The following is a 54,023-nucleotide window of genomic DNA, read 5'->3' on the forward strand; positions in this document are numbered from 1 at the left end:
TGCGCCCATGCGGACGATGCCCCTTGTCCGAGCGGCGCCGCCGAGATCAGCGTCACCGGCCGCGGCGCGAGTTTTAACGCGCAGAACAATCCGGCGAGGCCACCGCCGACGATGACGACGTCGTCGGTGGAGCGGGTGAGGTTGTGGATGTTGTGTGTCATAACTCTCTCCAAGTTCTCGGCTGTCGTCCCGGCCTAGCGCGCAATTGCGCGCGGGGGGGCCGGAACGACCCCGTGTGTGTGTTGCGGCGACTCGTGCTCAATTCCTCAGATTGATCATCCGCTCGACCGAGCGCCTTGCGCGTACGACAAGCGCCGGATCGATCGTCACTTCCTCGCCAAGCGTCAGCAGGCTCTCCAGGATGTTGGACAGCGTGATACGCTTCATGTGCGGGCAGAGATTGCAGGGACGCAGCATCTCCACGTCAGGCAGCTCGGCGCGGACATTGTCGGCCATCGAGCATTCCGTGATCATCACGAGGCGCTTCGGTCGTCGCTCGCGCACCCAATTGATCATGTGCGCGGTCGAGCCGGTGAAGTCGGCTTCTGCCAACACATCCGGCGGACATTCGGGATGCGCGATGATCTGCACGGAGGGATCGGCGTCGCGGAAGGCGCGCAGTTCCTCGCCGGTGAAGCGCTCATGCACCTCGCATGCGCCCCTCCAGGCGATGATCTTCACATCCGTCTTCGAGGCGACGTAAGTTGCGAGATAGCGGTCGGGCAGGAAGATTACGCTCGGTGCGTTCAGGCTCTCGACCACCTGCACCGCGTTCGACGAGGTGCAGCAGATGTCGACCTCGGCCTTCACCTCCGCCGACGTGTTGACATAGGCAACGACAGGCACGCCGGGAAACTTTTCGCGGAGCAGGCGCACGTCGGCGCCGGTGATGCTGGCAGCGAGCGAGCAGCCGGCGCGTGCGTCAGGGATCAGCACTGTCTTGTCCGGATTGAGGAGCTTCGACGTCTCCGCCATGAAGTGCACGCCGCACTGGACGATGATGTCGGCCTTCACCTTGGTGGCCTCGACGGCGAGCTGCAGCGAATCGCCGCCGATGTCGGCGACGCCGTGAAAGATCTCCGGCGCTTGATAGTTGTGCGCGAGGATCACCGCGTTGCGTTCGCGCTTGAGCTGGTTGATCGCGTGGATCGTCGGCGCCATCAGCGGCCACTCGATCGGCGGGATCACATGCTTGACGCGCTCATAGATCGGGGCGGTGGCGCGCTCGACCTCGCTGGTCCATTGCAGCGACGGCCGCGGCAGCGTTGGCTCGGATCGTGCCGGCGCTGACGGCGTGGAGGTGGCTTGGCCCTGCGGCCGGTTGGCGAAATCATCTGGGCCGTAAATTTCAGCAATCGGCATCGAGGCCTCCCATGCGTGTCAATTATGCTCAATATGAGTATATATGAGATCTGAGAAATCCGGCCGAGGGGGCCGGTGGGATTTCGTCAACCACATATACTCAATCTGAGTAAATCAAACATAACACGGCCGGCGACGGACCGCTAGGCCCCGCCGCACACATTCCCGTCAAGTCGGTCCTGTGCGGCGCCGGAGGAGGTCGCGACGAAACGCAATGCTCCCGCAAAAGCCCTCCGTGGAACGCAGCCCTTTTTGACTTTCGATTTTCATGCATCTGCATTAAACGGCGGACATGTGGTCGCCGATTTAGCGGATCGCCGACGCCGAATGAGGGAACAACCATGTCGACACAAGCGGGCGAACTCGCTCCCTCTCGTTCCTCTCACTGGCGCACCCCGGCCGTCATCATCCTCTGCGGCTGTGCGATCGGCATGCTCGGCTTCGGCCCACGCTCGGCGCTGGGCTTCTTCGTGCAGCCGATGAGCCACGAATTCGCCTGGGGCCGCGACGTGTTCGGCCTTGCGATCGCCGTGCAGAATCTGTTGTGGGGATTGGGTCAGCCGGTCGCCGGCGCGGTCGCCGATCGCTTCGGCCTGTTCCGCGTGATGTGTGTGGGCGCGCTGCTCTATGCCGGTGGTCTCCTGCTGATGCGCTATTCGTCGACGCCGATGTCGCTCAACATCGGCGCGGGCGTGATGGTCGGCTTCGGCCTCGCCGGCTGCTCGTTCAATCTGGTGCTGTCGGCGTTCACGAAACTCTTGCCGGCTGAAAAGCGCGGCCTGGCGCTCGGCGCCGGCACCGCGGCGGGCTCGCTCGGCCAGTTCCTGTTCGCGCCTGTTGGCGTGGCGCTGATCGACAATTTCGGCTGGCAGCAGGCGCTCACCGTGTTCGGCTTCCTGATGCTGCTGATCATCCCGCTGTCGCTGGCGATCTCGACGCCGCCGGTCGCAACCACGGCCAGCTCAGCGCCTGCGGATGAGCAGACCATCACCCGCGCGCTCGCCGAAGCTTTCGGCCATCGCTCCTATGTGCTGCTGGTGCTCGGCTTCTTCACCTGCGGCTTCCAGCTTGCCTTCATCACCGTGCATCTGCCGGCGTTCCTGGTCGATCGCGGCGTTTCGACGCAAACCGGCGGCTGGGTGATTGCGGCGATCGGCCTGTTCAACATCATGGGCTCGCTCAGCGTCGGCTATCTCCAGAACAGTCTGCCCAAGCGCTACATCCTCTCGGCCATCTATTTCACCCGCGCGCTCGCGACGCTTGCCTTCATCTCGTTCCCGATCACGCCGTTCTCGGCGATCGCATTCGGTGCAATCTCCGGCCTCACCTGGCTGTCGACGGTGCCGCCGACCTCGGCGCTGGTGGCGCTGATGTTCGGCACGCGCTGGCTGGCCACGCTCTATGGCTTTGCCTTCGTCAGCCACCAGGTCGGCGGCTTCCTCGGCGTCTGGTTAGGCGGCATCGTGTTCGAGAAATTCGGGTCCTACACGCCGATCTGGTGGCTCTCGATCCTGTTCGGCGTGCTCTCGGCGCTGATCAATCTCCCGATCGTGGAGAAGCCGGTTCAGCGAGCGGTTGCGCAGCCTGCCTGATCGGCTAAACATCCCGGTCAAACAAGTCAGGGAGTTCAAGCCGTGGCCACATTCAAGGCAATCCGGATCGACAAGGCGGACAAGGGCACCACCGCGAAGCTCACGCAGTTCGACGAAGCCGAGCTGATGGAGGGCGACGTCACCGTCCGCGTCGAATACTCGACGCTGAACTACAAGGACGGCCTCGCGCTGACAGGCAAGGCACCGGTGGTGCGCCGCTTCCCGATGATCGCCGGTATCGATTTCGCCGGCACGGTCGAGTCCTCGTCCCATCCGCAATGGAAGGCGGGCGACAAGGTCGTTTGCACCGGCTGGGGCATGGGCGAGACCCATCTCGGCGCCTATGCCGAGAAGGCACGCGTGAAAGGTGACTGGCTGGTCGCCCTGCCGCAGGGCCTGTCGGCGCGCGATGCCATGGCGATCGGCACCGCCGGCTTCACCGCGATGCTGTCGGTGCTGGCGCTGGAGAAGCATGGTCTGTCGCCGAAGAGTGGCCCTGTGGTCGTGACCGGCGCGGCAGGCGGCGTCGGCTCGGTCGCCATCGCCGTGTTGTCCCGGCTCGGCTACCACGTCATCGCCTCGACCGGCCGCGCCTCCGAGGCCGATTACCTGAAGAGCCTCGGCGCAGCCGAGGTGATCGACCGCAATGAATTGTCGGGCCCGGCAAAGCCCCTTGCCAAGGAGCGCTGGGCGGGCGGCGTCGACAGCGTCGGCTCGACCACGCTGGCGAACCTGTTGTCGATGACCAAGTATGGTGGCGCCATCGCCGCCTGCGGTCTTGCAGCCGGCATGGACCTGCCGACTTCTGTTGCACCCTTCATTTTGCGCGGAGTGTGCCTTCTCGGCATCGATTCCGTGATGTGCCCGATTGAGCCGCGAAAAGCCGCCTGGCAGCGCCTCGCCTCCGACCTCGATCGGACAAAACTCTCTGAAATCACTACGGAAATTTCACTCGACGAAGTTCTGGAATGGGGTGCGAAAATCCTGGCCGGTCAGGTCCGCGGCCGCATCGTGGTAAAAATTGTCTAACGGCGTTCAGACTTTACCAACCAAGCTGCTTCAATGTCGCCATGGTTAGTATGGTAAGCAGCGGGTAAAGAGATAAAGGCATCGCCCGCTGCGGGGTCGGTTCGGAGTAGAGCATGCTTGCGCGTATTGTGTTGGGGGCTGTCACGGCAGTCGTGACGTTTGCGCCGGCCATCGCCTTGGCCGGGAGTATGAATGCCGACGAGGCGCGTCGCTTCGTCGCCGGCAAGGTCTTCGCCTTCACCTGTTTCGACGGCACCCGCGGTGCAGGCCGGATCCTCGACGATCTCGGCGCCGCCGGCGCGGTGCAGTTCTCGGGCTCGGGCCCGGTGCGCCATCTTCGCCTGCCGGGCAACACGCTCCAGATCCGCGGTCAGAACGTCTGCGCCTCGATCAAGGGCATTCCGTTCGAGCCTTGTTTCAACCTGGAAAAGACCGACGATCGCAGCTTCCGCGGCTCGGTCTCCGGCATGGGCTTCGCCTATTGCGACTTCCATCACCAGGGCGGCAACCAGATGCTGATGGCGCGCGCGGTTGCGCGTCCCCGCTCGCTGCGGGCGCCCGAGCAGACCGGTTCGATCAATGCTCCGGGCACCGAAGTCGCCGCGCGCGTCGAGACGCCGCGGGTCGAGAGCAGCCGGATCGAGCCTGTGAAGTCGGAAGCGAAGTCCGAGCCGAAGGCGGAATCGAAGAACGAAGGTCCGCTGGAGCTGCGCCGCTCGACCGAGTGATGTCGGGCGCAGCCTGCGCTTACTTTACCTGCCTTCGACGAAAGTCTCGCACGCGAAGCCGTGGCGCCGTAATCATACGGCCCGCGGTCTTTATGCCTTGGTAGCGACTGTCGCCCCAGCCTGCGTAACGGCCGGGAGGCGGTCCTACGCAAGAGTTCATCAATGTCGCTGTATTTCTTTCGCATCAGCTCTGGCCGCTATTCCGGCGCCGCTGATCAGCCCTACGAGTTCGAGGATGATGCCGCGGCCTGGACCGAGATGACCGAAGTGTGCGCCAATCTGCTCGGCAGCATCGCCCGCAATCTGATGCCGAACGCGAAGTGGAGCATGGAGCTGCTCGACGAGAACAAGAAGCAGGTCTTTCGCGTCAGCCTGGTCAGCGAGGCCGTCTGCTGCAGCGATAAGAGCGCGGACAGGCGTTGACGAAAGCGGCACCTGCAATTCCGGAAAGCGCCAGCGCGCCCTCTGTGTGCATCTCTCTTCGGAATGAGCCTTAGACGCCACAACTCCGACCAGCGTGTGATTAACGTGATAAGCACGCTTTACGTGCTTGTTTTGTCGGCCTTTTTGATCGAATTCCGGTATTTCCCCGGAGGCTGCTGTTAACCAAATCGGAACGACAGGCGCTCATATTTTAGGCAAAGGCGATCAACGCCAAGAGTGGCCGGCAAAGACTCGACCACACTTTTCCTGTCGGGAAACCTGCCCATGTTGAGCCTCGTTCGAAATTTGCGGATCGGGACCAAGCTGGCGATCGCATCGGCACTTGCCATCGTCCTGGTCGTTTCGATGATTGGAAGTCAGCTCCTGGGTAACGCGAGCGTACGCGACGCCAACGAGAGCGTGCTCACACAGCAGGAGATAGCGCGCGGCGCGGTCACGACCGAGGTCGCAGTTCGCGGGATGCAACTCGCGGCCCGAGACATTCGCCTGGCCAGTAGCGTGGCCGATCTGCAGAAGGCCACACAGGCCTTGGCCGACCAACAGAAGGCGATGAATTCGCACATCGAGACGATGCTGGGATTGTCTCATTCCGCCGAGAACCGCGCCAGGATGGAGCAACTGAGATCCCTTGCGGCGGACTACGCCAAGGGAGCCCAGCAGATCGCGGGGATGCGCAGCGAAGCCCTTGCTGCAGTGTCGAGCGGCTCAGACGGAGCGGCCCGCGCCACCAAACTCAACGAAGAGGCGGTTCGCTTCGCCCGCGACGTTACCCTGCCCATTGCCGGCAAGATCGATGCGCTAATCGAGCAGATCGCCGACTATGCAAGGCACAAGTCCGAGGCGGAGAGTGCCGCGGCCACAGCGCAAATGAAATCGAGCGAGCGGACTGGGATGGTCATCGGCGCAATCGCCATGATGATCCTGATCGGCTCCTGGCTGATGTCCTTCCTCTCCATCGCCCGGCCGATCCGCGCGCTCACGATCGCGATGGAGAGGCTCGCGGAGGGAGATTTCTCGGTGGTGCTGCCGGGCCTCGGCCGCAAGGACGAGGTCGGCGGCGTTGCAGCGGCTGTCGAGAAATTCAAGATCGTCTCCGAGCAGAAGGCTCGCGAAGAAGCGGAAGCCAGGATCAGGCAGGATCAGGCCGCAGCCGTTCAGCGCAAGGCCGAGATGCATAAGCTTGCAGATAGCTTCGAATCCGCGATCGGTGAGATCGTCGAGACCGTATCGTCGGCCGCGACCGAGCTTGAGGCTTCGGCCTCGACGCTGACCTCGACGGCCGAGCGCGGGCAAGGGCTCGCCACAATGGTCGCTGCCGCCTCCGAAGAGGCTTCCACCAACGTCCAGTCGGTGGCTTCCGCGACCGAGGAGCTGTCGTCCTCGATCACCGAGATCAGCCGCCAGGTGCAGGAATCGGCGCGGGTGGCGAGCGAGGCGGTCAGCCAGGCCCGCACCACGACCGATCGTGTCGGGGAGCTCTCCAAGGCCGCAACGCGCATCGGCGACGTGGTCGAGCTGATCAATACCATCGCGGGCCAGACCAACCTCCTGGCGCTCAATGCGACGATCGAGGCGGCACGCGCCGGCGAAGCCGGCCGCGGCTTTGCAGTGGTCGCGTCCGAGGTGAAGGCGCTGGCCGAGCAGACCGCGAAGGCGACCGGCGAGATCGGCCAGCAGATCGCCGGCATCCAGACGGCGACCGAGCATTCGGTCGGCGCCATCAAGGGCATCAGCGACACGATCGAGAAATTGTCGGAGATCTCCTCGACCATCGCGGCCGCCGTCGAGGAGCAGGGCGCCGCGACGCAGGAGATTTCCCGCAACGTGCAGCAGGCGGCTGAAGGCACCCATCAGGTATCGGCGAACATCACCCAGGTGCAGCGCGGCGCGAGCGAGACCGGATCGGCCTCCGCGCAGGTGCTGTCGGCCGCGCAGATGCTGTCGGGTGACAGCGATCGCCTCAAGCTCGAGGTCGGCAAGTTCTTAGGGACCGTTCGCGCGGCCTGAACAAGGTCGGCGCGGCCCTCTCGATCAACGACATAGCGGTCGCTGCGGTCGTTTGCATTCAGGGTTGCATCGGCCGCAGCGGCCTAAGTAGCACGACGGGATGTTCGCGTTGTTGCAACAAATGGTTGTAGAAGAAATAACGGCCACATTGTCACATCCGTAGTTCCACGTAGGCCTCTGTTAACGGCTGCTTGCAACTATGTGCGCAATCTTGCCGGGTAGGAACCAGCCAGCATTGATGGAATGACTCCGTCCTGCCGTCCGCCGTGACGGTTGTGGCGCAGATGACGTGTGGGTTTAGGTCTCATCGGGATTTGTCATGATGTCGAAATTGTCAATCGTCTTCAAGCTTCTGACCGTTCTGTCGGTCCTCGTGCTGTCGCTTGCCGGCGTCGGCGTCGTGGCGATCGGCACGATGCAGAACATCAACTCCCATACCGTCGAGATCGCAGAGAGCTGGCTGCCGAGCGTCCGCGCGCTGGGTTCGATGCGCGCCGACATCAACGAGTTGCGCGTCGCGCTGCGTCTGCACCTGATGCAGGATAGCGCAGAAGGCAAGGAAGCGGCTGAGAAGCGTCTCGCCTCGCTTCGTGAGCGCATCGAGAAGACCCGAAAGACCTATGAGCCGCTGATCACGTCAGCCGAAGAGCGCGCCATTTACGGGCAATGGACCACGGCGTGGGGCGAGTATCTGAACGGCGTGCAGGACGTGATGGCGCTGTCGCGCAAGAGCCCAGGCAAATTCCCGACAGAGGCCAACGAGATGTTGCAGACCAAGGTTGCGAAGATGGCCCAGGCGGCAGATCCGCTGCTCCAGAAAGGCATTGAGCTGAACAATCACGGCGCCGAGCTGGAAACGAAGCAGGCGGCCGACAGCTACGCCACCATCTTCCGCTTGCTGGTCGGCATCATCATCGCCTCGGTGGCGATCGCGATCGGTGCGGCCTATTATCTCGTGCGCGACGTGTCGCGTGGCATTGCCTCGATCATCAAGCCGATGCAGTCGCTCGGTGAGGGCGACCTCTCGGCCGAGGTGCCGCACCGCGGCGAGAAGACCGAAATCGGATCGATGGCGGATGCGCTGCAGATCTTCAAGGAGGCGCTGATCGCCAAGCGCGCGGCGGACGAGGCCGCGAGGGTCGACGCCGAGGCCAAGATCGAGCGTGGCCGCCGCGTCGACGCCATCACCCGCAAGTTCGAAGCCATGATCGGCGAGGTCGTTGGGACCGTGTCGTCGGCCTCGACCGAGCTCGAAGCCTCCGCTTCGACGCTGACCAACACCGCCCAGCGCGGGCAGGAGCTGGCGACCGTCGTCGCCGCGGCCTCCGAAGAAGCATCCACCAATGTGCAGGCTGTGGCATCCGCTTCCGAGGAGCTGTCGTCCTCCATCACCGAGATCAGCCGCCGCGTGCAGGACTCAGCGCGGATGGCGGCGGAGGCCGTCGAGCAGGCGTCGCGGACCAACGAGCGCGTCAACGAGCTGTCGCAGGCGGCCGCCCGCATCGGCGACGTGGTCGAGCTGATCAACACCATCGCGGGCCAGACCAATCTGCTGGCGCTGAACGCCACCATCGAGGCGGCGCGCGCCGGCGAAGCCGGCCGCGGCTTTGCCGTCGTCGCCTCCGAGGTGAAGGCGCTGGCCGAGCAAACCGCGAAGGCGACCGGCGAGATCGGGGCGCAGGTCGCAGGTATCCAGGCCGCAACGCAGGAATCCGTCAGCGCCATCCAGGAAATCGGCGGCACCATCGAGCGGCTGTCGGAAGTGTCGGCGGCGATTGCCGCCGCGATCGAGGAGCAGGGCGCGGCGACGCAGGAGATCTCGCGCAACGTCCAGCAGGCCTCGGTTGGCACCCAGGAGGTCTCCTCGAACATCACGGATGTGCAGCGCGGGGCGATCGAGACCGGCTCGGCCTCAGCCGAGGTTCTGTCGGCGGCGAAGTCGCTAGCGACAGACAGCACACGTCTCAGGGTCGAGGTCGCGCAGTTTCTGGAGTCGGTCCGCGCGGCCTAAATAGCAGCTCGAAGTTGCCTTTACCTCTCCCCGCCGGGGAAAGGTGAACACTCGACCTCCGTTATGAGCTTGTCTGCGGAGCCGGCGGTGGCATTGCCTGTCGCCGGAACAGGATGCGCTGGTAGAGCCAGCCGATCGCGACCAGCACGATGCCGAGGCCCATGAACGACAGCGCACGATAGACGCCTGTCAGCGTCGACATGTCGATGACGAAGGCCTTCAGGATCGTCAGCGCGATGACGGCGGCGGACGCCAGCCGCGCCCGCTCGGAGTTCGCGAGAATGCCGATGCCGAGCAGCACCACGCCGAAGGCGAGCCAGCCGATCGAATAGGTGTATTGCTCGGCTCCCGTGGTCTCGCCGCTGGTGAGGAACGGGCCGTGATAGAAGCGGCGGATCTCCAGCGTCAGATAGACAAGCGCAAACACCAGCGCGGCCCCCGCGATCGCGTTCGCATAGACCTTGCCCCGCGCGCCGACGACCGCGTAGGCGAGCAGCAGCATCAGCACCGCGGGCAGGGCGTAACCGAGCAGCAGCAGGTTGAACACGGCGCCGCCGACATCAATGTGCCACAGCAGCGGATTCTCCAGGAACAGCAGGCCGAACACGCTGATGCAGCCGGCGATCGCCGTCAGCACGATGGCGCCGACATTGTGCACGATAGAGTGGCTGCGCAGCCGCAACCGCTCCAGTCCGATCGCCATCGCCAGCGCCACGCAGACTTGAAGAGCGGCCTCTAGCAGCGAGGGCGATGCGATCATGTCGCCGCCGGTCGCGAAGTGGCGGACCTCCATGAAGGCGAGAAGCGCGGTGAACAGGATCGCGGCCGCTTCCACCATGCGCAGCGGCGCATCGTCGCCCCTGCGGCGCAGGAACCGGCTCGCCGCCCAGAACGAGGCGGCCGGCAGGCCATAGCCCCACAGCAGCCAGTTGAAGATCGGCGTGGTGCCGACGGCATCGCCGACGATGCGCGGATCATAGAGGATGCGCGCGGTGACGATGCCGGCGAAGATCGCGGCGAGCCAGCGCAGGAACGGGATCGGCCGCTGCAGCGCAATCCAGGCGGTGCCGAGCGACATCAACGCCAGCGCGATGGTGAGCCAGCCTTTCTCCAGCGCGAAGGTCAGCGCCAGGGCCAGCGCGCCGAGCGTGCCGGTCGCGAACAGCGCCGTCGAGATCGCAAGTCCCGGCCGGGTCTCGCGGCGGGTGAGTAGTTCGGTCGCAACGCCGAACGCAGCTGCCAGCAGCACGGCAAGGATCGCGAACGGGATCGAGCGGTCGAGATGGGCGACGCGGGCGTAGAGCGCGATGAGGATCGCGATTGGCGTCGCGACACCTGCTGCCGACCACACCACGGGAATGATCGCCGAATGCGAGCGACCCTGGGCGAAGAAGCCGGCGATGCCGAAGCCGGCGGCGAAGATCGCGGCCATCGCCAGATGCTGCGTCACCGCGCTGTCGATCGCGTTCGGCGTGATGCCGGGCATCGGGCCGCCCGGCAGCACCAGCATGTCAGGATTGGCCCGTACCGCCCATTCGGCGAACACGATGAACACCGTTGCCGCCGCCGCGCCCAGCGCGCCGACGGCAGCCTCTGCGCGCCAGGCGACGAACAGCGTGGCCGCAACGAGCAATGTGTAGGCGATGAGCGCGAGGTCAGCATGCGCGCTCGACAACACGATTAACATCGCGCCGAACAGATAGGCGCCGAGCGCGCTCGACGAGACCGGCTCGATCTGTCCGCCTTCGATATCGGGGCCGAACATGAAGCCGCAGACCACGAGCAGTGCAGCGAGCACGAAGCCTGACATCACGTGGAACGCGTGCGGCGCGACGTGCAGGTCACCGGTATCGAGGCCCGGGAAAATCCAGAGCACGGCGAAGACGATCGTCGTCACCGCGAGCCAGCGCCATAGCCTGATGCGGGCGAGGCCGAAGCTCGCGGCGGTGACGATGGCAAGATAGATGTACAGCGCCCAATAGTCCGGCTTGCCGCTGGAGACCAGCACCGGCGTTGCGAAGGCGCCGACGACGCCGAGGCCCGCGAGCGCCGGCCCGTGCAGCAAAGCTGCCGCGAGCGTGGCCATCGCCACGATGCCGAGCAGCACGAAAGCGGTGGCCGGCACGAGGAAGCCATAGAGCGCATAGGCCGCATAGACGGTCGCGAACGCCACCGCCGTTCCAGCCGCGGTGAGGATCGCGGGGATGTTGGCGATCGGCAGCGCTGCAATGCTCGAGATGCTCTCCTTGCGCCGCGTCCATTCGCCGGCACCCAGCAGCGCGGCCGCGAACAATCCGCCCAGGAATACCCGCACGCCGGGGCCGACAAGGCCGGCCTCGATCGAATAGCGCACCATGAAGAAGCCGCCGAGCGCGAGCGCCAGGCCGCCGATCCACACCACCCAGCGGGTGCCGAGCCGTTCCTCCAAGCCGGGGGCGGGGGCGGGCGCGGGCAGCGGCGGCGGCGCGCCGGCTGCGGGGCTGGCTTCAGGACTTGCTTCAGGACTTGCGGGGGGGGGGGGGGGGGGGGGGGGGCGCAGCCTCTTCGGTGACGAGCGGCGGCGTGGTCTCGGCCTCCGGCGCAAGCGGCGGCGGCTCTGCTGCACTCGTCGCAGGCGCGTTTGCGGGCGCCTGCACGAGCACAAGTGGCGGAGGCTGAACCCGGCGCGCCTGCAGTTCGGCCTCCAGCGCGCCCAGGCGGCGGCGCAATTCGGTTGCCTGGTTCGACGCTTTCAGCGCGATCAGGAACGCGGCGATCGCAATCATCACGGCAAAGACGTCGAACGGGGCGTCGAACATGGGGTCTCCTGGCAATCGGCGGGCAGGGGCCGACAGCAATCCTTGATCTAGCGCCGGGAGCGAACGCGCAAGCCTGGCGCCGGCCGTTCCTGGAGCACGTCGCGGCGGAAGCGATAGAGCGCCGCCGGTCTTCCGCCCGTCTGTGTCGACATAACGCCGGTCGGTTCGACCAGCGCCTCGGTTTCGACCAGACGACGGAAATTCTGCTTGTGCAGGTGCCGGCCGGAGATCGCCTCCACCGTATACTGCAACTCCGTAAGTGTGAACTCGGCGGGCAAAAGTTCAAACACCACGGGGCGATACTTCAGCTTTGCCCGCAGCCTGGCGATCGCGGTGGCAAGGATCCGGCGGTGGTCGAAGCGCATGGACGTGCCGAGCGCGGGCAGGGACTTGCGCGCCAGCGCCGCGGGCCGGCCGTCGCGCCGCGCTTCCTCGACGAGGCCGGCCTCGTAGAGGAGCTCGTAGCGGTCGAGCACGCGCTCCTCGTCCCAGGCCGCGCCGTCGAGGCCGAAATAGAACCGCACGCGATCCTTGCGCGGCAATGCGCGCGTCGTCTCGGGCGTCTCCTCCTCGGCCCATGCCGTCAGCGCCGGGATGATGTCACGGGCGATGATCGCCGGCGGTGCCTCGCGCCGGTCTTCCCAAGGGAAGAAGCGATACCAGGGCTCGAAGCTCGCGGCATTCGCAGCTCCCTCGGCGGTGCGCGTCAGCGCGAGATAGCCGATCGACACCATATGCGCGCCGGTGTGGCCGGCCTCGGCATGACGGCCGCGATCGCCAAACGTGTAGAGCTGCTCCACATAGCCGAGCCGCAATCCCACCTGTTCCTCGACCCACGCACGCAGGCCGATCTCGAAGGTGCGATGGCTCGGCGCATCGAACGGACCGAACGGCAGCCCGGCCAGGCCGTCACTGCTGTGCGCGGTGAGGACCAGCGGCTCATGATCTTCGATCGCGACGATCGCGGCGGTCAGGCCGATCTCGATCGGCGTCAGCAGCTTGTCGCTCATGCGATGACGATCGCTGCTGTCATTCGAGCTCGATCACGAAGGGGCGGCCTTCAACCAGCATCTCGCCCGGGCCCATCTCGTCGAGCGCGCGCAGCATGCGGCCGTTGCGGCCGAGCGCGCGGTCGGCGAGGTCGACGATGCGGCGGTTCGGCGAGGCGATCGGGGAGGCCGCACGGATCTTCTTCGCAATCTCGATCTCGTCGCGATCAGGATTGAGCGCGCAGACGGCGGCGAACGCGCTCGCCGTGGAGCGGCTGATGCCGGCATAGCAATGCACCACCAGCGGCGCAGTCCGATCCCAGCCGCGCACGAAATTCAGCACCTGTTCGATATGCGCCTCCGACGGTGCGACAAAGCCGTCCATCTCCTCGGTGATGTCGTCCATCGACACCTTGAGATGATTGGCCGGAAGCACCGACACCGGCCGCGCCACCTGCTCGACATTGGCCATCACGGTCAGCACATGGCTGGCCCCGGTGCGGCGAACGGTTTCGGGAAGGGCGGCGAGGGAGCAGACGTGGATCATGGCGGACCTTTTTAATTGATTATAGCGAGCGCTCGCAGGTGGGCAAAGGCGCATCGCGCCGTGCCCACCACCTCGCAATTGCGCAACTCATTCGGTTTGGTGGGCACGCGGAGCCTGTCATCGGGCGCGCATTCGCGCGAGCCGGTGGCTTTGCCCACCCTACGAAAGGATGATGCTACGCGAACACCGCCCCAAACCGTTCCAGAAACTGCTTCTCGGCCCGCGCCGCCGTCCAGGGCGTCAGATAGTCGCGCCTGATATTGTCGGAAAGGCCGGGATCCTTGCCGAACAGCCGCTTCGCCTCGCTTTCGCTGAAGCCGGCAAGCTCGGTCGCCTCGAGATAAGCCGCGCCGCGATCGGCGGCCTTGATCGCCAGCGTGATCTCCTCGGGTAGCACCGGCGGCAGGCCGAAGCGGATGTGGATGGCGCCGAGCAGGCGCTTCTCCACCGCCTTGTAATGGCCATCGAGCACCGCCTTGAACGGCGAGATCATGTCGCCGATGACATATTCAGGGGCATCGTGCAGCAGCGCGGCGAGCCGGATGCGCTGGTCAGCGCGCGGCATCTCGTGCCGCAGCACGGTCTCCACCAGCAGCGTGTGCTGGGCGACCGAGAAGATGTGCGCGCCGATGGTCTGGCCGTTCCAGCGCGCCACGCGCGCCAGCCCATGGGCGATGTCGGCGATCTCGACATCGAGCGGGGAGGGATCGAGCAGGTCGAGCCGCCGACCCGACAGCATGCGCTGCCAGGCGCGGGATTCGGATGCGCGCGCGCTCTTCCTGGCCGTCATTTGGCCTTGAGGCGCGGCTTGCGCTGCAGCTTGCTGCAGGTCGCGTGGCAATGGCAGTCGACGAGATGGTCGTTGACCATGCCGGTCGCCTGCATGAAGGCATAGACAATGGTCGGGCCGACGAATTTGAAGCCGCGCGAGGACAGCTCCTTGGAGATCTGCATCGACAGCGGTGTCGACGCCGGGACGCTTGCCGTGGTCTTGAAATTATTGACCTTGGGCCGGCCGTCCATGAAGTCCCAAAGAAGTTTCGAAAAGCCCGGGCCCTTCTCCATGATGTCGAGGTACGCCTTCGCGCTCAGGATCGTGCCTTCGATCTTGGCCTTGTTCCGCACGATGCCGACATCGTTCATCAGCGCATGCACCTTCCTGTCGGTGTAGCGCGCGATCTTCTCCGGCTGGAAATCGTCGAAGGCTTTGCGGAAATTGTCGCGCTTGCGGAGGATCGTGATCCAGGACAGGCCGGCCTGAAAGCCGTCGAGGATCAGCTTTTCATAGAGCGCGCGGTCGTCATATTCAGGCACGCCCCATTCGGTGTCGTGATAGGCGACATAGAGCGGGTCTTCGCCCGGCCAGGGGCAGCGGGTCTTTCCGTCGGGATGCAGGCGGGGAGCGCGGCTCATGCAATGGGCTGCTTTGCGGGAATGCGAACGACGTCGGGTTCTGCCAACCTCACGGCGAGCCCGCCAGCGGTGAGCGGCTGGCCGGCATCGAGCGCATCGGCAACGCGGTCGATCCGCACCAACGCAATGCCCTTGCCCTTCGCCGATGAGCCCATGGTGCCGACGGATTTGTCGCCGGCCATGACACTGACGCCGACTTCCGGCGCGGAATCCTCGAGCAGCACCTTCACGCTGCGGGTCCGCGCAGTGCCGCGATGCTGCATGCGCGAGACGACCTCCTGGCCGACATAGCAGCCCTTGTCGAAATCGACGCCGGCAAGGCGATCCATGTTGGTCTCGTGCGGGAACGCATCGCTGTACATGAAATCGAGCCCGCCGCGCGGCACGCCGAGCGCGATCCGGTGCGCCTCGTACTCGGACGCATCGACCAGCTCGGCGCCGATCAATTCAGACAGCCTTTGCTTGAGATCCTCGGGGATCAGGATGCGGGTGCCGAGCTCGGCATTGCGGGGATCGGCGAAGGCGAGATCCGGCTGCGTCGCGGGCTGGCCGTCCCAGGCCGCGAGCACGCCGAGCTCGAGGATCTCCACGGTGACCTTGGCGCGCAGCTTGTAGAATTTCAGCTTGGTGGCAAGGCCATCGGCCAGCGGCTTCGGGCAGTCGATCAGGAACCCGCCGCCATGGCCGCCAGGGGCTTCCGTGATCAGGAAATCCACGATGATCTTGCCCTGCGGCGTCAGCAGCGCGCCGAATCGCCCCAGGCCCGGCTTGAGCCTGTCGACATCGGTGGTGATGAGGCCGTTGAGGAAGTTGCGTGCGTCCTCGCCGGCGACCTTGATCACGCCCCGGTCGGGAAGAAACGCTGATTTCATGTGAAAATCTCTTGCGACATGGTGCTCCGGAACGTAAGCCCGCAAGGCATAAACGACAAGACCTCGGGCCCTGCGCTTGGGGATGAGAGAGGCCCCATGACCCAGCGATTCGATGTGATCCTCAAGGGCGGCACCGTCGTCAACCAGGACGGCGAAGGCGTTCGCGATATCGGTATCATCAATGGCCGCATCGCCGAGCTGGGTCCGCTGTCGCAGGGCTCGGCGGCGGAGGTGATCGACTGCAAGGGCCTGCACATCCTGCCCGGCGTGATGGACACGCAGGTGCATTTCCGTGAACCCGGGCTGGAGCACAAGGAAGATCTCGAATCGGGCTCGCGCAGCGCCGTGATGGGTGGCGTCACCGCCGTGTTCGAGATGCCGAACACCTCGCCGCTCACAGTGACCGAGGCCACCTTCTCCGACAAGGTGAAGCGTGCCCATCATCGCATGCATTGCGATTTCGCCTTCTTCATCGGCGGCACCCGCGAGAACGTGCAGGACCTGCCGGTGCTCGAGCGTGCCCCGGGCTGCGCCGGCGTGAAGGTGTTCATCGGCTCCTCGACCGGCGCGCTGCTGGTGGAGGATGACGAGAGCCTGCGCCGCATCTTCCAGGTGATCCGCCGCCGTGCGGCGTTCCATGCCGAGGACGAGTACCGCCTCAACGACCGCAAGTCGCTCCGCATCGAGGGCGATGCGCGCTCGCATCCGGTCTGGCGCGACGAGACTGCGGCGCTGATGGCGACGCAGCGCCTGGTCAAGCTCGCGCATGAGACGGGAAAGCGCATCCACGTGCTGCACATCTCGACCAAGGAAGAGATCGAGTTCCTGCGCGACCACAAGGATGTCGCCTCCTGTGAGGCGACGCCGCATCATCTGACGCTGGTCGCACCCGAATGCTACGAGCGGCTCGGCACGCTGGCGCAGATGAACCCGCCGGTGCGGTCAGCCGATCATCGCGCCGGCATCTGGCGCGGCATCGAGCAGGGCATCATCGACGTGCTCGGCTCCGACCACGCCCCGCATACACTGGAAGAAAAGCAGAAGACCTATCCGGCCTCGCCCTCCGGCATGACCGGCGTCCAGACGCTGGTGCCGCTGATGCTCGATCATGTCAATGCCGGCCGGCTTTCTCTCGCGCGCTTCGTCGATCTCACCAGCGCCGGCCCGGCGCGCCTTTACAACATGGCCTGCAAGGGCCGCATCGCCGCCGGCTACGACGCCGACTTCACCGTGGTGGACCTCAAGCGCAGCGAAACCATCACCAGCAAATGGGTGGCGTCCAAGGCCGGCTGGACCCCCTATGACGGCGTCCGCGTGACGGGTTGGCCCGTCGGCACCTTTGTGCGCGGCAGGCGCGTGATGTGGCAGGGCGAGCTGGTGACGCCGTCGCAAGGCGAGGCGGTGCGGTTTCTGGAGACGCTGAAGCAGTAGGAGCAAGATTAGCTTCCTGCACCGCTGTCATGCCCCGGCCTGTCCGGGGCATCCAGTACGCCGCGGCGATAGTTGTCTGAGACGGCTGCGGCCTCTGGAATACCGGATTGCCCGCTTTCGCGGGCAATGACAGTGTGCCACGAAGCGCCAGTTTAGATTGGGAGAGCGCAATGTCCCAGCCCACCGCCCTTATCTCCACCGAGCAACTTGCCGCGATCCTCGCCGATCCCAATCTCCGCCTCTACGACTGCACGACCTACAACGAGCCGGTGCCGCCAGGCAGCGACGTGCCCTATCGCGCCGTCCCCGGCGACAAGACATTTGCCGCCGGACACATCCCGGGTGCCGATTATCTCGACCTGCAAGGCGAGTTCTCGGATACTTCCGCGCAGCAATTCTTCATGATGCCCGATGTGGCCCAGCTCGAGGCCGCTTTTGGCCGCCACGGGCTCGATGCCGGCAAGATCATCGTGCTCTACAGCATCGGCACCATGATGTGGTCGACGCGGTTCTGGTGGATGCTGCGTTCCCTCGGCGTCGATGCGCGCGTGCTCGACGGCGGCCTCGACAAATGGAAGGACGAGGGGCGGCCGGTCGAGACAGGTGCGCCGAAGGGTTATCCGGCGACAACCTTCAAGGCCTCGCCGCGCGCAGGCTTCTTCGTCGACAAAGATTTCGTGAAGGAGCGCATCGGCGATCCCGCGACTGTCATCGTCAATGCGCTCGGACCGCAATTTCATAGAGGACTCGAGCCGAGCCGCTACGGCCGGCCCGGCCGCGTGCCCGGCAGCGTCAACGTGTCGGCTGCAACCCTCGTCAATGCCGACAAGACGCTGACCGCGCTCGCCGATGCCGAAGCCAAATTCGCCGCGGCCGGCGTCACGCGCGACAAGAACGTGATCCTCTATTGCGGCGGCGGCATCTCGGCAACGGTCGACCTCTTGATGCTGACGCAGCTCGGCTACGACAAGCTGACGCTGTATGATGCCTCCATGGGCGAATGGGCGAGGGACGCGTCGCTGCCGATCGAGACGGATCAGGGGTGAATCTTGCCCTCCAGTAGAGGGTAAGAAATCGGGAACCTTTGCTGCCCGCTTGCATCCAATATCCGGAACCAACGGAGACAGGTGATCGCCATGCAACGGACCGCTGCCGGCCTGCCCGCCGGCCTCAGGCTATTGGAAGCCGAGCTGATCGACCGGGCGCGGAGCCGGGACGAGGCCGCGTTCCGCGAGATCATGCAGGCCAACAACCGCAGGCTTTACCGCCTCGCGCGCGGCATCCTGCGCAGCGACAGCGAAGCCGAGGACGTGGTGCAGGAAACCTATGTCCGCGCTTTCACCCATCTCGATCGATTCAAGGGCGAGTCCGCGCTGTCGACCTGGCTGTCCCGCATCGCCATCAACGAAGCCCTTGGCCGGGCGCGTAGCGCCAGGCCGCATGTCGAGCTCGGCGCAGTGCCGGAAGAGGCGCTCGAGGCGCAGATCATCAAATTCCCCGTTTCTCCCGCAGGCGATCCGGAAAGGACCATGGCCCAACGTGAAATCCAGCGCGTCGTCGAGCGCGCCATCGACGAATTGCCTGATGTCTTCCGCATGGTCTTCGTCGCTCGCGTCATGGAGGGCATGACCATCGAGGAGACCGCCGATCTGCTCGGCGTGAAGCCCGAGACCGTGAAGACGCGGCTGCACCGCGCCCGTACCATGCTGCGCGAGAATGTCGAGAAGGAGATCGGTCCCGTGATGATGGACGCGTTCCCGTTCGCCGGCTGGCGCTGCGAGCACCTGACGGAGGCAGTGCTCGAGCGCCTCGGAATCGGCGGCTGATTTTTTTTGGGAACGTTTGCGCAGAACGCCCATCCAATTCCTGTGAAGCAACGCCGGCAAACCGGCCGCACAGGAGTGTCAGACCATGTTCATTCGTTGGAGCGCGGCGATCGCCGCCACCATTCTGTTGTCCAGCCCCGTGCTGATGCACGGTGTGCGAGCCGCCGAAAAGCTCACCGATCCGCAGATCGCCCATATCGCCTACACCGCGGGCGTGATCGACATCAACGCGGCCAAGCAGGCGCGGAAGAAGGCCAAGAATAAAGACGTCAAGGCATTTGCCGAGGACATGCTGCGCGACCACGAGGCGGTCAACAAGCAAGCGCTCGCGCTGGTCAAGAAGCTGAACGTCACGCCCGAAGATAACGACACCAGCAAGGCACTGTCGAAGCAGGCAAGCGACAAGCTGGCCGAGCTCGACAAGCTGGATGGCGCCGCCTTCGACAAGGCCTATGTCGCCAACGAGGTTGCCTATCACAAGACGGTCAATGGCGCGCTGGAGACGCAGCTCATTCCATCCGCCAGCAATGCCGAATTGAAGAGCTTGCTGCAGACCGGCCTGAAGATTTTTCAGGGCCATCAGCAGCACGCCGAGCACGTCGCGTCGGAACTGAAATAGGGAGCGTGCGACGATGTCGGGACGACTGTCTTCGATTGCCCTTGTTTTCGCGGTGATGGCCGTCCCTGCAAAGGCCGCAACGATCGAGATCACGATGGGGAATCTCGTGATCTCACCGGCTGAGGTGTCGGCGAAGGTCGGCGACACCATCACATGGATCAACAAGGACATCTTCGCCCACACCGCCACCGCGCAGAACGGCGATTTCGACGTGACACTGCCGCCGAACAAGTCGGCGACGTCAGTTCTGAAGAAGGCGGGAACGGTCGACTACTACTGCCGCTATCATCCCAACATGAAAGCGACGCTCAAGATCGAGCCTTGATGAAAACCCTGCCTTGAGGTCGGTTCCTGTTCGAACGGAAGCTTACTGCCGTGCCAGGCTGACGGAGAACTCGCCGTTGCGGATGCGGGCGGGAAAACCCTCGACGAATTTTGCCACCGCGTCCTCGCCATAGGTGCCGACGAGCTCGGCCAGCGCCGCGAACAGGCTCGCTTGCGCCAGGCAATCGCCATCCACGCCGTCATGGCGCGCTTCGGCCCAGGCCTCGTTCAGATAGCTCAGGGCGGCCTGTTTCTGCTCATGGTCGGGCAGCGGCGCGCGGGCGGGGGCGTAGGAAATCGGCTGGCTCATGAAACTCGATCAGGGCTGGGGCGCGATCCACGGCGATGCGCTGTGCGAGAGGTGTAGCACGCACATTAACGACCGCTAGGCCACATCTTTAAGAACGGTTAACGGCTGTGAACAAAGTCGATGACAGGGTTCCAGATCCTCGTCATTCCGGGGCGCGACGAAGTCGCGAACCCGGAATCCATCGGGCCACCAACTCTGAAGCTTGATGGATTCCGGGTTCGCGCCACGCGCGCCCCGGAATGACGAATCGAGGACTCAGTTCGCGTAGCGCGCCGTCAGATCCCGCGAGATCTTCGAGCCTTCGTCGATGTAACGACGAATCGCCACCGTCGCCGCCGGCGTGCAGCTTCGGTAGGTTTGCTGAAAGCCGTTATAGCCGCGGTTGAAGGCGGCGATCATGCGGGTGCGCCGCTCGCCGGCAGGGGTTTCGGCATCGATCAGCGCCTGCATCTCGCTCCGCCATTTGTTGCCCTCGTTGGCGCCGCAGATGCCGCGAAGATAATGCAGGCCGCCCAGGATCTCGGCCAGCCGCTGCAAATCGCCGTCGAACGGCGCTGCCACGTCCTGGGCCCGGGCGGGCACGGACGCGCAGGCGAGCATCAGGGCAAAAATGGCCAGAAATCGCGGGAACATTGGCGGGCTGTATGCCCCCTCCGAGCTGATGACGCAAGGCGGCGGTCAGGGGCTGATCAGGCGCGCGGCGGACTGGATGATCTCCTCCAGCCCCCCGGTCAGCTTGAGGTCGCTGAGGCTGCCAAGCGTATCAGGGGCGATCCACCTGAAATCGTCGAGTTCGTCGTTCAGGGTGGGTTCCCGCGCCAGCCAGCGGGCGGCAAAGGACAGGATCAGGTAATGGCCGGCACCGGGGGCGGCCGGCAGCACCTCGCGCCAGCCGGCAAGGCTGACGATCTCGATGGCGAGCCCGGTTTCCTCGTCGACCTCACGCTTCACGGCCTGATGCAGCGATTCGCCGAATTCGACCCGGCCGCCTGGCAGCGAATAGAAGCCCTTGGCGGGGGACCGGGCGCGTCGGGTCAGCAGCACCTTGCCGTCGCGGAAAATCGCGGCGCTGACGGCAATCTGTGGATGGGTGGGCTGGACGAGCGTGGCCATATCTTCAAGACTTGGCCTAGTTCGCCATGATGGTATCGACGTCGGCTTCCGCGCCGCCGTTGATGATGCCGCCGCAGGCCGCGATCAGCGGCTTGACCCAGGCTGTCGCCTGCTCGGCGAGGCGAACGCGGGTTGAGTCCTTCTCGACCTCGCGCATGGCCGAGCCGACCGCTGTGAGAATCGAGGTCATGGTGTCGGTGATGTGGTCGAACTGGGCGCGCACGGACGGTTCGGCTTTCTCATAGGCCTCAATGGCGAGATCCCGCGCCTTGAAATTCGACGCCGTGAAATGCTCGGCATAGGACAGCGGCGACCAGGTCAGAAAATCCTCGGCGCATTCAGGCATATCCGGGATCATCTCCAGGAGCATCACGGCTTCGTTGAAATGGTTGAGATAGTCGGTGGCAAGCCCGGTCCGCGGGTTGATATTGGCCAGGCGCAGCCGCTCGGCCCAGGCCACGGCCTCGGGGCCCGTCTGTGCGCGCATCGCGGGTTGGGAGGCCATTGAGCTCATCGGCCGCAGTGTTAACGTTCGGGGTTAAAAGGACCTCAACGGACCCTATATTGGCGCAAGGATGTGTGGACGCTTTGTCATAACTTCGGCCCCCGCGGCCTTACGGCAACTGTTTGGCTATATCGAGCAGCCGAATTTCCCGCCCCGGTACAATGTCGCCCCGACGCAACCTGTTCCGGTCGTCCTGGTCGAGAATGGCGCACGCCATTTCCGCCTGATGCGTTGGGGCCTGCTGCCGGGCTGGGTCAAGGATCCCAAGGGCTTTACGCTCCTGATCAACGCCCGCTCGGAGACGGTGCTGGAAAAGCCCGCGTTCAAAAAGGCGATTCGCCGGCGGCGCGGCCTGATTCCGGCTGACGGCTATTACGAATGGAAAGCGGAGGGCGGCCGCAAGCAGCCGTTTTTCATCCATCACGCCGACGGTGCCCCGCTGGGTTTCGCCGCCGTGTTCGAAACCTGGATCGGGCCGAACGGCGAGGAGCTCGACACGGTCGCGATCGTGACGGCCGCCGCCGGCGAAGATTTGGCCGCGCTGCATGATCGCGTGCCCGTCACCATCAGCCCGCGCGATTTCGAGCGCTGGCTCGATTGCCGCGGTGACGAGATCGATGCGATCCTGCCGCTGATGACGGCGCCCCGCGTCGGCGAATTCGCCTGGCACCCGGTCTCCAGCCGCGTCAACCGCGTTGCCAATGACGACGAGCAGCTGCTGTTGCCGATCAGCGCGGAGGAGATGGCGGCAGAAGCGGAGGCGGCGAAGCCGAAGAAGGTCGTGAGGAAGGTCGCTGCTGCGTCATCAGATGACGGGCAGGGCTCGTTGTTCTGATCACCGGTGCCGCAGGGTGGGCAAAGGGCGCAACGCGCCGTGCCCACCCTCTCTCGATTCATTGCGCGATGGTGGGCACGCTTCCGCCTACGCTCTTCGAGCTAGGGCGGACAAGTCGCTTTGCCCACCCTGCGAGATCTCGACTTGATCGCTTCAAGCCGCAGCGACGGCCGATCCGAGCGCGGCGTTGCTGAACGCCTCGCCGCCGATGCCCCAGCCGCCGTCCACGGCGTAGCTGACATTTGCGAAAATATGCTCGCGCTTGATGCGTCCCTCGGCCGCCTTCTCGATGATGGCAGTTCCTTCGGAGATCCAGGCGTCCTTCAGCTCCTGCGTCGGCAGCACGAAGGACGGCACCTTGAGCTCGAACACGGCGATGTCCGCGGGCTTGCCGCCGGAATAGGTGCGCCGCTTCGGCACCACGGTCACCTCGCCGATGACGTTCGGCGTCATGAAGCGGTTGCCGGTGAGGCCGTGCAGGCGCAGCAGCAGTTCGGTCAGCTTGCCGAACGCCTCGGCTTCCCCTGATGGCGTCAGCGCGCCTTCGGGAACGATGATCTGGATAGGCATAGAGAGGTCTCCCTTTGAACCGTCATATAACGGTCGTTATATAAAACATAACGATCGTTATCTCGTCAAGCCTCATATAACGATCGCTATTGAGAGGTGGCGGCGATGGCACGACCGAAGAAGAGCGATGGAGACGCACGCACGCGGCTGGCGGACGCGGTCGGGCGCGGCTTCCGCACCGGTGGATTCGGCGGCGCCGGCGTGGACGCGCTCGCAAAGGGCGCGGGCCTCACGTCGGGGGCGTTCTACGCCCATTTCGAGTCCAAGGCGGATGCGTTCCGGCTCGCGGTCGCGGACGGGCTCGCCTTCCTGCGCGGCGGCATCGCCCAGTTTCAGGCGCAATATGGCAGCGGCTGGCGCGATCCTTTCATCGATTTCTATCTGGGTGAGCGGATGGAGGTCGGTCTCGATGAAGCCTGCGCGCTGCCGAGCTTCTCCTCGGACGTCGCGCGCGCGGACGCGGCCACGCGCGCTGTCTACCAAGGTGAGCTGGAGCGTCTCGCGGACCTCGTCGCGCAGGGTTTTCGCGGTACGCATGCGCGGCAGCGCGCGCTGGCACTGCTGGCGATCCTGACGGGCGCGGCCGACATGGCCCGCGCGGTGAAGGACGATGCCGTCAGGCGCGAGATTCTCGCCGCCGCCAAGATCGCGGCGAAGGCGATCTAACTTGGTTCGCAGGCGCGTGCGGTCGATCTCGATGCAGTAGGGTGGGCAAAGCGCAAGCGTGCCCACGCGTTTTCGTGATCGAGAGGGATCGTGGGCACGGCGCAAGGGCGCCTTTGCCCACCCTACGGCAGCGGAGTTCTACACGATCTCCCGCGCCCTGAGCGCTGCGATCTCCGCCGCGTCAAATCCGAGCTCGCCCAGCACCGCATCCGTATCCGCGCCGAGCTCCGGCGCCATCCGGTCGAGCCGGCCGCCGCCATGGGCGAGCTGGAAGCCGCTGCCGGCAAAGCGCAGGCGGCCATAGGGCGTGTCCAGCTCCTGGATCGCGCCGCGCGCCCTGATCTGCGGGTGGTCGATCACCTCCTCGATCTTCCAGATGCTGGCGCAGGGTGCGCCGGCATCCTCGAGGATCGTCTCCCATTCGCGCGCGGGTTTTGCCGCCAGCGCCTCTTCGATGATGGCCCGCAGTGCCGGTTCGTTCTCGTTGCGGGAAAACCAGTCGGCAAAGCGCGGATCGCTCAGCGTATCCTCGCGGCCGAGCGTGGTCATCAGCGCGCGGTACTGCTTCTCATTGTTGACCGCGAGCAGGATGTAGCCGTCGCCCGCCTTGAACAGGTTCGCGGTGGTCTTGCGGCTGACGGCCTGGTTGCCGGAAAGCCGCTGGCGATGGCCGGCGACCGACCAGTCCGCGATTTGCCCCGAAAGAAATGCCAGCGTCGCCTCCAGCATGGAGACGTCGACGAGCTGGCCCTTGCCGGTGCGGTCGCGTTGGTACAGCGCGCTCGACACGGCAAATGCGGCCGTTGCGCCCGAGAGCACGTCGCACACCGCAAAGCCGGCGCGCGTCGGGCCCGTCGAGGGGTGACCCGTGATCGCCATGATGCCCGACAGCGCCTGCATCTTGCCGTCATAGCCGGGCCGCAGACGATCCGGGCCGGTCTGGCCGAAGCCCGACACCGCGCAATAGATCAGTTTTGGATTGATCGCCGACAGCGCCTCGTAGCCGATGCCGAGCTTGTCCATCACGCCCGGGCGGAAGTTTTCCATGACGACGTCGACCGTGGCGGCAAGCTTCTTCACGATCGCGATCGCGTCAGGCTTTTGCAAGTCGAGCGTCAGGCTGCGCTTGTTGCCGTTGATGGCCTGGAACGCCGGGGCCAGTCCGCGCTCGGCCCATTCGCGGGACAGCGGCGTGCGGCGCATATCCTCGCCCTCGCGCCGCTCGACCTTGATGACGTCGGCGCCCAGCAGCGCGAGCTGGTAGCTCGCATAGGGCCCGGCCAGCACTTGCGTGAAATCCAGGATCTTCACGCCCTCGAACGGTCGCGTCACGTCTCTCTCCCGACGGTTATTGTTAAGGAAGACGTCAGGCGGCGCGGTTGCCGCGCGCGATCTCCTTCTGCTTGTCGAATTCGGCGCGGCGGCGCGCCAGCTCCTCCGGCGACAGCTGCGCGACGTTGTTGTAGTCGAGCTTCCAGGAGGCGTCCTCGCTCCAGCGCAGCGGCGACTGCATCGTGGTCTGCGGCCCGCTCGCGGTCTCCAGCAGCGTGAGCGCCAGCTCCAGCGTCTGTGCCTGCGAGGCGATGTCATGCGGCTTGCCGGCGGAGTTGCCGAGCGGGAAGTCGCTGAACAGAAAGCGCGGCACGGCCGCGTGCTCGATGATGTCCTTGGCACAGCCCATGATCACGGTCGCAATGCCATTGGCCTCGAGATGCCGCGCCACCAGCGCGGTGGTCTGGTGGCAGACCGGGCAGTTCGGCACCAGCACCGCGACGTCGACCGCATCAGTGAGGCAGCGCGCCAGGATCTCCGGCGCGTCGGTGTCGAGCGTGACGCGATGGCTGCGATTGGTCGGCGCGCCGAAAAAGCGCGGGCTCACCTCGCCGATGCGGCCGGCGGCTTTCGCCTTCAACAGTTGCGGCAGTGGAAACCAGGTGCCGTTATCTGTCGCCGTGGTGTGCTTGCGGTCGTAGCCGATATGGGAGATGCGCAGGTCGTGCTGCTTCGACGTGTCACCGTCATAGACCTGGTAAAACTTCGCGCTGCCATTGTACGCCGCGCCGGGCCCCTGGTCGCCTTTGCCGGGATCATAGGGCGCCGCCGTGGTGATGATGGTGACGCGAGACTGCGCCAGCGGCTTCTTCAGCTTCTGGAACGGCGCTGTGGTGTAATGCGCCCAGCGATATGGCGTGGCGTAGCCGATCGCGCTGTAATAATCCCGCGTCCGCTGCATATAGGGGACCGGGGAATCGTAATCGGGCGCAAAGCCGAATTCATCGTCGCGCGGAGCGGACATGGGCGCGTCTCCTGGTTCTTGGTTAGCGCCAGACTAGAGGTAGTTTTCGGGTTGCTCAAGCGGGGCGAGGTGAATAGCGCACCTACCGAAAAATATGCAGTGCCGCGTATTGCAGCAGCATGATCGCCTTGCCGTCGATGATCCTGCCGTCCGCGATCATCGCCAGGGCCTCATCGATGCCGAGCTCCAGCACCTCGATGTCCTCGCCCTCATGCTCGAGGCCGCCGCCGTCGCTGACCCGCATATGCGGCTCGTACTCGGCGACGAAGAAATGCAGCTTCTCGGTGATGGCACCAGGGCTCATGAAGGCTTCAAACACCTTGTGCACATGGTGCAGGCGATAGCCGGTTTCTTCCTCGGCCTCGGCGCGGATGCGGGCTTCGGGCTCGGCATTGTCGAGCACGCCGGCGGCCGCTTCGATCAGCAGATCGTCGTAACCGCGGATGAAGGCCGGCAGGCGGAACTGCTTCACCAGGATCACGCTGCGCTGGGCGCGATTATACGGCAGGATGGCGGCGGCGTTGTCGCGCTCATAGGTCTCGCGCTTCTGTGTCTGCCATTCGCCATTGGCGCGCCGGTAGTCGAACGTGGTGCTCTTCAGCGTGGTCCAGCCGTCCGAGAGCACGCGGACGTCCTTGATGCGGACGCGGTCGGAAATGGTCATGATTGTCTTTCAGTGTTCGCGGCCGTCGAGCCACTTCTGGAACATCACGGAGGTCGATTCCTCAAAACGGAGCGACTGGTAGAAGGCATTGGCCTGCGCATTCTCGCGGCGGACCAGGAGCTGGAGCTTTGCGATGCCGGACGCGCGCAACCAGTCCTCGGCCGCCGTCATGATGGCGCGGCCATAGCCGCGCTTGCGGCCATCGGGGTCGACCGCGACGTAATAGACCCAGCCGCGATGGCCGTCATGGCCGACCATGACGGTCGCCACGATCGCGTCGGCATCGCGGCCAACGAGCACCGTCGAGTTTTCTCGCCGCCGCGCCAGCGCGATATCGGCGTGCGGATCGTTCCAGGGGCGCGTCAGGCCGCAGCGCTGCCACAGCGCCACCACCTGCTCGACTTCGGTATCGTCGATCGGATCGATCTTGAGAGCGGACATGCCTACAGCACCTTCCCCGGATTCATGATTCCCAGCGGATCGAGCATCGCCTTGATCGACCTCATCAGCTCGATCGCGGTCTTGTCTTTCACCTCGGGCAGCTCGTCACGCTTGAGCACGCCGATGCCGTGCTCGGCCGAGATCGAGCCGCCCATGCGCAGCACGATCTCGAACACCACGGCGTTCATCTCATGCCAGCGGGCGAGAAAGTCAGCGGTGTTGGCGCCGATGGGCTCGCTGACATTGTAATGCAGATTGCCGTCGCCGAGATGGCCGAACGGCACCGGCCGCGCGCCGGGGATCAGCTTGATCACCGCGGCATTGGCTTCCTCGATGAAATCAGGCACCGCGGCGACGGGAACGGAGATGTCGTGCTTGATCGAGCCGCCCTCCGGTTTTTGTGCCGCCGACATCTCCTCGCGCAGTTTCCAGAAGGCGTTGCGTTGGGTCAGGTTGGCCGCGATCACGGCGTCGTCGACGATCTCCTCTTCCATGGCGCGGCCAAGAATCGTCTCCAGCGGCGTGCGGGCGTCGTCGCTGGCTGTGGACAATTCCATCAGCACGTACCAGGGGTGCTTCTCTGCGAGCGGATCGCGCACGTCGATGCCGTGGCGGACCGAGAAATCGACCGCCATCTCCGACAGCAGCTCAAAGCTCGTCAGCGCATTCGCGGCCTCGCTCTGCGCGATGGTCAAAAGCTTGAGCGCGGCCGCCGGCGATTTCAGCCCCACATAGGCGGTCTCGATCGCCCGCGGCTTCGGAAACAGTTTGAGCGTCGCCGCGGTGATGATGCCGAGCGTGCCTTCCGCGCCGATGAAGAGATTGTGCAGATTGTAGCCGGTATTGTCCTTCTTCAGCTTCGACAGCACGTTGAGCACGCGCCCGTCGGCGAGCACGACCTCAAGCCCCAGCGCCATCTCGCGCGCGACGCCATAGGCGAGCGCGGCGGTACCGCCGGCATTGGTCGAGAGGTTGCCGCCGATGGTGCAGCTGCCTTCCGCGCCCAGCGACAGCGGAAACAGGCGGTCGACGTCGGCGGCCTTCGCTTGCGCGATCTGCAAGATCACGCCGGCCTCACATGTCATGGTGTTGGAGGCGGTGTCGACCTCGCGGATCTTGTCCAGCCGCCGCAGCGACACCACGACCTCGCCGTTGTGCGGCGTCTGCCCGCCGACCAGCCCGGTATTGCCGCCCTGCGGCACCAGCGCGATTCTGTGCTCGGAGGCGAGCTTGCAGATCGCGGACACTTCCGCCGTCGAGCCCGGGCGCAGCACCAGCGGCGAGCGGCCGTGGAAGAGGTTGCGCTCCTCGGTGACGTAGGCCTCGATATCACTGGGATCGGTGATGGCATGACGATCGCCGACGATCTTGCGAAATTGGTCGACCAGCTCGGGCGCGAGCGGCGGGGTGGCGGATTGATTGATATTCATGGTCTCGTCTCTTCTTCCACACTTACCGCGCAACTGCCGCGCGCCGCAGCCGGTCATTGATCGCTTCGCCCAGGCCTTCTTCCGGAATCGTCATCACGGCAATCGCCTTGGGTGCCTTCGCATCGAGGCTGCGAAGATAGCCGAACAGATTGGCCGCGGCTTCATCGAGATCAGCAGTGGACGACAAATTCATGATGGCGGCAGCGGCGTCCTGGCCGGGCAGGCGCGCAGGGCCAAATGCCAGCAGCGCCTCGCCGGGCGCAATGTCCTGTGCGTGAAGCCGCACGGTCGCGCGCGGCGCGTAATGCGAGGCCAGCATGCCCGGCGCCAGCGGCTGGCTGTCGTCGTCGGCCTCGACAGGCGGCCGCGTCAGCGGCGCACCGAGCACGGCCTCGATCCTCTCGCGCGAGAGTCCACCGGGGCGGAGCAGCATCGGCGCCTCAAAGCAGCCAACAATCGTCGATTCGACGCCGACCGCAACAGGTCCGCCGTCGATGATCAGGTCGATCCGTCCCGCAAGATCGCTCTCGACATGGGCCGCCAGCGTCGGCGAGACGTGGCCGGAGATATTTGCGGACGGTGCCACCACCGCCCCGCCAAAGGCGCGCAGGATCGCCTCCGCTACGGGGTGCGCGGGAATGCGGATCGCGACGGTGTCGAGGCCGGCGGTGGCCAGATCGGCAACGGGGCAGTGCTCCGTCTTCGGCACCACCAGCGTCAGCGGTCCCGGCCAGAACGCCTCCGCAAGCCTGATCGCGCGCGCATCGAACCGGCCGATCCGCCGTGCCGCCGCGAGGTCGGGGACATGGGCGATCAACGGATTGAACGCCGGCCGGCCCTTGGCGCTGTAGATGTGAGCGACCGCTGTGGCATTGGCGGCGTCGGCGCCGAGCCCATAGACCGTCTCGGTCGGAAACGCGACCAGCCCGCCGGCGGCGAGGGTCCGGGCGGCGGCTTGTGCACCGGCCTCGCCGGCCGGCAAAATCAGCGTTTCAAGACCCGTTTTCACAGGGACAAAATTCCTCTTATCGGCCGCTTGCGGTGCGCCAAACCCGACGCTATAAGCCGGCCTCTTGTCGGAGTGTGGCTCAGCCCGGTAGAGCACTGCGTTCGGGACGCAGGGGTCGCAGGTTCGAATCCTGCCACTCCGACCATTCTTCCAAAAGTTGGCGTTTTCCAAAGGCTTGGCGGACCGGCCGCCAGCGCCTCCAGGGCCCTTTTTGCAACGATTTTGAAGGCGGGTCCACGACCGATTTGCCCTTCGCAGGCTGACCTGTTCCGCGGGCATGGCTAATGGCTCGGCCGACGTCGCGTCCCCCGAGCGGCCGGCCGGACGTTCCGCCAACGCCGTCGGCGATGTGGTACCTAGCGATATCGCCTCGATCCGGAGCCTCGATTGCAACCTCCTCGTCCAGCCCCGCTGCGGCACGCGCTGATCGCAGCATTTGCGCTCGCGGCGATCGCGGCGGCGGGCTGGCTGGCTTACGTGCTGGCGCTCGATGCCGGCTTTGCGCGGATGCAGCGGGAGGGCAATGACCGGCTCGCGCTGATCGCCAGCACTTTCGATGCGACCGTCGCGCGCTATCGCTACCTGCCGGCGGTGTTGGCGCTCGCCGATCCCATTCGCGAGCTCTACCGCGATCCGCAGGATGCAGCGGCGATCGCTGCCGCCAATCACTACCTGAAATCCCTCAACCAGGGTGCGCGATCCGCGGAGCTGTACGTGCTCGACAGCACCGGCGTTGCGCTGGCGGCGAGCAATTTCGATCAGGAGTCGAGTTTCGTCGGATATAATTACGCGTTCCGTCCCTATTTCGTCGATGCCATGCGCTCCGGCGAAGGCCATTATTACGCCGTTGGTGCCACGACAGGGCAGCCCGGCTATTTCCTGTCGCATCGGATCACGGAGGGCGGCAAAACCCTCGGCGTCGCCGTGGTCAAGATCGATCTCTCTGCGCTCGAGGCCGATTGGGCGCGGGCGGGCGATCTCGTGGCGATGGAAGACGAGAACGGCGTGGTCTTTCTCGCCAGCCGCGCGGACTGGAAGTATCGCCCTCTGCTGCCGGTTCCCGCCGGACGCCTCGCAGAGCTGAATGCCGTGCAGCAATTCGGCCAGGCCATCGACGCCGCGGCGATCTTCGTGCCCAAGAGCAGCCGCCGGGGCATCGAGATCGGTCACGCGCGCGGCCGCGGCAATACCGAGCTCGGGGAGTACGCGCTTCAGATCCGCCCGCTCGATCAGGGCTGGAAGCTGCTGTTGTTCTCCGACGTCGTGGATGCACGGCGCAACGCGGCGACCGTCGCGATCGCCGGAATGTTCGCTCTCATCGCCTTGCTGCTGGTGGTGCTGGTGGCCTATCAGCGGCGTCAGGTCGTCAGGGCCAAGCTCGAGGCGCATGACGTTCTCGAGCGTCGGGTGGCCGAGCGTACGGAAGAGCTGCGCCGGACCCTCGAGAGCCTGGTCCAGAGCGCCAAGCTCGCCAGCCTCGGTCAGGCACTGGCCGGCGTCGCGCACGAGATCAACCAACCGCTGGCCGCGCTGATCACCTATGTCGCCAGCAGCCGCGTCCTGCTCCGCCGCAACGAAGTCGATCGCGCGGCTGAGAACCTCGACCTGATGTCGTCGATCGCCGAGCGCATGATGGCGCTGATCGACCACTTACGGATGTTCGCGCGCAAGGAAACCGGCTCGCGCAGCGCCGTCGCGCTCGCGCCCGTCATCGACGACGCGGTCCGCCTGCTGCAATACCGCATCGAACACGAGCATATCGAGGTGGTGCGCATCGCGCCCGCCGAGCCGCTTTACAGCTTTGCCAATCCGATTCGGCTCGAGCAAGTCGTGGTCAATCTGTTGTCGAATGCAATCGATGCGATGCGCGAGTCCGAGCGGCGCTTGCTTAAGGTGGCGCTCGGCAGCGAAGCCGCCAACGCCGTGATCGAGGTCACCGACACCGGGGCCGGCATCGCGGCCGAACACGTCAAATCGCTGTTCGATCCGTTCTTCACCACCAAGGAGGTTGGCGAGGGACTTGGCCTCGGGCTTTCGATCTCGTACGGAATCGTCAGGGAGTCCGGGGGCGACATCTTGGTGGACAGCGTGCCGGGCAGGGGGTCGACTTTCAGGGTCGTCATTCCGCTGATGGATGTCGCGCCGGCCTCGCAACATCGGGAATTGCAGGCATGAGTGGCACCGTGCTCGTCGTCGACGACGAGGAGATCGTCCGCAATTCGGTGCGGCAATGGCTGGAGCTCGGCGGCTTCACGGTTCGCGCTGCCGCCGGCGCCGACGAGGCCATGCGCTTGGTGAAAGACGTTCCGCCCGACGCCGTCCTGACCGATTTTCGCATGCCGCAACGATCCGGGCTCGACTTGATGCGCGACATTCACCGCGTCGATCCCGACATTCCCGTGGTGCTCCTGACTGCGCATGGCGACGTGCCGCTGGCGGTGGCCGCCATGCGCGAGGGCGCCTACGATCTCCTGCAGAAGCCTCACGACCCCGAGCTGCTGTCGGCGGTCATCGCCCGTGCGGTCGAGCGGCGGCAACTCAAATTGCAGCTCCGCCAGCTGTCCGATCGGCTGGCCGCGCCCGGCGCGATCGATGCGCGCCTGATCGGCCTGTCGCGGCCGATGGAAGCGGTGCGGGCCAGCGTGCTCGAGCTCGCCGGTCACGATCGCGACGTCATCGTCACCGGCGAGACCGGCACCGGCAAGGAGGTGGTGGCACGGGCCCTGCACGATTTCGGAGCGCGCGCGAAGCGGCCGTTCGTCGCCGTGAACTGCGCCGCGATTCCGGCCGAGCTGTTCGAAAGCGAATTGTTCGGTCACGAGGCCGGGGCCTTCACCGGTGCGCGTGGCGCCCGCGTCGGAAAATTCGAGCACGCCAATGGCGGCACGCTGTTGCTCGACGAGATCGAGAGCATGCCGCTGCCGTTCCAGGCCAAGATCCTGCGCGCGCTCCAGGAGCGCACCATCGAGCGGGTCGGCTCCAACAAGCTGCTGCCGGTCGATGTTCGCGTCGTCGCGGCGGCCAAGGGCGATCTTGCCTCCGAGAGCCGTCAGGGACGTTTCCGCTCCGATCTCTATTTCCGCCTTGCCGCGGCGGAGATTCACCTGCCGCCGCTGCGCGAGCGCGGCAACGACATCCTGCTGCTGTTCGAGCATTTTGCCGCTGCGGCCGCCAAGGGCGCCGGCCGCACCATGGCGCCGCTGCGGGCGGACGATCTCGATGCGCTGCTCGCCCATGACTGGCCCGGCAATGTGCGTGAGCTGAAGAACGTCGCCGAGCGCTATGCGCTGGGACTCGCGGCGACCGGCCGCAGCGTTGCCGAGATACTGCGGCGGGGCGAGCCGGGAGCGCCGCAGCGGACGCTCGCCGATCGCGTCGCGTCCTATGAACGCGCGCTGATCGAGGCCGCCTTGCGCGAGCACGATTGGTCGATTGCGGCCGTCACCGCGGAGCTTGGCGTGCCGCGCCGGACGCTGAACGAGAAGATGGCGAAATACGCGCTGGCGCGGCCCGGCCGCAAGGAGCCCTGAGTCGGTAACGCCATCGGCGGAAATCCGCCGATGGCGGCTGTCGCATCGGCGGATTCCTGCCGATGCTCGTGCCCCGCGAGGTCGTCCTCCCCGGGAAATGTAGGCAATTCCCGCAGTTTTCCGCATTTCCGCATGTCACTCACGATTGGCATGGCCGTTGCTGAAGCAGCGACGAAGCCATCCGGTTTTCCAATAAATCTGCGGAGGAATGTCGTGAGTTCACAGGAAGCCTCGATCCAGACCATGGGTGCGCCCGTCACGGAGACGCGCGCGAAGGCCGCTGACATGAAGCGCCGGCTGCGCGCGATCTTCATCGGCTCGGTCGGCAATCTCGTCGAGTGGTACGATTTCTATGCCTATGCGGCGTTCTCGCTCTATTTCGCCAAGGCGTTCTTCCCCGATGGCGACGAGGTGGTGCAGCAGCTCAATGCGGCGCTGCTGTTCGCGGCGGGCTTTCTGGTGCGCCCGCTCGGCGGCTGGCTGTTCGGCCATCTCGCCGACCGCCATGGCCGGCGCAATGCACTGACGCTGTCGGTCGTGATGATGTGCTTCGGCTCGCTGGTCATCGCGGTGACGCCGACCTACGCTTCGATTGGTCTTGCCGCTCCCGTCGTCCTCGGCCTTGCACGGATCCTGCAAGGGCTGAGTCTGGGCGGCGAATACGGTACCAGCGCCACCTATCTCAGCGAGGTCGCCGACGAGAAGAACCGCGGCTTCTACTCCAGCTTTCAATACGTGACCCTGATCGGCGGCCAGCTCTGCGCCATCCTCGTGCTGCTTCTGCTGCAGAAGGTCTTTCTCTCGACCGACGAGATCCGTGCCTGGGGCTGGCGTGTGCCGTTTGCATTCGGCGCCGTGCTGGCGGTCGTCGCCGCCTTGATGCGGAGCAACCTTCACGAGACCGATGCCTTCAAGAGCAGCCGGGTCACCGTGAAGAAATCCGGCTCGATCCGCGCGCTGCTGAACTATCCGCGCGAGCTGATGCTGGTGGTGGGGCTGACGATGGGCGGCACTGCGGCATTCTACACCTACACCACCTATATGCAGAAGTTTCTCCGCCTCTCGGTGAAGCTGACCGACGACCAGACCACCATGGTGACGGCGGGCAGCCTCGTCTTCGCGATGGTGTTGCAACCGGTCTATGGTGCGATCTCCGACCGCATCGGTCGCAAATGGCTGCTGATCGGCTTCGGCGTATCAGGCACGCTGTTCACGATTCCCCTGTTGACGACGCTGCAGGCGGTTCACGATGGGTTTTCGGCCTTCCTGCTGATCGCCGCCGCCTGGATGATCGTGTCGGGCTATACCGCGATCAACGCGGTGGTGAAGGCCGAGCTGTTTCCGACCAGCGTCCGCGCGACGGGGGTTGGGGTGCCCTATGCGCTCACCGTCTCGATCTTCGGCGGCACCGCCGAATCCATTGCGCTGTGGTTCAAGTCCATCGGTCACGAAAGCTGGTTCTACTGGTACCTGACCGGCTGCATCGCGGTGTCGCTGCTGGTCTACCTGACCATGCGGGACACCAGGACGGAGTCGGCGATGGACCGTCACGAATAGGCCGGGGCACTATACCGGCGGTGGGGACGGTCTCACCGCCGCGCCACCAGCATGCCCAGCAGAAATGCCACCATCAGTGATGGCAGCGGGGCCTCGCGCACCATGCCGCGGACGATGTCGGACCAGTGCTGCTCGGGGACGAGTCCTGGCGACCTGATCCGGGCCGTCGGCGCGATGCCCCATTGTGACGCGAGCTCGGCGATCTCGCTTGAGGCCAGACGCACGCCGTCGCGCACGCGGAAGATCGCGGCCTCCGCGCGCTCGCGCGGCGCGAGCAGCATCACGGTTGCGACCGCCGTGCGCAGCGTCATCTCGCCAAAACCTTGCAGCCTCACCGACTCCTCAGGTTCGGACGTCATGCAAAAATCCTCACAGCGCGAAGTGGTGCGCGATGGTGAAGGCCGCCGTCGCGCACAGCACCAGCGTGGAAACCGCGCCGGCCACGCCACGCGCGAAATGGGCTCGCGTCAGATGCCTGGACATGATTTTGCTCCATGCTTCACCATGCCAATGGCGGGGCGGAGCGTTGGTTCCGCGCGCTGGGCCGAATTTGTCCTGCGCGCCGGGGCGGTTACTTCCGCAGCAATTCCCGCAACGCCGCCGTCGCCTCGGCGCAGCGGATGTCGTCGATCTCCCTGGACAGGCTGAGCGCGCTCGCTTTCAGCTCTTCCACCTTCCAGCTTTCGGGATGCTGGCTCTCGAGCTGGCTGAGCCGCTTGTTCAGATCGTCCAATTTGGATTGAAGCTGCCCGATGCTGGCGGCTCCATTCACGTTCCAAACGCGTTGTGCACGCATCGTCGTTCCCCTGACTTGTCTCACGGCGTTGTGAGCAGGGTTCGTGGCCGCAATGGGCGTTTCTTTTGTCCGGTCTTAGATCGTTGGGAACCGTTGCAGATAGGCAACGAAAGTTGCTGGAATGCCTGATTGCGCCGAAATTCCTTGCGGCGTCAGATCGAACAGGCGCGGAATGTGCATGCGCCCGGGCGGATATGCCCGGCTGGATATGCGCGACCGGATATTTGCGGCGGGGCTCGGGAAAACCGGTGAGCGAATGAGGGCAAACGCGTGGTGAGATTTTTGACCGTTGCAGCCGGCCAGCTTGGTCCGATCGCGAGACGCGAGACTCGGACCGAGGTCGTGGCGCGGCTGATGGCGTTGATGCGCCAGGCCAAGGCCAATGGCTGCGATCTGATCGTCTTTCCCGAGCTCGCGCTGACCACGTTCTTTCCGCGCTGGTATTTTGAGGATCAGTCCGAGATCGACAGCTTCTTTGAACGCGAGATGCCGGGGCCGGAGACGCAAGCGCTGTTCGATCTCGCGCGCGAGAGCGGCATCGGCTTTTGTCTCGGCTATGCGGAGCTCGCGGTCGAGGCCGGTCGCGTCCATCGCTACAACACGTCGATCCTCGTCGACAAAAGCGGCGCGACGCTTGCGAAGTACCGCAAGGTGCACCTGCCCGGTCATGCAGAGCATGAGCCCTGGCGCAAGTTTCAGCATCTGGAGAAGCGCTATTTCGAGCCCGGCTCCGGCTTCGGCGTCACCACCGCCTTCGGCGGTATGATGGGAATGGCGATCTGCAACGATCGTCGCTGGAGCGAGACCTACCGGGTGATGGGCCTGCAGGGCGTCGAGATGGTGATGATCGGCTACAACACGCCGGTGCACAATCCGCCGGCGCCGGAGCACGACGATCTCTCGCTGTTCCACAATCATCTGGTGATGCAATCGGGCGCCTACCAGAACGGCACCTTCGTGGTCGGCGTCGCCAAGGCCGGCGTTGAGGAGGGCGTCGATCATATCGGCGGCAGCTGCATCATCGCGCCATCAGGCGAGATCATCGCGCGATGCACTACCAAGGGCGACGAGCTCGCGCTCGCCCGCTGCGATCTCGATCTCTGCAACTCCTACAAGCGCACCACCTTCAATTTCGATGTTCACCGCCAGCCGCGGGCATACGGGATGATCGTGGAACGGAAGGGCGTGACGACCATGGCTGACGGGACGCCGGTGACGCCGAAGGGGTGATCGCCTCTCGCCTTCGTCATTCCGGGTCGTTGCGCAGCATCGAGTCTCGTAGGGTGGGCAAAGCGAAAGCGTGCCCACCTTTCGTCTCCGCATTCGCGAAAGATGGAGGGCACGGCGCTTCGCGCCTTTGCCCACCCTACGAGGCCAGGGACCACCAATCACGACCAATTGTCTTTATTTGGAAACGATCATTCCCTATTATCCCGTAATGCAAAAGGTCGCCCGAAAATCCGAGCCATCAGCCCATCCCCCCGGTCGGCCCCGGGAGTTCGACATGGACACCGCGCTGGACGGCGCCATCAGGGTGTTTTGCGAGCGCGGTTATCATGCGACCTCGATTGGAGAGCTGACGGCGGCCATGCGGCTGGCGACCGGGAGCGTCTACAAGGCGTTTCGCGACAAGCATGCCGTCTTCCTTGCCGCCTTCGAGCGCTACGTCGCGGTACGGAGCGAGCAGACCCGCAGCGCGGCCGCGCGCGGCGCCAATGGCCGCGAGCGGGTGCGCAACGTGCTGCACTCCTATGTCGAGCACTCGCAAGGCGCAGAGGGGCGACGCGGCTGCATCGTGGTCGGCAGCGCGGTCGAGCTGTCGGCGGTCGATCCGGTGATGCGTGCGCGCGTCACGGCGCAGCTCAAGACCAACGAAAGCTTCATCGCCGGCCTCATTCGCGAGGGCCAGGCCGACGGCTCGATCCCTGATCATGTCGACGCCGACGATACCGCGCGGCTGATGATCTGCATGACGCAGGGGCTGCGCGTGGTCGGCAAGGCACGCCTGCCGCTCGACGGCGAGCGCCTGGTAGGCGTCGCGCTGAAGTTGCTTGCCTGATGTTGCCGCATTGGGAAATGAACGTTTCCTATATGGAATCGTCTATGGAAGTCCTGGAGAGTTTGGAATGACGATGAATGCCACGATCGAGACCGCGCCCGAGCCGGATGCGGTGTCACAACGACTGACCTTCGTGCTTGCCGCGGCCTGTGGCATGGTCGCCGCCAATATCTATTATGCCCAGCCGCTGATCGCCCCGATCAGCGCCGCGCTCGGGCTGTCGCATGCGGCGGCGGGCCTGATCGTGACCATGACGCAGATCGGCTATGGCACGGGCTTGCTGTTTATCGTGCCGCTTGGTGATCTCGTCGAGAACCGCACCTTGATCTGCACCGTCATCGCGCTCGGTGCGGCGGCGCTGGTGGCGGCCGGCTTTGCCACCCAGGCGCTGCCGTTCCTGATCGCGGCGCTGTTCATCGGCCTCGGCTCGGTCGCGGTGCAGATCATCATTCCCTATGCCGCTCATCTGGCGCCGGAAGCCATTCGCGGCAGGGTCGTCGGCAACGTCTCGACCGGATTGATGCTCGGCATCATGCTGGCGCGGCCGGCCTCGAGCTTCGTCACCGCGGCGCTGTCCTGGCATGCGGTGTTCTTCTGCTCGGCGGCATTGATGATCGCGCTCATCGTCGTGCTGCGCCTCACCCTGCCGCAGCGCAGGCCGGTGGCGCGGATGCATTATGGAGCGTTGCTGCTGTCGATGCCGCATCTGGTGCGGACGATGCCGCTGCTGCGGCGCCGCGCGCTCTACCAGGCGGGCCTGTTTGGCGCCTTCGCCCTGTTCTGGACGGTCGTGCCGCTCCAGCTTGCCAGCCAATTCGGCTTCACCCAGAGCGGCATCGCGCTGTTTGCGCTCGCCGGCGTGTCAGGCGTGTTCGCGGCGCCGATCGCAGGTAGGCTCGCCGATCACGGCCACAGCCGCATCGCCACGCTTGCGGCGATGCTGTTCGTCGCCCTCGGCTTCCTCGTCACGCATGTCGGCGCGGCCGGATCGATGCTCAACCTCGCCTGTTTGGTTGTCGCCGCGATCGCGATCGATTTCGGCGTGCAGGGCAATGTCGTGCTCGGCTTCCGCGCCATCTTCGTGCTCGGACACGAGCACCGCAGTCGCCTCAACGGCCTCTATATGGCGACGTTCTTCGCCGCCGGTGCGGCCGGATCCGCGGTCGGCGCCTGGGCCTTCGCGCAAGGCGGCTGGACGCTGGCCTCGGCCATTGGCCTTGCACTGCCGGTCGCGAGCCTGATCTATGCCACGACCGAGTAGCGGTACGATTGTGTGACGCAGCCAGCCGTTTACCAGCCTCGGATGACCGGGCCTGGGCGCCCAATTTGCGCCTCGCAGATTCCCTGCAGCTGTAGTACTTTGGTCGCAAGCGGCCTGGTTAAGGGCGGCGGGGGAGGCCCTATGAGGCGTGCGGGACTGGCTGGCGTACCGCGAGTACGGCCATGGTCGTGGCAGGCGTTTCTGCTCGGACTTATTGCGGTCGCGGTGTCGGCTGCGCTTCAAGCTATCTGCGTCGCGCTCGGCGCGGAACTCTATTTCGCAACGTTCCTGCCCAGCCTGTTCGTGCTCGGTCTCGTTGCCGGTGCGCCGGCGGCCATCTTCGCAGCTCTACTCACCGTTCCACTGGTCTGGTGGGCATTCATGCCGCCGGTCTTCGAGATCTCGCCGCTGACCGCTGCCGACGCCGATTCCATCAACCTGTTCTTCCTGCTTGCCGTACTCCTGATCGGTCTTGCCGATCTCTGCCGCAAGGCCATGGCCATCATCAGCCGTGGCGGGTTGAAGTCGCCGGGCGAGAGCGCGGCAACGAATTCTCAATAGAGGGTGATGCGCGATCAGGCCGTTGCGCGCGCGCAACAGTCCGGCAACCATCCATGCAGCCGGATCGCGCCGCTAACTTTTCGAAAAAGATTTGGCCGCAATTTCTCCCGCGGGAATACGAGGGAGTTTTCGTCATGAACGGGCACGCCATTTTCGAGAACGTGCGCCGCTATCGCGGCATCGCATCGCTGTATCGCCAGACCGCGGCGTTTCGTCCGAGCCAGCGCTGGTCGCTGTTGGAGCAGGCCAGCGAGTGGGAAGCCCGCGCGCTGTCGGAGTTGGAAGCCTATTTCGCCGCGCGGGCCGATTTCGCCACGCCGCGCGCCGCCTGATCGTTAACCATCGCCGGCACGCATGCCGGCAGGATACGTGGGCCATACGGAGTTACGGCGTCGGCCCGGCATGCTAGCCATTCGCCGACCAATTCCATCACGACGACCGGGCGCGCGATGACCACCTTCAACCGCATCTTCACCACAGAGCGTCTGCTCCAGATCATCGTCATTCTGGCGGCGACGATCGCCATGAAGCTGATGGGCTGAAGAGCGGCACCATCGCTCGCCGAAATCGGGTACTTCGGGCAGATCGTTCGGCCCCTCTGCACATTCCGGTCGTCGCCGAAGGGGTGGAGACGGAGGCGCAGCGCGCCTTCCTGGAAGGCGAAGCCTGCGAGGAAATGCAGGGCTATCTGATGGGGCGGCCGGAACCGATCGAACGCTATTTCGATTTGATCGGCGTCAATCTCGAACGCCGGCGTTACGCTTAAAAGTATGACGAATGCCGCAGTCGGTTTCGCTGACAGGAACCAATGTGCGTCTGCACATTTCTTTCGAGCCCCCAGAGGTTAATCGGGCTGGCGCACGCAGAAAATGTTTTGCACAATCGCCATCGACCTGACGCAAATCAGGGCAATAAGCCCGGTATAAATGCGAGGGAGGGTATCATGGAGAACGTACGTCGCTACCGCGCGCTGGCGTCCCTCTGTCGCCAGCAGGCTGCCTATCGGCCGCTGCAGAACTGGCAGCTGCTCGGTCAGGCCGAACATTTCGAACATCTCGCCGAGATCGCGCTGAAAGCGCATTTCGAGGCGTGCAATGCGCAGCGCGAAGACGACGCGATCGCCGCCGCGGCATGGGAGACGTCGGCTGCGGCGTGATGTCAGCCGTTTGCATCTTCGCTAAAGCGGAATGCGTTTTGATTGAATCGACATAATCCAACGCGCTCAGATCACCTCTCCCGTTGGGGAGAGGTGATGCCGGGCGCCGATCGAACCCAACGTCATCATGCTCTAATGCGACATCAGCGTAGGGACGGTCATGGCTTCCAGCATGGCGCGCGTGACGCCGCCGAGAAAGCGCTCCTGCAAGCGGGAATGGCCGTAGCCACCCATCACCAGCAGATCGAGGTTTTCGTCGGCTGCCAGCGACAGGATGGTCGGCTGGATGTCGGCGCGCGTGGCCGACAGGCTGATCGTGCGGGGCGAGAGGCCGCGCCGTCCGAGGTGCTTGGCCAGATTGTTCGCCGAGGCGTCGGGGGCGGTGTCGCCCTCGTTGATCGCAATGATCGCGATCTCCTCGGCGCGCGCGAGGAATGTAGCTGCATCGCGGAGCGCACGCGCCGCGACGCGGCTGCCGTCCCAGCAGATGCCGATCCGCTTCGCCTTGAAGGCCCCGCGAAAGGTGTATGGAAGGAACAGCACCGGACCACCGGCCTGGAACAGAATCTCGCGCGGGACCTCGTTGTCGAACGTCACCTGCTCGGGATCCGGTTGAAGCACGATGCTAAGGTCGTGCAGCCGCGCCATCTCGCCGAGTGAACCGGCTGCATCCACCGGAATCGCGCCGAGCGGGTGGCAGGTGCAGGAGATATCGGCGTTGCCCGCTTCGCTCCTGAAGACGGCAAGCGCGGCTTCGGCCCGCTCGACCGCCCGTTCGCGTTCCATCTCGAACACGGCCGCGACGGCAGCACCGCCCTCCATCACGTAGGCCGTGGTGCTTGCGACATAGCCGACCGCGACCGCATCGACATGGGCATTGAGGCTGGCTGCGAGCGAGATCGAGCCATCAATCACGGCGCGCATCGGTCGTTCGGTCGGGATGTGGACGAGAATGTCTTTGTACATGGCGGCGTCTCCGATGGACATCATCCGATGGAAGAAGTGTTTCACCGCCAGCAGGGCTCGCGTTGAGCTGCATCAAATCTGCGGCGAGGATGGTGCCCTGCGGCCGCCCGCCGCACTTTCTTTGCCAAGAATTAATCGCGTGGACGGGACGCCGTAAGGTGACGATGTCCATGTTGGGTGCAAGGCGACTAACCCAACATGGACATTTTGACATGATCGATCGCGTCAATTCCGACACCACCAGGACCCCTACAATTTTGAGGCCGCGCCGGCTCGCGCTGCTTGGCACCGTGGCCGCGCTGGGCGTGGCCGTGCTGGCGGCTTCTCCCGTTTCAACGCCGTTCGGCGTGTCCTCCCTGATTTCGCCTGCGCAGGCCGCTGAAAGCGCCGCAACGCCGCAGGGCTTCGGCGACCTCGTCAGCAAGGTCAAGCCGGCCGTCATCTCGGTGCGGGTGAAAATCGACCAGGACAACGACAAGAGCGCGATGCTGCAACAGAACCGGATGGATCAGGACGAAGAGTTCCCGTTCGACCAGTTCTCGCGGCAGTTCGGCTTCCGCGGCCCCGGCGGCATGAACGGCATGCCGCCGCAGCGGCACCAGATGGTCACCGGCGAGGGCTCCGGCTTCTTCATCTCGGCCGACGGCTATGCCGTGACCAACAACCATGTCGTCGACCACGCCCAATCCGTTCAGGTGACGATGGACGACGGCACGATCTACACCGCGAAGGTGGTCGGCACCGATCCGAAGACCGATCTCGCGCTGATCAAGGTCGACGGCAACAAGGACTTTCCGTTCGTGAAATTCTCCGACCAGAAGCCGCGGATCGGCGACTGGGTGGTCGCGGTCGGCAATCCGTTCGGCCTCGGCGGCACCGTGACGGCCGGCATCGTCTCGGCCAGCGGTCGCGACATCGGCAACGGCCCCTATGACGACTTCATCCAGATCGATGCGCCGATCAACAAGGGCAATTCCGGCGGTCCGGCCTTCGACATGAACGGCAACGTCATTGGCGTGAACACTGCGATCTACTCGCCCTCGGGCGGATCGGTCGGCATTGGCTTCGACATTCCGGCCTCGACCGCAAAGCTCGTCGTCGCGCAGCTCAAGGACAAGGGCGCCGTCACCCGCGGCTGGCTCGGCGTCCAGGTGCAGCCGGTGACCGCGGAGATCGCCGACAGCCTCGGCCTGAAGGCGGCACGCGGCGCGATCGTCGACAATCCGCAGGATGGCAGCCCGGCGGCAAAGGCCGGCATCGAGGCGGGCGACGTCATCACCGCGGTCAATGGCACCGCGATCAAGGATTCCCGCGATCTCGCCCGCACCATCGCCACCCTGGCGCCGGGTACGTCCGTGAAGCTCGACGTCGTCCACAAGGGCGACAGCAAGACGGTGACGCTCGCCCTCGGCGAGCTGCCGAACGAGCGGCTGGCCAAAGCAGGCAATCAGTCCGATGACGGCAAGACCCAGCAGACCCCCGGCACGCCGCGTCTCGGCCTCAGCCTGGCGCCATCAGGCGAAGTCCAGGGGGCCGGGCAGAAGGGCGTCGTGGTCACCGAAGTCGATCCGCAGGGACCGGCCGCGCAGCGTGGCATCCAGACCGGCGACGTCATCCTCAATGTCGGCGGCAAGGCTGTTTCCAACGTCGCGGAGGTCCGCTCCGAGCTGGCGCAGGCCAAATCATCAGGCAAGAACAGCGTGCTGTTGCAGGTGAAGAGTGCGGAGGCGACCCGGTTCGTCGCGGTGCCGCTCGCCTGATCTCGCGAGCCTGACGGCAAATTCAAAAGGCGGCCCTTCGGGCCGCCTTTTTCGTGCGCGACTCTCGAGATACCCACAGGCCGCTGATAACATTCTCGTTAACGGCAGCAATGATGACGGGTTCGTCCGAAAAAGCCGCGTTCGCTGGTCAAACTTCGCCAATACTGTTGCGCTTCGGCGGCAATGAAGCCGCAGAGGCAAGTTGCAGGAGTGGAACTTCGGACGTCCGGCTGATTTGTGGAACCGGCCGATGTCCGTATTGATCGGTGCCGACATGGATCGATTGAAGCTCTCGCTGAAGCTCGGGCTGCTCGTCGCGCCCTTCCTGCTGTCGACCGGAAGCGCCTTGGGTCGTGACGACGGTCGCTTCACGGACTCGCCGCTCAAACCCTGGTTCGACAGCTTGCGCAGCCATCTTGGTCCATGCTGCTCGGATGCCGACGGCGTTGCCGTGGCCGATCCCGATTGGGACTCGCATAATGGTCACTACCGGGTGAGGCTCGATGGAGTATGGGTCGAGGTCCCCGACGAAGCCGTGATCACCGAGCCAAATCGGGCCGGCCGCACCATGGTCTGGCCGGTCAAGACGGTGTTCGGCGTTTCGATCCGCTGCTTCATGCCCGGCAGCATGATCTGACGGCGGCCAGCGTCACCGCCTGGAGGATTTGCGCTTCGAGCTCTTCTTGCTCGTCTTTTTCTTGCTCGTCTTTTTCTTGGACGTCTTTCGCTTCGACGCCTTCTTCGGCACCTTCTTGCCTTTCTTGCGCGCTTTCGACAGACCGATCGCAATCGCCTGCTTGCGGCTCTTTACCCGTCCGCCGCGACCGCCGCGTCCGCTCTTGGCGGTACCTTTCTTGTAGCGCCGCATCTCGCTCTCGACATCGCTGCCGGAGCTACGTGAATAGCGGCGCTTCTTTGCCTTGCGTGCCATCAGCTCTCTCCCATGGCTCTGCAAGAAAACAGGAGTGCTGACCCAATGTTCCAAAAGCGCCCGGCGATAGACCTCTTCAGAAAGAGTTCGCGAGCTCGATCTCTGCCTCCAGGATCTGGATGCGGCGTGCGGCTTCGGCAAAGGAGAGATCGCGATCGTATTGCGCGGGCTGGTAGGCCTCTTCGCTCAGCCGCTTCAGCCGCAGCCCCTGCGCCCGGGTCATCTGCTCCATCAGAAAAGCCTTGGTGTTCGGAAAAGCTTTGGCGTCGTATTTACCCTGAACCTGCATCTCGCTCTCCATCCTGAATTCGTGGCTTGACTATATGTTCTTATTTTGTTCTAACAAGCCATGGACAACAGAATTAATGAAATTCGACGTAAAATCAGCATCTTGAGGCTGGAGATGGCGGATGTCGAAGCATCCGTGCGCGATCTTGTCAATCGCGACCGCGATTGCAGCGAACGGGCCCAGGCGCAGATCCAGCTGCGCCGGAAGATCAACCTGCTGATCAGCGAATGGAAGGCCGCGGGCGGCGGCGAGGTGTTGCCCGACATCCGCGACCGGGTGCGTCTGCGTCCGCTGAAGAACGAGAACAGGCCGGTACGCCGCTGAGGCGTTGGTGGAGGGAGGCTGGCCGTGGAGGAAGACCCGGACACATACCGGATTCTGAGACTGCGCGCCGAGATCCTCGAATTGGGCTCCGCCATCCGGCAATTGCAGCGGGAAGGCCTCGACGACGCCGCCGCCCAGCTCCTGATCGCGCGCAAGCGGGCCCAGCTCGATCAACTCGTGAAGACGAGCTCCGTAGTCCATTCCCTTAACATCCCTGACATCCGACGCAGCTAAGGCGGTCGCGCGACGCGACCTGCCGGAGTTCGTCCATGCCGGATGCCGAAATGGCCGCCTTGCTGCAGGCGGTGCTCGATGAAGTCTGCGCAGACGTGCCCGCGTGGGACACGACGACGCGCGAGCGCGTTGCGATCAGATTGCGGGCGACCGCACGCCAGGACCGCTGCTCATTGGAGGATCTGAAGCGGGCTGGGCGGGACGCGCTGACCCGCGCGCCGACGATGTGGCGGTGAGGGACGTCCCGATGTGAATGCTGTTTCAGGAACGATCGCACCGCGCCTGATTTGACTGCGACCATCCCGAAACAAAAGGAGTGTTCCATGGAGCTGAGCGGCAAGACCATTGCGATTCTCGCCACCAATGGCTTCGAGCAGTCGGAACTGGAGGTGCCGCGCGACCGCCTGAAGAAAGCCGGCGCGACGGTTCACGTGATCTCGCTCGCGGAAGGGGAGATCAAGGGCTGGGACATGAAGGATTGGGGCAGGCCGGTGAAGGTCGACAAGACACTCGATCAGGCCGTCAGCACCGACTACGACGCAATCGTTCTGCCCGGCGGGCAGATCAATCCCGACCTCCTGCGCGTGGAGCCGAAGGCGCTGGCCTTCATCAAGGAGATCTTCAACGCCAAGAAGGTCGTCGCTGCCGTCTGCCATGCGCCTTGGCTGCTGATCGAGACCGGCATCGCCAAGGGCTGCAAGATGACGTCCTACAAATCGATCAAGACCGACGTGATCAACGCCGGCGCGTTGTGGGAAGATTCGCAAGTGGTGGTCGACCAGGGCGTGATCACCTCGCGCAATCCCGGCGACCTCGAAGCCTTCAGTGCCAAGATCATCGAAGAGATCAAGGAAGGGCGCCACAGCCAACGCAGCGCAGCGTGAGCGCACTGCTCATGCGCAACGAGAAGCCCCGCGTCGCCGCGGGGCTTCTTATTGCCGTAAGCCCGCGCTTACTTGCTCTGGCCGTTCTGGGGCGCGGTCATGCTGCCACCATGATCGCTGCCGGGGCCAGAACCGCCCTGGCCTGACGGATCGGGCGGAACGGTCTTCTTCATGTTCGCTCCCGTGGTGGTCTGCGACATGGAGGAGGAGTGATGCTTCTTGTGCGACTTGGCCTGCGCAGCGAACGGCGCGGCGGCAAGGCCGGTGGCCAGCATCACGGCAAGAGCGAGCTTGATCGTCTTCATGTAAGGGAACTCCCTGAGTTGAATTGACGCAGGAGCCAACCGCCATTTGCCGCAGGAGTTCCGAAGAATATTGGTCGCGCGTGTTTCGCGCCCGCTTCAGGTTTCCTTGTCCTCGTTGAGGATGAATACGACGCCCGTCAACGAGGCGCCGATGGCAAACGTCGTCACCATCGTTGCAACAAACACCAAGGCCGCCGCACGGCCGCCATGGTTCAGCAATTCCGCAACCGCGGGATTGGCCAGAACGAGTGCGAGCGTGAACATCAGACCGAGTGCAGCGCCCATCATCGCATGGGTCATCAGCTTGATCACGCCGGTGGGAGAGATCAAATTTGGCGATCTGTTTGGCGATTTTTTTGCGCGCATGGAACTGCCGATCGATCTGGCATGCAAACGCGGCCCGTCATGGCGGGGTTCCATTGCGCATAAAGGATTTGTCACCATCGCTTCATCCGGCGTTCATGCCGGCCTTGCCAGGATAGACGCCATCAACACGGGAACATCAGCTATGGGTAAGGTGGTCTTTCTCTATCGATCGCTGGCCTACCGTAACGCGGCGGCCGACATATTGCGCAAGGCGCGCAAGCTGCCGCGTGGTGCAGACCGCAGCGCGGCGCTGCGCTACGCGAGGGCGCTGCGCGATCTCGCGCAAACGGAAGCCTGGCTCGAAGGGCGCATCGCCGATGAACCGCGGTCGATATCGCGGCTGAAGGTTGCCGCGTCGCGTTAACCCGACGCGCGCTGAAGCTCAGGAGAGCTGTTGGTCTCGAACTTGTCCTGCGCCGTCGCGGTCGCCGCACTCTTGTGCGTCAAGGGGACTTCGAGACGGCACAGCAGGCCCTCCGAACGCCAATCGAATTGCGCCTGTCCGCCAAGCTGGGATTCGACGCTGGCGAGCAGGCTTCTTGTTCCGAAGCCGCGCGATTTCGGCGTCCTGACCATCGGCCCGCCGGTCTCGTCCCACGTCAAGATGAGGAGGTCGTTGTCGGCCTGCCAGCTGATCGCGAGCCGCCCAGACCGCGTCGAGAGCGCGCCATACTTGGCCGAGTTGGTGAAGAGCTCGTGCAGCGCCAGGGCCAGCGTCTGCGCAGTGGCCGGCACCAATTGCACTTCGGGACCTGCCAGCTTGATCTGTCCGCCGAGCGAGTAGGGCGCCAGCTCCTCCTCGATCAGCTTGGAGAGCTCGGCGCCCTGCCAGCTCGACAAGGAGAGGATGGTGTGCACGCGCGCGAGCGCATTGATGCGTCCTTCCACGGCATTGACGTAAGCCTTGACCTCGTCGGCGCGGGTGAGGCGCACGATCGACTGCGCCAGCGCCAGCGCATTCTTGGCGCGGTGATCGACCTCGCGCGCCAGCAGGTTCTGGCGTTCCTCGGCCCGTTTGCGCTCGGTGATATCGACGGTGACGCCGCTCACCCGCACGACGCGACCGTTCGCATCCGCGGATGCGGCCGCCGTGCCGACGCACCAGCGCACCTCGCCGTCGGGCCGAACAATGCGGAATTCGGTCTCGTAGGCGCGCGTTCCTTTGTTGAATTCGGCGATGGCCTTGCGCAGCTGATCGAGGTCGTCTGGATGTAACAGTGCCTGAACGTTGACCGGGTTGACTTCGAAGTTCTCGGGGCTGACGCCAAAGATGCGATATTGCCCGTCGTCCCACATCCAGTCGCCGCTGACCCAATCCCAATCCCAGGATCCCATCTTGCCGGCGGCGATCGCCATGGTGCGTCGCTCTTCGCTCTCGCGCAGCTTGGCGGTCGAATTCTCCAGCTCGGCCGTACGGGCGCGGACGCGATCCTCGAGATCCTGGTTCAGCCGTTCGAGCTCGCGCGTCTTGCGATAGAGCTCGGCAAACACCTTGACCTTGGCGCGCAGCACTTCCGGGATGACAGGCACCGGCACGTAGTCGACCGCGCCCATCTCGTAGCCGCGCAGGCGGTCGATGTCGCTGACCTGAATGGCCGAGATGAAGATCATCGCGGTCTTCTGGAAGCGCGGATGCTCGCGGATCATGGCGGCGAGCTCGAAGCCGTCGAGCTCGGGCATGCAGACGTCGACCAGAATCACCGCGATCTCGGTCTTGAGCAGCACCTCCAGCGCCTCCCGGCCGGACGAGGCGACCACGAGATTCTCACCGAGCTCCTTCAGGATCACCTCATAGGCGAGCAGCTTGGCCGGCTGGTCGTCGACGAGGAGGATGTTGACCTTTTCGTGGTCCATTCTCGGATCCAAACTCAACGGTGCAGCCACATGCGGATCGCAAGCAGCAATTGGTCGGTGTTGACTGGCTTTGCGAGATAATCGGAGGCTCCTGCCTCCAGGCATTTCTCGCGGTCGCCCTTCATCGCCTTCGCTGTCAGCGCGATGATCGGCAGGCGCAGGAAGGCCGGGTTCTCCCGGATCACGCCGATGGTCTGATAGCCATCCATCTGCGGCATCATGATGTCCATCAGCACGATGGCGATCTCCGGGTTGGATTCGACCAGCGCCACCGCCTCGCGCCCGGTGGTCGCCGTCAGCACCTTCATGCCGCGCCGTTCCAGCACGCTCGACAGCGCGAAGATGTTACGGGCGTCGTCGTCGACCAGCAGCGCGGTCTTGCCGATCAGGTCCTCGTCGGAACTGTTGAGCTTCTCCAGCATGCGCTGCTTCTCGACCGGCAGCTCGGTGATCACGCGGTGCAGGAACAGCGCGGTTTCATCCAGCAGACGTTCGGGCGATTCCACGCCCTTGACCACGATGCTGCGCGCCATGGTGTGGAGTTCCGCATCTTCTTCCGCCGACAGCTCGCGGCCGGTGAATACGACGACGGGAACGTTTGACAGCGCCTCGTCGCGCCGGATCTGGTCCAGCACCTCGAAGCCGCTCATGTCGGGCAGACGGAGGTCGAGCACCACACAGTCGCAAGGGGCCTCGCGAAGCATCGAAAGCGCGCCGGCACCGGTGTCGGTGGTCACGATCTCGATGTCGTCGTGGTGCAGCAGCTCGCGGATCGACAGCTGCTCGGCCTCGTTGTCCTCGACGATCAGGAGCCGTTTGCGCCTGGGACGCGCATATTCCTTGATCTGCGTCAGCGCTGCGGCAACGCCCTCGGTCGTCGTCGGCTTGTTGACGAAGGAGAAGGCGCCGCGTGCCAGCGCATGCTGGCGGTCCTCGTCGAGCGTGATGATCTGCACCGGGATGTGGCGCGTCAGCGGATTGTGCTTGAGCTGGCTCAGCACCGTCCATCCGAGCATGTCGGGCAGGAACACGTCGAGCGAAACGGCGCTCGGTTGATACTGTTTCGCAAGTTCAAGCGCCTCGGCTCCGCGCGCGGCGACCAGAACCTTGAAACCCTTGTCCCGCGCCAGGTCGACCAGAATCCGCGCATAATGCGGGTCGTCCTCCACGATCAGGAGGATGCTGTCGCCGGGCTCGATATTGAGGCGGTCGTCGGGCAGCTGCTCGATGGCACGCTGTTGCTCCGGCGCGGCCGGCTGGAGCGCCGGCGGCTGGTTGTATTGTTGCGCTGCTGGCGCGCGCGGTGCCTGCGTCGGGCCGGAATATTTCAGCGGCAGATACAGCGTGAAGGTCGAGCCCTTGCCCGGTGAGCTACGCAGGTGGATTTCGCCGCCGAGCAGGCTCGCGAGCTCGCGGCTGATGGCAAGGCCAAGACCGGTGCCGCCATATTTGCGGCTGGTGCCGGCGTCCGCCTGCTGGAATGCCTCGAAGATCAGCTTCTGCTTCTCCAGGGGGATGCCGATGCCGGTGTCGGAGACCTCGAAAGCGATCACGGCCGGTGCCGAGTTCAGCACCGGGTGATCGGCGCCCCAGCCGCCGAGCGCGCCGGTGACCTTGAGCCGCACTTCGCCTTCAGCGGTGAACTTGAAGGCGTTGGAGAGCAGGTTCTTCAGCACCTGCTGCAGGCGCTTGGAGTCGGTGACGATGCTGCGGGCGAGGTTCGGATCGACGTCGATCTTGAACGACAGGTTGCGGTTCTCCGCCTCGTGCCGGAACGGCCGCCCGACCGTCTCGAGCAGGTTGGCCGTGAGGATTTCCTCGGCATCGACAGTCACCGTACCCGACTCGATCTTGGAGAGATCGAGAATGTCGCTGATGAGGTTGAGCAGGTCGGTGCCGGCGCCGTGGATGGTGCGGGCGAATTCGACCTGTTTGGGCGAGAGGTTGCCGTCCGGGTTGTCGGTGAGCTGCTGTCCCAGGATCAGGATAGAGTTCAGCGGCGTGCGCAGCTCGTGGCTCATATTGGCCAGGAATTCCGACTTGTACTTCGAGGTCAGCGCGAGCTCGGTCGCTTTTTCCTCGAGCGCGCGGCGGGCCTGCTCGATCTCCTGGTTCTTGCGCTCGACCTCGACGTTGCGCTCGGCGAGCTGCTGCGCCTTCTGCTCGAGCTGGTCGTTGGTCTGCTGCAATTCGCGCTGTTGCGTCTGCAGCTCGCCGGCGAGCTGCTGCGACTGCTTGAGCAGACCCTCGGTCTGCATCGTCGCTTCGATCGAGTTGAGCACGATGCCGATGGAGTCGGTGAGCTGCTCCAGGAAAGTCATCTGCGAGGTCGTGAACGAGGTCAGCGAGGCGAGCTCGATCACCGCCTTGACCTGGCCCTCGAACAGCACCGGCAGCACCACGAGGTTCTTCGGCGCGACGCGCAGCAGCGCCGAGTTGATCGGCACCACGTCGGCGGGGATGTCGGAAACCAGGCGTGGACGCCGGTCGACGGCGCACTGGCCGATCAGGCCGTCGCCGAACTGCAGCACGCGCTGATAGGGATAGACGCCATCGCCGGCATAGGAGGCGAGCAGCAGCAGCTGCGGGCTGTCTTCGTTCTCGACCTGGTAGATCACGCCGGTGTGCGCGTTCACCAGCGGCGACAGCTCGGTCAGCAGCAACCGGCCGACGGTGGCGAGATCGCGCTGACCCTGCAGCATGTTGGTGAACTTGGCGAGGTTGGTCTTGAGCCAGTCCTGCTCGGTGTTCAGCTCCGTCGTGAGACGGAGGTTGGTGATCATGGTGTTGATGTTGTCCTTCAACTCCGCGACCTCGCCGCGGGCGTCGACCTGGATCGATCGCGTCAGATCGCCCTTGGTCACGGCGGTCGCCACTTCCGCGATCGCGCGCACCTGGGAGGTGAGGTTGGCCGCGAGCAGGTTGACGTTGCCGGTCAGATCCTTCCAGGTGCCGGCCGCGCCGGGCACGTCGGCCTGACCGCCGAGACGGCCTTCGACGCCGACTTCGCGCGCCACCGACGTCACCTGGTCGGCGAAGGTCGCCAGCGTCTCGGTCATGTTGTTGATGGTGTCGGCCAGCGCCGCAACCTCGCCCTTCGACTTCACGGTGAGGTTCTGCTTGAGGTCGCCGTTGGCGACCGCGGTCACCACCTTGACGATGCCGCGGACCTGCTCGGTCAGGTTCGCCGCCATGAAGTTGACGGTGTCGGTGAGGTCCTTCCACGTGCCGGCGACGCCGGGCACCTGGGCCTGACCGCCGAGCTCGCCCTCGGTGCCGACCTCGCGCGCCACGCGCGTCACTTCGCCGGCAAACGCGTTGAGCTGGTCCACCATGGTGTTGATGGTGTTTTTCAGCTCGAGGATTTCGCCCTTCACGTCCACGGTGATCTTGCGCGACAGGTCGCCGCGGGCCACGGCGGTGGTGACTTCGGCGATGTTGCGGACCTGCGTCGTGAGGTTCGCCGCCAGCAGGTTGACGTTGTCGGTGAGGTCCTTCCAGGTGCCGCCGACGCCGGGCACGACGGCCTGACCGCCGAGCCGGCCTTCGGTGCCGACCTCGCGCGCGACGCGCGTCACTTCGGCGGCGAAGGAGCGGAGCTGCTCCACCATGGTGTTGAGGGTGTCCTTCAGCAGCAGGATCTCGCCGCGGACGTCCACCGTGATCTTCTTGGAAAGGTCGCCGCCGGCGATCGCGGTCGCGACCTCGGCGATGTTGCGCACCTGCGCCGTCAGGTTCGAGGCCATGAAGTTGACGTTGTCGGTGAGGTCCTTCCAGGTGCCGGCAACACCGGGCACCTCGGCCTGGCCGCCGAGCTTGCCTTCGGTGCCGACCTCGCGCGCGACGCGCGTCACTTCGCCGGCGAAGCCGTTGAGCTGGTCCACCATGGTGTTGATGGTGTTCTTCAGCTCGAGGATTTCGCCCTTCACGTCCACGGTGATCTTGCGGGACAAGTCGCCGCGCGCCACGGCCGTAGTCACTTCGGCGATGTTGCGGACCTGGGCGGTGAGGTTGCCCGCCATCGAGTTCACGGAGTCCGTCAGGTCCTTCCAGGTGCCGGCGACGCCGGGCACGTTGGCCTGGCCGCCGAGACGGCCTTCGGTACCGACCTCGCGCGCCACGCGCGTCACCTCGCCCGCGAAGCGGTTGAGCTGGTCGACCATGGTGTTGAGCGTGTCCTTTAGCTGAAGGATTTCGCCGCGCACGTCCACCGTGATCTTGCGCGACAGGTCGCCGCCGGCGATGGCGGTCGCGACCTCGGCGATGTTGCGGACCTGGGCGGTGAGGTTGCCGGCCATCGAGTTGACGTTGTCGGTGAGGTCCTTCCAGGTGCCGGCCACGCCAGGCACTTGCGCCTGACCGCCGAGCTTGCCTTCGGTGCCGACCTCGCGCGCGACGCGGGTGACTTCGCCGGCGAAGGCGTTGAGCTGGTCGACCATGGTGTTCAGCGTTTCCTTCAGCTGAAGGATTTCGCCCGACACGTTCACCGTGATCTTCTTCGACAGATCGCCCTTGGCGACCGCGGTCGCGACTTCGGCGATGTTGCGGACCTGGCCGGTCAGGTTCGAGGCCATCGAGTTGACCGAGTCCGTCAGGTCCTTCCAGGTACCGGCGACACCGCGCACCTGGGCCTGGCCGCCGAGCTTGCCTTCGGTGCCGACCTCGCGCGCCACGCGCGTCACTTCGCCGGCGAAGGCGTTGAGCTGGTCCACCATGGTGTTGATGGTGTCCTTCAGCTCCAGGATTTCGCCGCGCACGTCCACCGTGATTTTCTTCGACAAGTCGCCGCCGGCGACCGCCGTCGTCACCTCGGCGATGTTGCGGACCTGCGCCGTCAGGTTCGACGCCATCGAGTTGACGCTTTCCGTGAGGTCCTTCCAGGTGCCGGCGACGCCGAGCACGTTGGCCTGGCCGCCGAGCCGGCCTTCGGTGCCGACCTCGCGCGCCACGCGCGTCACTTCGCCGGCGAAGGCATTGAGCTGGTCGACCATGGTGTTCAGCGTTTCCTTCAGCTGAAGGATCTCGCCCGACACGTTCACCGTGATCTTCTTCGACAAGTCGCCGCCGGCGATGGCGGTGGCGACGTCGGCGATGTTGCGGACCTGAGCGGTCAGGTTCGACGCCATGAAGTTGACGTTGTCGGTGAGGTCCTTCCAGGTGCCGGCCACACCGGGCACCTGGGCCTGGCCGCCGAGCTTGCCTTCGGTGCCGACCTCGCGCGCGACGCGCGTCACTTCGGAAGCGAACGAGTTGAGCTGGTCCACCATGGTGTTGATGGTGTCCTTCAGCTCCAGGATTTCGCCGCGCACGTCCACGGTGATCTTGCGCGACAAGTCGCCGCGCGCCACGGCGGTCGTCA

Annotated in this window: 57 protein-coding genes, 1 tRNA gene and 1 pseudogene (2 of these 59 only partly in view); 31 read left to right on the top strand and 28 right to left on the bottom strand. The window is 64.8% G+C overall.

Annotated features, from left to right (window positions below; genetic code table 11):
- On the bottom strand, nucleotides 1–161 hold the start of the coding sequence (locus tag XH98_RS39380; protein ID WP_271621784.1) for an L-aspartate oxidase. The gene continues 1,447 nt to the left of window position 1, outside the view; only the first 161 of its 1,608 coding nucleotides appear in the window; its start codon is at nucleotides 159–161; its stop codon lies off the left edge, out of view.
- A gap of 97 nt (nucleotides 162–258) precedes the next feature.
- Nucleotides 259–1,362 (bottom strand): quinolinate synthase NadA, encoded by a 1,104-nt coding sequence (gene nadA / locus XH98_RS39385; protein ID WP_271621785.1) that lies wholly within the window; start codon nucleotides 1,360–1,362, stop codon nucleotides 259–261.
- Nucleotides 1,363–1,703: 341 nt separating this feature from the next.
- Between nadA and XH98_RS39390 the strand changes: the two genes are divergently transcribed.
- The 6 genes from XH98_RS39390 to XH98_RS39415 all read left to right on the top strand — a co-directional run bounded on the left by XH98_RS39390 (nucleotide 1,704) and on the right by XH98_RS39415 (nucleotide 9,173).
- Nucleotides 1,704–2,954, top strand: a complete 1,251-nt coding sequence (locus XH98_RS39390; protein WP_271621786.1) for an MFS transporter — start codon at nucleotides 1,704–1,706, stop codon at nucleotides 2,952–2,954.
- A 42-nt stretch (nucleotides 2,955–2,996) separates the two neighbouring features.
- A complete protein-coding gene (acuI, locus tag XH98_RS39395; protein ID WP_271621787.1) occupies nucleotides 2,997–3,983 on the top strand; it encodes an acrylyl-CoA reductase (NADPH) in 987 nt (328 codons plus the stop codon).
- Between the two features lie 113 nt (nucleotides 3,984–4,096).
- A complete protein-coding gene (locus XH98_RS39400; RefSeq protein WP_271599667.1) occupies nucleotides 4,097–4,711 on the top strand; it encodes a hypothetical protein in 615 nt (204 codons plus the stop codon).
- Nucleotides 4,712–4,873: 162 nt separating this feature from the next.
- Nucleotides 4,874–5,134 carry a DUF6894 family protein gene (locus tag XH98_RS39405; RefSeq protein ID WP_057757201.1) on the top strand — a complete coding sequence of 87 codons (261 nt, stop codon included), beginning with the start codon at nucleotides 4,874–4,876 and terminating at the stop codon, nucleotides 5,132–5,134.
- 285 nt (nucleotides 5,135–5,419) lie between these two features.
- Nucleotides 5,420–7,162 (top strand): methyl-accepting chemotaxis protein, encoded by a 1,743-nt coding sequence (locus XH98_RS39410; RefSeq protein ID WP_271621788.1) that lies wholly within the window; start codon nucleotides 5,420–5,422, stop codon nucleotides 7,160–7,162.
- 322 nt (nucleotides 7,163–7,484) lie between these two features.
- The gene (locus XH98_RS39415) at nucleotides 7,485–9,173 is read left to right on the top strand and encodes a methyl-accepting chemotaxis protein (RefSeq protein ID WP_271599665.1); all 1,689 of its coding nucleotides are present in this window, start codon (nucleotides 7,485–7,487) and stop codon (nucleotides 9,171–9,173) included.
- Nucleotides 9,174–9,234: 61 nt separating this feature from the next.
- Here the strand turns inward: XH98_RS39415 and XH98_RS39420 are convergent.
- The 6 genes and pseudogenes from XH98_RS39420 to ygfZ all read right to left on the bottom strand — a co-directional run bounded on the left by XH98_RS39420 (nucleotide 9,235) and on the right by ygfZ (nucleotide 15,792).
- Nucleotides 9,235–11,971 (bottom strand): annotated as a pseudogene (locus XH98_RS39420) (DUF2339 domain-containing protein).
- 47 nt (nucleotides 11,972–12,018) lie between these two features.
- Entirely contained in the window at nucleotides 12,019–12,981 is a 963-nt protein-coding gene (locus tag XH98_RS39425; RefSeq protein ID WP_271621789.1) for an NUDIX hydrolase, read from the bottom strand.
- Between the two features lie 19 nt (nucleotides 12,982–13,000).
- Nucleotides 13,001–13,507 carry a tyrosine phosphatase family protein gene (locus tag XH98_RS39430; RefSeq protein WP_271621790.1) on the bottom strand — a complete coding sequence of 169 codons (507 nt, stop codon included), beginning with the start codon at nucleotides 13,505–13,507 and terminating at the stop codon, nucleotides 13,001–13,003.
- A 175-nt stretch (nucleotides 13,508–13,682) separates the two neighbouring features.
- Nucleotides 13,683–14,297, bottom strand: coding sequence for an HD family hydrolase (locus tag XH98_RS39435; RefSeq protein WP_271599662.1), 615 nt, complete (start codon nucleotides 14,295–14,297; stop codon nucleotides 13,683–13,685).
- The gene (locus tag XH98_RS39440) at nucleotides 14,294–14,920 is read right to left on the bottom strand and encodes a DNA-3-methyladenine glycosylase I (protein WP_271599661.1); all 627 of its coding nucleotides are present in this window, start codon (nucleotides 14,918–14,920) and stop codon (nucleotides 14,294–14,296) included. The genes XH98_RS39435 and XH98_RS39440 overlap by 4 nt, the downstream gene beginning before the upstream one ends.
- Nucleotides 14,917–15,792 carry a CAF17-like 4Fe-4S cluster assembly/insertion protein YgfZ gene (ygfZ, locus tag XH98_RS39445; RefSeq protein ID WP_271599660.1) on the bottom strand — a complete coding sequence of 292 codons (876 nt, stop codon included), beginning with the start codon at nucleotides 15,790–15,792 and terminating at the stop codon, nucleotides 14,917–14,919. The genes XH98_RS39440 and ygfZ overlap by 4 nt, the downstream gene beginning before the upstream one ends.
- Nucleotides 15,793–15,888: 96 nt before the next feature.
- Here ygfZ and XH98_RS39450 point away from each other — a divergent pair, with 96 nt between their 5' ends.
- From XH98_RS39450 to XH98_RS39470, 5 genes are all read left to right on the top strand, one after another.
- Nucleotides 15,889–17,223 (top strand): dihydroorotase, encoded by a 1,335-nt coding sequence (locus tag XH98_RS39450; protein WP_271621791.1) that lies wholly within the window; start codon nucleotides 15,889–15,891, stop codon nucleotides 17,221–17,223.
- Between the two features lie 170 nt (nucleotides 17,224–17,393).
- A complete protein-coding gene (locus XH98_RS39455; RefSeq protein WP_271621792.1) occupies nucleotides 17,394–18,269 on the top strand; it encodes a sulfurtransferase in 876 nt (291 codons plus the stop codon).
- Nucleotides 18,270–18,359: 90 nt separating this feature from the next.
- A complete protein-coding gene (locus tag XH98_RS39460) occupies nucleotides 18,360–19,049 on the top strand; it encodes an RNA polymerase sigma factor (protein WP_271621793.1) in 690 nt (229 codons plus the stop codon).
- An 85-nt stretch (nucleotides 19,050–19,134) separates the two neighbouring features.
- The gene (locus tag XH98_RS39465; protein WP_271621794.1) at nucleotides 19,135–19,668 is read left to right on the top strand and encodes a DUF4142 domain-containing protein; all 534 of its coding nucleotides are present in this window, start codon (nucleotides 19,135–19,137) and stop codon (nucleotides 19,666–19,668) included.
- Nucleotides 19,669–19,681: 13 nt separating this feature from the next.
- Nucleotides 19,682–19,993 (top strand): cupredoxin domain-containing protein, encoded by a 312-nt coding sequence (locus XH98_RS39470; protein ID WP_220000561.1) that lies wholly within the window; start codon nucleotides 19,682–19,684, stop codon nucleotides 19,991–19,993.
- Between the two features lie 42 nt (nucleotides 19,994–20,035).
- Here XH98_RS39470 and XH98_RS39475 read toward each other — a convergent pair whose 3' ends face one another.
- The 4 genes from XH98_RS39475 to XH98_RS39490 all read right to left on the bottom strand — a co-directional run bounded on the left by XH98_RS39475 (nucleotide 20,036) and on the right by XH98_RS39490 (nucleotide 21,929).
- A complete protein-coding gene (locus XH98_RS39475; RefSeq protein WP_057757219.1) occupies nucleotides 20,036–20,302 on the bottom strand; it encodes a hypothetical protein in 267 nt (88 codons plus the stop codon).
- A 255-nt stretch (nucleotides 20,303–20,557) separates the two neighbouring features.
- Nucleotides 20,558–20,935: a TIGR02301 family protein gene (locus tag XH98_RS39480; protein WP_271621795.1), complete on the bottom strand. Its 378-nt coding sequence runs from the start codon at nucleotides 20,933–20,935 to the stop codon at nucleotides 20,558–20,560.
- A 45-nt stretch (nucleotides 20,936–20,980) separates the two neighbouring features.
- On the bottom strand, nucleotides 20,981–21,415 hold the full coding sequence (locus XH98_RS39485; RefSeq protein WP_271621796.1) for an NUDIX hydrolase: 435 nt from the start codon (nucleotides 21,413–21,415) through the stop codon (nucleotides 20,981–20,983).
- 16 nt (nucleotides 21,416–21,431) lie between these two features.
- On the bottom strand, nucleotides 21,432–21,929 hold the full coding sequence (locus XH98_RS39490; protein ID WP_057757225.1) for a hypothetical protein: 498 nt from the start codon (nucleotides 21,927–21,929) through the stop codon (nucleotides 21,432–21,434).
- Nucleotides 21,930–21,990: 61 nt separating this feature from the next.
- Here XH98_RS39490 and XH98_RS39495 point away from each other — a divergent pair, with 61 nt between their 5' ends.
- Nucleotides 21,991–22,755, top strand: coding sequence for an SOS response-associated peptidase (locus XH98_RS39495; RefSeq protein ID WP_271621797.1), 765 nt, complete (start codon nucleotides 21,991–21,993; stop codon nucleotides 22,753–22,755).
- 153 nt (nucleotides 22,756–22,908) lie between these two features.
- Here XH98_RS39495 and XH98_RS39500 read toward each other — a convergent pair whose 3' ends face one another.
- Entirely contained in the window at nucleotides 22,909–23,325 is a 417-nt protein-coding gene (locus tag XH98_RS39500; protein WP_128962227.1) for a Tautomerase enzyme, read from the bottom strand.
- Between the two features lie 105 nt (nucleotides 23,326–23,430).
- Here XH98_RS39500 and XH98_RS39505 point away from each other — a divergent pair, with 105 nt between their 5' ends.
- Nucleotides 23,431–23,991 carry a TetR family transcriptional regulator gene (locus tag XH98_RS39505; RefSeq protein ID WP_271621798.1) on the top strand — a complete coding sequence of 187 codons (561 nt, stop codon included), beginning with the start codon at nucleotides 23,431–23,433 and terminating at the stop codon, nucleotides 23,989–23,991.
- Nucleotides 23,992–24,129: 138 nt separating this feature from the next.
- Here the strand turns inward: XH98_RS39505 and XH98_RS39510 are convergent, their stop codons facing one another.
- The 6 genes from XH98_RS39510 to XH98_RS39535 form a co-directional block, all read right to left on the bottom strand.
- Complete coding sequence (locus XH98_RS39510; RefSeq protein ID WP_271621799.1) at nucleotides 24,130–25,323, bottom strand: CaiB/BaiF CoA transferase family protein; 1,194 nt, start codon at nucleotides 25,321–25,323, stop codon at nucleotides 24,130–24,132.
- A gap of 34 nt (nucleotides 25,324–25,357) precedes the next feature.
- Nucleotides 25,358–26,287: a glycine reductase gene (locus tag XH98_RS39515; protein ID WP_271621800.1), complete on the bottom strand. Its 930-nt coding sequence runs from the start codon at nucleotides 26,285–26,287 to the stop codon at nucleotides 25,358–25,360.
- A gap of 82 nt (nucleotides 26,288–26,369) precedes the next feature.
- Nucleotides 26,370–26,951 (bottom strand): GDP-mannose pyrophosphatase, encoded by a 582-nt coding sequence (locus tag XH98_RS39520; protein WP_271621801.1) that lies wholly within the window; start codon nucleotides 26,949–26,951, stop codon nucleotides 26,370–26,372.
- Between the two features lie 9 nt (nucleotides 26,952–26,960).
- A complete protein-coding gene (locus tag XH98_RS39525) occupies nucleotides 26,961–27,392 on the bottom strand; it encodes a GNAT family acetyltransferase (protein WP_271621802.1) in 432 nt (143 codons plus the stop codon).
- A gap of 2 nt (nucleotides 27,393–27,394) precedes the next feature.
- Nucleotides 27,395–28,822 carry an FAD-binding oxidoreductase gene (locus XH98_RS39530; RefSeq protein WP_271597135.1) on the bottom strand — a complete coding sequence of 476 codons (1,428 nt, stop codon included), beginning with the start codon at nucleotides 28,820–28,822 and terminating at the stop codon, nucleotides 27,395–27,397.
- Nucleotides 28,823–28,844: 22 nt separating this feature from the next.
- Nucleotides 28,845–29,831, bottom strand: coding sequence for an L-threonylcarbamoyladenylate synthase (locus XH98_RS39535; RefSeq protein ID WP_271621803.1), 987 nt, complete (start codon nucleotides 29,829–29,831; stop codon nucleotides 28,845–28,847).
- Nucleotides 29,832–29,899: 68 nt separating this feature from the next.
- On the opposite strand from XH98_RS39535, the gene XH98_RS39540 reads away from it, so the two are divergent.
- From XH98_RS39540 to XH98_RS39555, 4 genes are all read left to right on the top strand, one after another.
- A tRNA-Pro gene (locus tag XH98_RS39540) sits at nucleotides 29,900–29,976 on the top strand.
- Nucleotides 29,977–30,218: 242 nt separating this feature from the next.
- Complete coding sequence (locus XH98_RS39545) at nucleotides 30,219–32,006, top strand: sensor histidine kinase (RefSeq protein ID WP_271621804.1); 1,788 nt, start codon at nucleotides 30,219–30,221, stop codon at nucleotides 32,004–32,006.
- Nucleotides 32,003–33,361, top strand: coding sequence for a sigma-54-dependent transcriptional regulator (locus XH98_RS39550; protein WP_271621805.1), 1,359 nt, complete (start codon nucleotides 32,003–32,005; stop codon nucleotides 33,359–33,361). The genes XH98_RS39545 and XH98_RS39550 overlap by 4 nt, the downstream gene beginning before the upstream one ends.
- A gap of 243 nt (nucleotides 33,362–33,604) precedes the next feature.
- A complete protein-coding gene (locus XH98_RS39555) occupies nucleotides 33,605–34,918 on the top strand; it encodes an MFS transporter (protein WP_271621952.1) in 1,314 nt (437 codons plus the stop codon).
- Nucleotides 34,919–34,950: 32 nt separating this feature from the next.
- Here XH98_RS39555 and XH98_RS39560 read toward each other — a convergent pair whose 3' ends face one another.
- Together XH98_RS39560 and XH98_RS39565 are read right to left on the bottom strand one after the other, a co-directional pair.
- A complete protein-coding gene (locus tag XH98_RS39560; protein ID WP_271597139.1) occupies nucleotides 34,951–35,277 on the bottom strand; it encodes a hypothetical protein in 327 nt (108 codons plus the stop codon).
- A gap of 212 nt (nucleotides 35,278–35,489) precedes the next feature.
- Nucleotides 35,490–35,714 (bottom strand): hypothetical protein, encoded by a 225-nt coding sequence (locus tag XH98_RS39565; RefSeq protein ID WP_220000572.1) that lies wholly within the window; start codon nucleotides 35,712–35,714, stop codon nucleotides 35,490–35,492.
- 270 nt (nucleotides 35,715–35,984) lie between these two features.
- Between XH98_RS39565 and XH98_RS39570 the strand changes: the two genes are divergently transcribed.
- From XH98_RS39570 to XH98_RS39600, 7 genes are all read left to right on the top strand, one after another.
- Nucleotides 35,985–36,944 (top strand): N-carbamoyl-D-amino-acid hydrolase, encoded by a 960-nt coding sequence (locus XH98_RS39570; protein WP_271621806.1) that lies wholly within the window; start codon nucleotides 35,985–35,987, stop codon nucleotides 36,942–36,944.
- Between the two features lie 274 nt (nucleotides 36,945–37,218).
- The gene (locus tag XH98_RS39575) at nucleotides 37,219–37,773 is read left to right on the top strand and encodes a TetR/AcrR family transcriptional regulator (protein ID WP_271597141.1); all 555 of its coding nucleotides are present in this window, start codon (nucleotides 37,219–37,221) and stop codon (nucleotides 37,771–37,773) included.
- A 67-nt stretch (nucleotides 37,774–37,840) separates the two neighbouring features.
- On the top strand, nucleotides 37,841–39,034 hold the full coding sequence (locus XH98_RS39580; RefSeq protein ID WP_271597142.1) for an MFS transporter: 1,194 nt from the start codon (nucleotides 37,841–37,843) through the stop codon (nucleotides 39,032–39,034).
- Between the two features lie 141 nt (nucleotides 39,035–39,175).
- A complete protein-coding gene (locus tag XH98_RS39585) occupies nucleotides 39,176–39,595 on the top strand; it encodes a DUF4118 domain-containing protein (RefSeq protein WP_271597143.1) in 420 nt (139 codons plus the stop codon).
- A gap of 134 nt (nucleotides 39,596–39,729) precedes the next feature.
- On the top strand, nucleotides 39,730–39,927 hold the full coding sequence (locus XH98_RS39590) for a hypothetical protein (protein WP_220000877.1): 198 nt from the start codon (nucleotides 39,730–39,732) through the stop codon (nucleotides 39,925–39,927).
- Nucleotides 39,928–40,220: 293 nt separating this feature from the next.
- Nucleotides 40,221–40,361, top strand: coding sequence for a hypothetical protein (locus XH98_RS39595; protein ID WP_271621807.1), 141 nt, complete (start codon nucleotides 40,221–40,223; stop codon nucleotides 40,359–40,361).
- 177 nt (nucleotides 40,362–40,538) lie between these two features.
- A complete protein-coding gene (locus XH98_RS39600; protein WP_057753734.1) occupies nucleotides 40,539–40,751 on the top strand; it encodes a hypothetical protein in 213 nt (70 codons plus the stop codon).
- A 132-nt stretch (nucleotides 40,752–40,883) separates the two neighbouring features.
- On the opposite strand, the gene XH98_RS39605 is transcribed toward XH98_RS39600, so the two are convergent.
- Complete coding sequence (locus tag XH98_RS39605; RefSeq protein ID WP_271597144.1) at nucleotides 40,884–41,717, bottom strand: universal stress protein; 834 nt, start codon at nucleotides 41,715–41,717, stop codon at nucleotides 40,884–40,886.
- Between the two features lie 212 nt (nucleotides 41,718–41,929).
- Between XH98_RS39605 and XH98_RS39610 the strand changes: the two genes are divergently transcribed.
- Entirely contained in the window at nucleotides 41,930–43,477 is a 1,548-nt protein-coding gene (locus tag XH98_RS39610) for a Do family serine endopeptidase (protein ID WP_271621808.1), read from the top strand.
- A gap of 274 nt (nucleotides 43,478–43,751) precedes the next feature.
- Complete coding sequence (locus XH98_RS39615) at nucleotides 43,752–44,114, top strand: hypothetical protein (RefSeq protein ID WP_057753897.1); 363 nt, start codon at nucleotides 43,752–43,754, stop codon at nucleotides 44,112–44,114.
- A gap of 12 nt (nucleotides 44,115–44,126) precedes the next feature.
- Here XH98_RS39615 and XH98_RS39620 read toward each other — a convergent pair whose 3' ends face one another.
- Both XH98_RS39620 and XH98_RS39625 read right to left on the bottom strand, forming a co-directional pair.
- The gene (locus tag XH98_RS39620; protein WP_271621809.1) at nucleotides 44,127–44,408 is read right to left on the bottom strand and encodes a DUF6496 domain-containing protein; all 282 of its coding nucleotides are present in this window, start codon (nucleotides 44,406–44,408) and stop codon (nucleotides 44,127–44,129) included.
- 76 nt (nucleotides 44,409–44,484) lie between these two features.
- Entirely contained in the window at nucleotides 44,485–44,697 is a 213-nt protein-coding gene (locus XH98_RS39625) for a DUF3072 domain-containing protein (protein WP_271597146.1), read from the bottom strand.
- A gap of 114 nt (nucleotides 44,698–44,811) precedes the next feature.
- Between XH98_RS39625 and XH98_RS39630 the strand changes: the two genes are divergently transcribed.
- From XH98_RS39630 to XH98_RS39645, 4 genes are all read left to right on the top strand, one after another.
- On the top strand, nucleotides 44,812–45,021 hold the full coding sequence (locus XH98_RS39630; RefSeq protein ID WP_271597147.1) for a hypothetical protein: 210 nt from the start codon (nucleotides 44,812–44,814) through the stop codon (nucleotides 45,019–45,021).
- 24 nt (nucleotides 45,022–45,045) lie between these two features.
- Nucleotides 45,046–45,255 carry a hypothetical protein gene (locus XH98_RS39635; protein ID WP_271597148.1) on the top strand — a complete coding sequence of 70 codons (210 nt, stop codon included), beginning with the start codon at nucleotides 45,046–45,048 and terminating at the stop codon, nucleotides 45,253–45,255.
- Nucleotides 45,256–45,290: 35 nt separating this feature from the next.
- A complete protein-coding gene (locus XH98_RS39640; RefSeq protein ID WP_271597149.1) occupies nucleotides 45,291–45,491 on the top strand; it encodes a hypothetical protein in 201 nt (66 codons plus the stop codon).
- An 87-nt stretch (nucleotides 45,492–45,578) separates the two neighbouring features.
- A complete protein-coding gene (locus XH98_RS39645; RefSeq protein WP_271621810.1) occupies nucleotides 45,579–46,139 on the top strand; it encodes a type 1 glutamine amidotransferase domain-containing protein in 561 nt (186 codons plus the stop codon).
- A 68-nt stretch (nucleotides 46,140–46,207) separates the two neighbouring features.
- Here XH98_RS39645 and XH98_RS39650 read toward each other — a convergent pair whose 3' ends face one another.
- Together XH98_RS39650 and XH98_RS39655 are read right to left on the bottom strand one after the other, a co-directional pair.
- A complete protein-coding gene (locus XH98_RS39650; protein WP_057753714.1) occupies nucleotides 46,208–46,444 on the bottom strand; it encodes a hypothetical protein in 237 nt (78 codons plus the stop codon).
- Between the two features lie 96 nt (nucleotides 46,445–46,540).
- Nucleotides 46,541–46,744, bottom strand: a complete 204-nt coding sequence (locus XH98_RS39655) for a hypothetical protein (protein WP_271597150.1) — start codon at nucleotides 46,742–46,744, stop codon at nucleotides 46,541–46,543.
- Nucleotides 46,745–46,748: 4 nt separating this feature from the next.
- Here XH98_RS39655 and XH98_RS39660 point away from each other — a divergent pair, with 4 nt between their 5' ends.
- A complete protein-coding gene (locus XH98_RS39660; protein ID WP_271597151.1) occupies nucleotides 46,749–47,174 on the top strand; it encodes a hypothetical protein in 426 nt (141 codons plus the stop codon).
- Here XH98_RS39660 and XH98_RS39665 read toward each other — a convergent pair.
- Together XH98_RS39665 and XH98_RS39670 are read right to left on the bottom strand one after the other, a co-directional pair.
- The gene (locus XH98_RS39665) at nucleotides 47,171–48,664 is read right to left on the bottom strand and encodes a sensor histidine kinase (RefSeq protein ID WP_271597152.1); all 1,494 of its coding nucleotides are present in this window, start codon (nucleotides 48,662–48,664) and stop codon (nucleotides 47,171–47,173) included. The two genes, XH98_RS39660 and XH98_RS39665, sit on opposite strands and share 4 nt — an antisense overlap.
- Before the next feature lie 14 nt (nucleotides 48,665–48,678).
- Nucleotides 48,679–54,023, bottom strand: the 3' portion of a protein-coding gene (locus tag XH98_RS39670) for a HAMP domain-containing protein (protein ID WP_271621811.1). 949 nt of this gene lie beyond the right edge of the window; only the last 5,345 of its 6,294 coding nucleotides appear in the window; its start codon lies off the right edge, out of view; its stop codon occupies nucleotides 48,679–48,681.

Source organism: Bradyrhizobium sp. CCBAU 51745 (assembly GCF_028128715.1).
GTDB classification, from domain to species: Bacteria; Pseudomonadota; Alphaproteobacteria; order Rhizobiales; family Xanthobacteraceae; genus Bradyrhizobium; species Bradyrhizobium manausense.

Excerpts from the sequence above, each read along its gene's own strand:
- nadA (WP_271621785.1), bottom strand. The coding sequence starts at position 1,362 with ATGCCGATTGCTGAAATTTACGGCCCAGATGATTTCGCCAACCGGCCG.
- XH98_RS39390 (WP_271621786.1), top strand. The coding sequence starts at position 1,704 with ATGTCGACACAAGCGGGCGAACTCGCTCCCTCTCGTTCCTCTCACTGG.
- XH98_RS39400 (WP_271599667.1), top strand. The coding sequence starts at position 4,097 with ATGCTTGCGCGTATTGTGTTGGGGGCTGTCACGGCAGTCGTGACGTTT.
- XH98_RS39405 (WP_057757201.1), top strand. The coding sequence starts at position 4,874 with ATGTCGCTGTATTTCTTTCGCATCAGCTCTGGCCGCTATTCCGGCGCC.
- XH98_RS39410 (WP_271621788.1), top strand. The coding sequence starts at position 5,420 with ATGTTGAGCCTCGTTCGAAATTTGCGGATCGGGACCAAGCTGGCGATC.
- XH98_RS39415 (WP_271599665.1), top strand. The coding sequence starts at position 7,485 with ATGTCGAAATTGTCAATCGTCTTCAAGCTTCTGACCGTTCTGTCGGTC.
- XH98_RS39425 (WP_271621789.1), bottom strand. The coding sequence starts at position 12,981 with ATGAGCGACAAGCTGCTGACGCCGATCGAGATCGGCCTGACCGCCGCG.
- XH98_RS39430 (WP_271621790.1), bottom strand. The coding sequence starts at position 13,507 with ATGATCCACGTCTGCTCCCTCGCCGCCCTTCCCGAAACCGTTCGCCGC.
- XH98_RS39435 (WP_271599662.1), bottom strand. The coding sequence starts at position 14,297 with ATGACGGCCAGGAAGAGCGCGCGCGCATCCGAATCCCGCGCCTGGCAG.
- XH98_RS39440 (WP_271599661.1), bottom strand. The coding sequence starts at position 14,920 with ATGAGCCGCGCTCCCCGCCTGCATCCCGACGGAAAGACCCGCTGCCCC.
- ygfZ (WP_271599660.1), bottom strand. The coding sequence starts at position 15,792 with ATGAAATCAGCGTTTCTTCCCGACCGGGGCGTGATCAAGGTCGCCGGC.
- XH98_RS39450 (WP_271621791.1), top strand. The coding sequence starts at position 15,889 with ATGACCCAGCGATTCGATGTGATCCTCAAGGGCGGCACCGTCGTCAAC.
- XH98_RS39455 (WP_271621792.1), top strand. The coding sequence starts at position 17,394 with ATGTCCCAGCCCACCGCCCTTATCTCCACCGAGCAACTTGCCGCGATC.
- XH98_RS39460 (WP_271621793.1), top strand. The coding sequence starts at position 18,360 with ATGCAACGGACCGCTGCCGGCCTGCCCGCCGGCCTCAGGCTATTGGAA.
- XH98_RS39465 (WP_271621794.1), top strand. The coding sequence starts at position 19,135 with ATGTTCATTCGTTGGAGCGCGGCGATCGCCGCCACCATTCTGTTGTCC.
- XH98_RS39470 (WP_220000561.1), top strand. The coding sequence starts at position 19,682 with ATGTCGGGACGACTGTCTTCGATTGCCCTTGTTTTCGCGGTGATGGCC.
- XH98_RS39475 (WP_057757219.1), bottom strand. The coding sequence starts at position 20,302 with ATGAGCCAGCCGATTTCCTACGCCCCCGCCCGCGCGCCGCTGCCCGAC.
- XH98_RS39480 (WP_271621795.1), bottom strand. The coding sequence starts at position 20,935 with ATGTTCCCGCGATTTCTGGCCATTTTTGCCCTGATGCTCGCCTGCGCG.
- XH98_RS39485 (WP_271621796.1), bottom strand. The coding sequence starts at position 21,415 with ATGGCCACGCTCGTCCAGCCCACCCATCCACAGATTGCCGTCAGCGCC.
- XH98_RS39490 (WP_057757225.1), bottom strand. The coding sequence starts at position 21,929 with ATGAGCTCAATGGCCTCCCAACCCGCGATGCGCGCACAGACGGGCCCC.
- XH98_RS39495 (WP_271621797.1), top strand. The coding sequence starts at position 21,991 with ATGTGTGGACGCTTTGTCATAACTTCGGCCCCCGCGGCCTTACGGCAA.
- XH98_RS39500 (WP_128962227.1), bottom strand. The coding sequence starts at position 23,325 with ATGCCTATCCAGATCATCGTTCCCGAAGGCGCGCTGACGCCATCAGGG.
- XH98_RS39505 (WP_271621798.1), top strand. The coding sequence starts at position 23,431 with ATGGCACGACCGAAGAAGAGCGATGGAGACGCACGCACGCGGCTGGCG.
- XH98_RS39515 (WP_271621800.1), bottom strand. The coding sequence starts at position 26,287 with ATGTCCGCTCCGCGCGACGATGAATTCGGCTTTGCGCCCGATTACGAT.
- XH98_RS39520 (WP_271621801.1), bottom strand. The coding sequence starts at position 26,951 with ATGACCATTTCCGACCGCGTCCGCATCAAGGACGTCCGCGTGCTCTCG.
- XH98_RS39525 (WP_271621802.1), bottom strand. The coding sequence starts at position 27,392 with ATGTCCGCTCTCAAGATCGATCCGATCGACGATACCGAAGTCGAGCAG.
- XH98_RS39530 (WP_271597135.1), bottom strand. The coding sequence starts at position 28,822 with ATGAATATCAATCAATCCGCCACCCCGCCGCTCGCGCCCGAGCTGGTC.
- XH98_RS39550 (WP_271621805.1), top strand. The coding sequence starts at position 32,003 with ATGAGTGGCACCGTGCTCGTCGTCGACGACGAGGAGATCGTCCGCAAT.
- XH98_RS39555 (WP_271621952.1), top strand. The coding sequence starts at position 33,605 with ATGGGTGCGCCCGTCACGGAGACGCGCGCGAAGGCCGCTGACATGAAG.
- XH98_RS39560 (WP_271597139.1), bottom strand. The coding sequence starts at position 35,277 with ATGACGTCCGAACCTGAGGAGTCGGTGAGGCTGCAAGGTTTTGGCGAG.
- XH98_RS39565 (WP_220000572.1), bottom strand. The coding sequence starts at position 35,714 with ATGCGTGCACAACGCGTTTGGAACGTGAATGGAGCCGCCAGCATCGGG.
- XH98_RS39575 (WP_271597141.1), top strand. The coding sequence starts at position 37,219 with ATGGACACCGCGCTGGACGGCGCCATCAGGGTGTTTTGCGAGCGCGGT.
- XH98_RS39580 (WP_271597142.1), top strand. The coding sequence starts at position 37,841 with ATGACGATGAATGCCACGATCGAGACCGCGCCCGAGCCGGATGCGGTG.
- XH98_RS39585 (WP_271597143.1), top strand. The coding sequence starts at position 39,176 with ATGAGGCGTGCGGGACTGGCTGGCGTACCGCGAGTACGGCCATGGTCG.
- XH98_RS39590 (WP_220000877.1), top strand. The coding sequence starts at position 39,730 with ATGAACGGGCACGCCATTTTCGAGAACGTGCGCCGCTATCGCGGCATC.
- XH98_RS39600 (WP_057753734.1), top strand. The coding sequence starts at position 40,539 with ATGGAGAACGTACGTCGCTACCGCGCGCTGGCGTCCCTCTGTCGCCAG.
- XH98_RS39605 (WP_271597144.1), bottom strand. The coding sequence starts at position 41,717 with ATGTACAAAGACATTCTCGTCCACATCCCGACCGAACGACCGATGCGC.
- XH98_RS39610 (WP_271621808.1), top strand. The coding sequence starts at position 41,930 with ATGATCGATCGCGTCAATTCCGACACCACCAGGACCCCTACAATTTTG.
- XH98_RS39615 (WP_057753897.1), top strand. The coding sequence starts at position 43,752 with ATGGATCGATTGAAGCTCTCGCTGAAGCTCGGGCTGCTCGTCGCGCCC.
- XH98_RS39620 (WP_271621809.1), bottom strand. The coding sequence starts at position 44,408 with ATGGCACGCAAGGCAAAGAAGCGCCGCTATTCACGTAGCTCCGGCAGC.
- XH98_RS39625 (WP_271597146.1), bottom strand. The coding sequence starts at position 44,697 with ATGCAGGTTCAGGGTAAATACGACGCCAAAGCTTTTCCGAACACCAAG.
- XH98_RS39630 (WP_271597147.1), top strand. The coding sequence starts at position 44,812 with ATGGCGGATGTCGAAGCATCCGTGCGCGATCTTGTCAATCGCGACCGC.
- XH98_RS39640 (WP_271597149.1), top strand. The coding sequence starts at position 45,291 with ATGCCGGATGCCGAAATGGCCGCCTTGCTGCAGGCGGTGCTCGATGAA.
- XH98_RS39645 (WP_271621810.1), top strand. The coding sequence starts at position 45,579 with ATGGAGCTGAGCGGCAAGACCATTGCGATTCTCGCCACCAATGGCTTC.
- XH98_RS39650 (WP_057753714.1), bottom strand. The coding sequence starts at position 46,444 with ATGAAGACGATCAAGCTCGCTCTTGCCGTGATGCTGGCCACCGGCCTT.
- XH98_RS39655 (WP_271597150.1), bottom strand. The coding sequence starts at position 46,744 with ATGACCCATGCGATGATGGGCGCTGCACTCGGTCTGATGTTCACGCTC.
- XH98_RS39665 (WP_271597152.1), bottom strand. The coding sequence starts at position 48,664 with ATGGACCACGAAAAGGTCAACATCCTCCTCGTCGACGACCAGCCGGCC.